This is a genomic window from Paenibacillus taichungensis, assembly GCF_013359905.1.
In the GTDB taxonomy this organism is placed as follows: domain Bacteria; phylum Bacillota; class Bacilli; order Paenibacillales; family Paenibacillaceae; genus Paenibacillus; species Paenibacillus taichungensis.
This window is the reverse complement of record NZ_JABMCC010000106.1, coordinates 115343-173013: the sequence shown is the minus strand read 5'-3', so window position 1 is coordinate 173013 and position 57671 is coordinate 115343. Positions and strand designations below refer to the sequence as shown.

Sequence of the window (57671 nt, the reverse complement as noted above, 5' to 3'; positions counted from 1 at the left end):
AATGCTTTTGCAGATAGACAAACCTAGGCCTGTTCCTTCGTGAGCGTTTCTGTTTGACCAGGAAGTCTGGCCTTTAAAATAACGTTCAAAAACAAAAGGCATGTCCTGCGCACGTATTCCCTGACCTGAATCAGCGATTGTAACATTGAGTTGGTCACCTTTTAGCTCTACGTTTATACGAATGGCGTCTCCCGGAGCAGTATGCTTAAGAGCGTTTGAGACGAGATTGGATATGACTTGTTCAATTCGAACAGGGTCCATTTGGATTAATACATTTGGAATGTTTTTGGGTGCTTCATAGATCATTCCACTGGTTAGAACAACATGTCCGATCGGTTTTAACATAAGCTCAAAGGCGGGGCTGCTATATACTTCATACGGCTCCACAGAAATCTGCCCCAGCTCCTGCAATGCATGAACAAGCAGGTCCTCGACAAGACGGGCTGTTTTGTCCGTATTGGTCTGCATGACTTTCATATACTCCATCAGAGTTTCTTTATCGGAGTATATTCCTTCCAGAATAGCTTCTATGTAGGCTTTAACTGTTGTAATCGGTGTTTTGATATCATGAGAAATATTGGTAATGAGTTCTTTTTGCGCAGTTTCCTGCCGGATACGAAGTTCGCTTAAATGCATAATTTCTGTACGCATCAGATCAAACATGGCGTATAGTTCGCTCATCTCATCCATGCGGTTATACTGTATCGGTTCACTATATTTCCCTTTGAGAATGGATTCAGCATGTTGCTTCAACTGATGAATGGGGGAGAGCAGCTGTGTCTTAAATTTTCTCTTCATCAACACCAGATAAATGCCAAGAACCATAGAGGTGATCAAAAGCGTACCCAAAATAAAGAAAGGGAATATCACCGTTTCTTTCACCGTAACCATGGACTTAGGAATCGTGAAGAGAGCATTGCCAATCTGGCTTCCTTCGGGACCATCCATAACAGGAAAAGCGATGTTAAGCGAATCGTTTCCGTTCGTGGCCTGTACGGCATGATTTAGATCATAATGCAGGGCTGATCGCAGATTGACTTGTTTTCCTTCGGAGGTGGGAGAAGAGGACAGCAATATAGTCCCATCTAATCCAACATAGGAAAGCTCAACCCCAATTTCCTTGACGATGGAAAGAAGATGTTCTCGTACTCTTGTTTCCTGCAGGAGATGAATGTTCTGCTCCAGGTTGAGCAGGATGGGGTTAACCCGGAGACGAACTTGCTGGATCGACAATGTAGACTCAGTCGAATTTCTGGTTTCAAGCAGATTAAGAAATAAAACCAGACTGCATCCGACCAGAATAATCAGGAGGATGAATGTTGTTTTGAGCCATCGTGCGGACCATGTGTTTAGTGACAAGTTGCCTCCTCCAATCTTTGCCTATTCATGATTGAATTTGTATCCGACGCCCCAGACGGTCTTTAGAACAGCAGGATGGGAAGGGTCTGCCTCAATTTTTTCTCTTAGTCTGCGAATATACACGGTCACCGTATTTTCATCTCCGTATGCAGCATATCCCCAGATCGCATCCAGCAATTGAGACTTGGAGAAGACCTGGTTTTTATTGCTCGCCAGATAATGCAGCAGCTCAAATTCCTTGGCGGAAAGAGAAACCTCGTTACCGTCTAGGCTAACTTTATAGGCTTTCTTGTCAATTTCCAGGTTAGCCAAACGTAGCAGATCTGTTCTGTCCCGCTCGCTCGCTAAAGTTAAACTGTCATATCGTCTAAAGTGCGCATTAATTCGTGCGAGTAATTCGCTCAGGGAGAAGGGTTTGGTCATATAGTCATCCGCCCCGAATCCCAGGCCGAGTACCTTGTCGGTATCACTGCCTCGTGCACTCAATATGAGAATGGGAATGTTGTTTCTCCGCCGAATTTCCCGGCATACATCGATCCCGTCCATATCCGGAAGCATGATGTCCAGAATAATATAATCCGGCTGCAACATGTCCATCATCTGCAACCCGTCTTGTCCATTGCTGGCCACTGCGGCTTCATACTGATTTTTGGTCAAATAGTCTCGCAAAATGCGCGAAATATCATGTTCGTCTTCAATAATTAAGATTTTACGTTTAGTTTCCATTGAAATCTCTCCAAATAGTAGAGTGGTAGAGTATAAGACTAACCTATGTATGAATCTGTAAGAATACTATATTTTAACTATACAGGTTTGTTTTCGTGAAGTCATGGGAACTAGTAGAGGTTTTTTTGAAAGAAAGCAGCCGATTGAAAATCAGCTGCTTTCATCATGAAGAAAGAAGAGGATCGAGCACAACTACACTTATAAATGCTCTAAATCGATGGATTGATGAGCCTGGGATTTGAGATATTCGGCCGGGGACATTCCAAAATGGGATCGGAACACTCTGTGGAAATAAGAATAGCTTGCAAAACCACATGTTTCGGCAATATGCTCCAAGGTCATATCACTGTACTTCATACGCTCCAAGGCAGCGTTCAGTCGAATTTCAATCGCATACTGGATCATCGTTTGGCCATAGTGCTCCTTGAACAATCGCACCGCACGAGACAGGCTTAGTCCTGCGTAGCGGGCGGCTTCTTCGAGTTTGAATGTGACAGTAGCATGCTCTTCAATGAATCGTTTCAGCTTCAGTGTTGAGGAAACAGAACGATCCGTCTGGATATTCTCCTTGATGGCCCGATCGATATACAGACACAAACCGCGCAGCAGTGCATCACTCAGTTCTATATTTTCCTCCAGCGGTCCACGGCGTTTCTCCAGGAGCATACTGCGCCAGAGACTGACCAATTTATCATCCAGCCCAATGTGGCTCACCGTGGATCGATGGTGACGCTTCCACCAACTATCAATCCATTCCCCTTCACAGAACAAATAATAGTCTCCGCTGGATAACCTGCCCTCCTTATGAGGTTCTTCTACCACGAGGTGATAATCGTCTCCGGGTTTAAGCAGTAGTAAATCGCCGCCAGTCATCTTAAATTCTTCATCCTGCACATATACCTTGCAAGAGCCTTCGGTTTGCAGACGGAACAGATAAGTCTGCAACTCGCCCTTCATATTATGGTTAAACGCCTTATAGTGATAGGAATAGTCACAGATCAGTACTGAGGTTTCCAAAAGATGTAATCCTCCAAATTTAAAAATTTGATCAGATAGTTCATGTTCTGACGATATTGTATATGTTCATTCTAGCCTGTTTTGCGTTAGGATGATACCAGATAGAGCAATGAAAGCAAATTTGAGAGCAGAGGTGCATCTATTATGAAAAAACTTAATATTGGTTTGCAATTGTTTACACTCCGTGATGAAACTGCAGCAGATTTCCGTGGAACTTTGCGCAAGGTAGCAGAGCTTGGTTATGAAGGTGTCGAATTCGCCGGATATGGTGACATTCCTGCCGAAGAAATGAAAGCGCTATTGGATGAACTTGGACTGAAAGGTTTCAGCAGCCACGTTTCATTACATGCTATGCGTGAAGATCTGCAACAACAAATCGACTACCTCAAAACTATTGGGGCTCAATATATGATCTGCCCTTACCTGATGCCTGAAGATCGTCCAGAGAATGCAGAAGGCTGGACCAAACTGTTCAACGAATTGCAACAATATGGTGCAGAAGCGACTAAACAAGGTCTGATCTTCGGTTATCATAACCATGATTTCGAATTCCACGGTCAGGTTGGCGACGAAAATGCCTTTGATGCAATGTTTGTACAAACGACACCTGAAGCAGTTCAAGTGGAAATGGACGTATGTTGGGTACAATTTGCTGGACAAAATCCGATTGAGTATATCAACAAATATGCAGGTCGTCTGCCGTTGCTTCACTTAAAAGACTTCAGTAAAGACGAACAGGGCCAAATGAAGACATTGGAACTGGGACAAGGTTCCGTTAATCTGCCAGCTGTTATTGAAGCAGCTACGAGTGCAGGTGTAGAATGGCTGATCGTGGAACAGGACGTTTGCCAGAATCCACCGCTTGAAAGCGTAGCCAACAGTCATAACTGGCTGAAGCAGAATTACTTGAACCAATTCTAATTTATTTGTCAAAGGAGACATTTGTACATGAGTAAAATTAAAGTTGCTGTATTCGGCTGTGGAGCCATTGCCGAGCGCAGACATATTCCAGAGTACGCTGCCAATGAGAACGTAGAACTTGTCGCTTTTGCCGATCCGATCGTGGAGCGTGCGGAGAAGATGGCCGAAACTTACGGCGGTAAAGCTTACTCTAGCTACGAAGAATTGCTTGCAAGCGAAGAAGTGGATGCAGTCAGCGTTTGTACGCCGAACTACCTGCATGCCTCTATGGCCATTGCTGCTGCGAATGCCGGTAAACATGTACTGGTGGAAAAACCGATGGCGGTTACTACCGAAGAAGGCGAGCAAATGATTGAAGCTGCCAAGAAAAACGGTGTGTATCTGATGGTTGGACACAACCAGCGCTTGATGCCTCCACACGTGAAAGCCAAAGAAATTCTGGACTCCGGCAAACTGGGTAAAGTCCTGAATTTCCGTACTTCCTTTGGTCATCCGGGTCCGGAAGGCTGGAGCGTAGACGGTGCAGAAAGCTGGTTCTTCCGTAAAGAAGAAGCGATTATGGGTGCCATGGGTGACCTGGGCGTGCACAAATCGGACTTTATCCGTTATTTGCTGGATGATGAAGTATCCGAAGTTGCTGGTTTCATCAGCACACTGCACAAGGAAAACACCAAAGTGGACGATAACGCAACATGCCTTCTTCGCATGAAGAGCGGTGCAATTGGTACGCTGGTAGCGAGCTGGACACAATACAGAGCAGGAGATAACAGTACGGTTCTGTGGTGTGAAAATGGTGTGATGAAGATCGGAACGGTAGATGGTGACGAGGTTATCGTTGAGCTGACTAACGGCACGGTTGAAACATACAAAGTTGGCGCAATGTCTACCAACGAGAAACAAGTACCAAGCGGCGTTATTGATGCTTTTGTAGAATCGATTGTAACGCAAACACCTCCAAGCATTTCCGGTGAAGAAGGTTTGCGTTCTCTGCAAGTGATTCTGGCAGCATTTGAATCTGAGAAGACTGGTCAGATCGTGAAGCTGTAATCGTAAGGATATCATTATCATTACTTTAATTAGTGTGACTATCTCATATTAAAAAGGGGCTTACCTCCAGAGAAATATTTCTGGCGGGTAGTCTCTTTTTATTACTTTTTTCATGACAATCAGCTATACGTATAGAGGACAGCGGAACCCGGTGTTTGGCGATATGCGGGGCATAACGAGCAACGATTCGTTGTTTTACAGATAGTTACTATGTTTGAACCGTTAACTGGCATTTCAAAAAGGACTGACCACTCCGCTACATCGCGGAAGAGTCAGTCCCTTAATCTTTACACTTAATTCAAAGCGTATATTTCTGTATTAGATACTAGGCTTCACATCACTGCCGAGATCCAGCCATGCTAATTCTTCAGGAGATAGGGTGATACGTGATCCTTCGTCACAGGAGAGCAATTCTGCCTGATTCTGGGCACCTATCAACGCACAGGTTGGAAACGGCTGATTCAATACATAAGCGAGAGCAATCTGGATGGGGGAAGTCTTTTTCGACTCGGCCAATTGTTCAGCACGGTGCAAACGTTCCCAGTTACCGTCACTGTAAAACACACGAACCAGATCTTCATTGTCCCGAACTTCAGGTGTGAATCGTCCGGTAAAGAAGCCACGAGCCTGGGATGACCAGGACAGCAAAGGAAGCTTAGTGCGTTCATGCCATGCCAGTGTTTCTTCGTCTGCCGATACACAGCCGGCCCAGAACGGTTCGTTCGCTTTGGCGAGACTGAGATTTGGACTGCTGAATGTAAAACCTTTCAGACCGTTAGCAGCAGCATATGCGTTAGCTTCCTCCAGCCGCTGCCAGGTCCAGTTGGAGGCGCCGATTGCGCCGATTTTGCCGGATTCAATATGTTCATTCAACGCTTCGAGAATCGCGCCAACAGGGATGTTTGGATCATCCCGATGCAGGGCATAGAGCTCCACATGTTCCGTTTGAAGCCGCTCCAGACTGGTAAGAAGGTCACTGCGGATAGCATCAGCATTAACACGTGGGCCGTTCTGGTCATGATGCGCACCTTTGGTCAAAATAACGATCTCGTTACGGTTACCCCGTTCCTGCATATAACGTCCGAGCACTTCTTCACTTTGCCCGCCACAATAAATATGCGCGGAGTCAACGGTATTACCGCCAATCGCCAGGAATGCATCCATGTTCGTAGCTGCTTTTTCATAGGAATCATGGTAAAAATAATCGGTTCCTTTAATCAATCGGGAGATCGGTTTTCCTGCACCAGCAATTTCAATGTATTCCATAATTCAGTTCATCCTCTCTTCTTATAGTGTAATGCGTGTACGTTCTTCCGCTGAACGAAGGCAAGCTTCGAGTACTTTCATATTGGCTATAGCATCGGATGGATCGAAGCGCAGAGCTTTACCTTGAAGCACAGCTCGTGCCATATCGTCGCCCTGGAGGGAGTAGTGATTGACCTGTGGGACTTCAATCTCCTTACGCTCACCGTCAACAGTTACGAAGAAGTTGGAGCTGCGATCCCGATTGCTGATAAAGGCAGAAGGAACCTCAATGATGCCATCTGTTCCAAGTACCTCCAGTGTGTTGCGGAAGGCTGCCCACATGCTGCTGTCAAAGGTGACGCCAATATGATTGTCGAACTCAAGCAAGCCGGAAGCCATCATATCCACATGATCATGTTCAGGGGAGAACATGCCGATGACGGTTGCCGCCGAAGGCTCTTGGCCAAGTATCAAGCGTGCTGCACTGATGGAATAACAGCCGATATCATACAGCGCGCCGCCGCCCCAATCACGCCGAAAGCGAACATTACCTGTTGAGCCTGAACTATTGAACGAAAATGTACTATGAATGCCGCGGATCTCACCAATTTCTCCGCTGGCGATAATATCTTTAATCTGATCATAACGTGGATGATGCCGGTACATGAGAGCTTCAGCGAGATGCACACCAGCGTCTTCGCAGGCTTGCACCATTTCCTGAGCTTCCTGCTCCGTCAGTGCCAGTGGTTTCTCACACAAAATATGTTTACCAGCTTCTGCGGCACGGAGTGTCCACTCCCGGTGCAGATGGTTCGGAAGCGGGATGTAGACCGCATCAATGGAATCGTCAGCAAGCAAAGCTTCATAGCTGCCATAAGCTTGAGGAATGCCGAGTTTCTCAGCAGTTTGTTTTGCTTTTTCTTCATCTCGACTAGCAATGGCAGTCACTTCATTCAACTCGGATTGCTGCAAACCTGGAATAACGGATCCTACGGCAATGCTAGCGCTACCAAGAATTCCCCAGCGCAGTTTTCGATCTGAATTCATTTGTTGTTTCCTCCTATGAATGAATGTATATTGTGATTATAAATAATAGATGGATGAATGAAAATGATAATATATTGAAATGAGTTAACACAATATTGTTTAGAAAAGAGAATGGGCCATGATGAGACAGACTGTACTGCTAACCTTGCAGGATATTCCATACTTTTGTTATCCAGAATCTGTTGGACTTTATGTTGACCACCCTGAGCACACCGTATTACGTGAGGCTGGCGCACTTAACAACTTCAATATTCACTACGTTGCTGCGGGCAAGGGGTACGTGGAAGTGGAGGGAGTAGTGCATGAGCTTCGTGCGGGTCAGGCTGTACTGTATTTCCCGCTGCAGCGGCAGCATTATTACAGCAGCGAAGATGATCCATGGGATGTACGATGGGTTCATTTTTACGGTGAACGGCTGCATGATTATATGATAGAGCGGGGGTTGCACCGCAATCTGTTGTGGACGCTGCGGCAGCAGGCTCCATGGGAAGAAGCACATATGGCCCTACTAAATGAAGCCGAGCAGAACCGGATGCTGCGTCCTGCCCAGCTATCTACCCTGACCTACGCTGTGCTGGCTGAGTTCGTACAGCATGCGGTTCCACTAAAAAGCACACGTACAAGCAAGGCTGAGAGTCGTATCCTTGGACTGCTTCCACAGATGCAGCAGGAGGCATGCCAACCGTTTTTGTTACAGGATTGGGCGGATATGGCGGGTGTGAGTTCGTATTACTTTTGCAAAATGTTCAAGAGTGCCGTGGAAATGACCCCGATGGAATTTATAACCCGTTCGCGGTTACAGATGGCGAAGCAGTGGCTGCTGGAACGGCCAACGGCCAACATTGGACAGATCGCAGAGGAGGCGGGGTACCCAAATGCCAGTTATTTTAACCGCCAGTTTTTAGCCCATGAAGGCATGACTCCGACCGATTATCGCGGGCTTTACCACAGTTAAAGGTATGTTGTCCGTTTGTTGATTCTGTGGAAATCTTCGACGTTTGACAGAGCGTTCAATCAAGTCTATTATAGATAAATTAAATCCGTATATAATGAGGTGCCCTCATGAAATATTCGAAAGCTACAAACTATGCCCTGCACACCATGCTTTTCCTGGTTGCAACCGAACCGGAACAACTGGTCAGTGTACATCAATTAGCTGAGATGCAAAAAGTATCTCCAACTTATTTGTCTAAAATATTGACCAAGCTGGTCAAAGCCGGCATGATCGAATCGACCTCGGGTGCCAATGGTGGTTATCGGCTTAGCCGGAAGAATCCGGACCCTTCATTTTTGGAGATTATCCATGCCATTGAGGGACAGGCTTCCTTGTTCGAATGCTCGCAGGATCATAACGAAGGCTGCCTGATTCAGCAGGTGATGGTCCGTGCGGAAGAAGAGATGGAGAGTTATTTGCACAATAAAAAAATGTCTGAGCTGGCTGCCCAGATGAAAGCTGCACATTCCGTATAACCTGAATCGGAGGTCCAGTTGATCCTATAACTGCGCCTGTTGAAGCGCGAATTTAAAAACCTTCCTCCCCGCTTAAGGGGGATGGAAGGTTTTTTTGCTGTACTCGGATGAGGATTGAAGTTGAAGTTATAAGTCTACAAAGGACTCTGGAAGAGAGCAATACAAGGTATACCCTCGACATCAGCGTGCTTCAACGATAGGAGAAGATAGTTAATATACAAACGTATAATATGCCATTGTACCTAATATGAGTGGAATGGTACAATAAGGAAGAAATTTATTAATACATATTTGCTTACATCTTAGATTTCTGGAGGGACAACACATGAGCCAATCAACCATTACAGAACTGGAACAACTGCTTGCACTGGAAAACATTCGGAACACCAAAGCGCGCTATTGCCGTTATATTGATACGAAGCAGTGGGATACATTAGGTGAAGTGTTCGCTCCGGATGCCGTAGCTGATTTCAGTACAGAAGGCAATCCAATCCCGGTATTAACAGGTCGGGACACCATCGTTCAAGTATTCCGGGATTTGGTGGATGTTGCCGTAACTGTGCATCATGTACATAGCGCCGAAGTTGAATTTGTATCCGAGAATGAAGCCAAAGTCATCTCTCCAATGGAAGATTGGGTGACGTTCCCTGAAGGCAATGACAATAAATCCTTTCACGGATTTGGACATTACCATGAAACGTTTGTCAAAATCGATGGTCAATGGCTCATCCAGCATACCAGCCTGAAGCGTCTACGTCTGGATCTGTTTGAATAGTGTTTGTATTCATATAAATGAATATTGAAACGATGATAAACAAAACCCCAAGAGCGCTATAGCTGCGTCCTCTTGGGGTTTTGTTACCTTCACTCAGGATTGCATGCGGATTGCTTAGAGTGAAAGTGTCTGACGTTTTTCTTTTGATAATTGTTGTGTGACAACAAGCATACCTAATGAAATCAGAACAAGGAGTAGACATACCCAATAGGAATTTCGATATCCCCACACTCCCGCTGTCCATCCCCCGACCAGACTACCAAATAATCTTCCCAACGTGGAAGCATTGGAATAGAGAGTTGATGCATAGCCGGGCATGGACGGAAGCAGATCCTGCATGTAACTGATCCCGATAGCAGAGATAACGGCGACAAAGAATGCGAGCAATAGTTGTCCGGCCAGCAAGTGCCACAGTTCCGTGGAGAACAAAACTATTACATAATAAGCGGCACCCATCAGGGAGCCCCATAACATGAGTGAGCGGTTGGGATATTTTGAGGCGAGCAGACCCAAACCTAGCATAATGGGAATTTCAAGCCCCGCGCATAAACTGGAGATCCAGCCAACTTCCCGGGTTCCCCCGCCCAGATGGTGAATAATGAACAGAGATGCATTCAGGTTATTCATCCAGTGTGCCATATACAGAAGTGTGGTAATGAGAAACGGCATGTAGATTCTTGCATCCTGATGCAATTTTATGTGTATGCCACCCGAAGATGCACCGATAGAAGGAGGCTCGGGAGCTTTTTTTAACAGAAAGAAAAATAATAACGCATTGATCAAAAAAATAAAACACGTTGAGCTGAAAATACCGATGTACCCAATATAGGCAATCAGTAAAGTTCCGAGTAAAGGTCCCGTAATAAACCCCAATGAAAACGCGGAGCGCAGGGTTGAATTGGCCACAGCATGATCGACGTCCGTTGCGGAATTAACCGCTTCTCTTGCAGCTGCGAACAATTGTGGCATGGCGGGAGATCCGAGTGCAGTCAGTACCGTCATATAGATGAATAATAAAGTGAAGTCGTGAATCCACAGATACCCGGCAAATGCAAGAGCATTGCAAATCATGGCAGACACCAGAATTTTTTTGCGAGCCCCGGGTTGATCCGATCGTCTGGCGATCCAGGAACTGAACAGCACACCGGCCATAAGTGTTACTGCAGTGAATAATCCGAATGTTGCGATGGATACTTCGAGGCGGGTTGTAAAGTAGACCGCAAGAAAGGGCGCGCTGATTGAAATAGCCATACCTTGCAACAACATACAAACGAGAAACAGCCGGTATGTAGGGATACGAAATAGTGAATTAAACTGTTGAAGCTTCATGTGCGAAAGACATCCCCTTGATTTTATCATTTTCAAAATATCTATACGATCTGTTTATAATATAAGAATAACAGAGATAAAGTAATACGTATTGATATCTTATAGTCTAATAACAAACAAAAAAGCCAGAGATCAGACTCTATCGGTCCAATCCTGGCTTTCTTATATGAAGAATCTATTATAAGTAAGAACCTATATAACCTGCTTAGTGTGAAGCGATGGTTTTCTTCCGTGACTGCATTCTCAGATACACCTGGGAGAAAACAATGGATGCCAGAGCAACCACAGTCATGCCCCAGAAAATATTAGTATAAGCCGATGATAGTGGCAATTGCTGCATGGCTGTCAATGCCACGCCAGTTACGGCAACACTAAATGCTCCACTGAAGAACTGGCTAAGCTGGAACAGTCCCATGCCTGCGCCTACCTGATCCATCGTCAGATTGCCCGACAACTCATTGGAGACACTCGTTGTCAGTGCAGAGAAGCCTACGCTAAGCAGAATGTATACGGCCATAATGGCATAGATGCTGTCGTCTGCAAAAAGAGCAAACAATCCGGCCGCAGCGAGCAGCAACCATGGTGCGAACTTGAGCAGTTGTGTATTGCCGTGTCGGTCAATCATGCGGCCAATCCGATTGGATAACAGCATGGACACGATTGCACCCGGGAAGATGACAAGCCCGGACTGGGCCGGAGTCAGGCCATACAGATGTGCCAAAATTTGCGGCAATAGGAACAGCGTCGAGAAGTTGTTAATATACGATACAATCCCCAGTGAGCTGAGCATCATATATTTTTTGTTTTTGAACAGAGCTGGTTGCACAAAGGGATCAGCCGCACGGCGAATTCGTAGCCAGAACAGAACCAGTGCAGCCGCACCAATAACGAGGGTTACCCATTCACGCGAAGTCAGGAATAGCAGGACGCCGGTTGTTCCGATCGCCAGTAACAGCGCGCCGAGCAAGTCGAATGAACCCTTTTGCGGCATCTCACTTGGAAGCAGTCTGAAAAATACAGGGATCAGAAACAAGGTTAGTCCGGTAACGATAAACAGATCATGCCATCCGAGGAACTGTGTAATACTGCCACCGATCACAGGCCCGAGTCCAAGACCCAGTGAACTGGCCGACATGACAACAGCCATGGATTTCCCCCGGCGGTCACTTGGAATGTAACGAGTAATAAGAACGATAGCTAGCCCTGGTACAGAAGCTGCACCCGCAGCCTGAATCAGGCGCGCAATGAGCAGAAGGATAAAATGGTTACTGAAGAAACCAAGAACGGATGCCGCACCAAGCAGTGTAAGACCGGTCGTAAACAGGGTGCGAATTGGCACAAAATCCGATAGACGTGAGAACGTGATCGAGGAAATAGCAAAAACGATGGAATAACCGGTGACAATCCAGGAAGAAGAGACGGATGAGAGCATAAATTCAGCTGCAATTTTGGGCAGGGCCAGATTGAACATCATCGTATTCATAACGACAAGCACAACCGTGAATCCCAGCAGACTTACGATTAACCCTTCCTGTATTCCTGCTGTCCGTTCCCCAGATGATGCAGTTGCGGTGTTGTTCATAAAAACCTCCTAGATTGATGTGTATTTCGCAACATTTCAGAAACGGTGTGGAACATTTGCAAAATGTGGTATAGAGTGAATCCCATGCTTGGCAGCAGGGGATACATAAACGAAATATGTTTGTAAGTTCGATTGGTATCGAACATTAGAAATATATCATGGAACTATGCTAAAATACAATGGATAGTCTGAAAAAAAGGAGACTACAACGATGAAAATTTTGCACCATCCTCAAGTGGAGGATATTGAACTTTCTTCCGTATTGTACGCTTTAAGTGATCCCATCCGTCTTGGGATCGTAACAGAAGCAGCCAGAAATGGTGAACAGCCATGCAGTCATTTTCGTGCACCTGTTGTGAAATCCACGATGTCACACCATATTCGGACCCTGCGGGAAGCCGGAGTCATTCGAGTGAGAGTACAAGGTACACAGCATTTCCTGACGCTAAGATCCGAAGATCTGGAAGTGCGTTTTCCTGGTCTGTTGCAGCCTTTGTTACAAGCGGCAGCTCAGTCCGAAATACATGATTCCTAGATAATGTCCTTTCTTCAAGTTGAAGAGGGGACATTTTTTTATGTTTGGTATATTCCATACTGCTGCGACATTCTATGTCGTACCACGTCCTCTATAATAACGGTGAACACACAAACCATATCGAAAAGAGGTTCACAAACGTTGGCAAAAACAAAAAGAGGACGCGTCCTGTGGAATCTACCATCCCGAGGAAGAGGAACTTGCCCGGTGTGCAGCAGCACCCGGATTAAATTGTTGTATTCGCAAACGAAAACAGATGGTACGAGTTTGAAAGTATGCAAAAAATGTTCCAAAGCTGTGCAGTCCAGAGTGGATAAGGCAACCGTATAACATAACAGGCCTGTTCTTCGGAACGGGCCATGTCTTTTGGTATAATATAATTACGAAATACGGAATGAGCCAGGGGGCGGGGAAATGAGTAATATGCATCGTATTCACTGGTTTGACGAGCAGATTCGGAGTGGACGTTTTCCAAACAGCAGCTGGCTTGCACGTGAATTTGAAATATCCCGGCGCCAGGCCCAGCGTGATATTGAATATATGGCGATTTCTCTGCGTGCCCCTCTGGTGTATATAGCAAAATATCGGGGGTATTGTTACGAGGATCAGACCTACCGGTTGCCCCATTTATATATGACGGAAGAAGAACAGCGGGTGCTTAAGTATCTGGCGCATCGTTATCGGCATTACAGTTATGATCAGTCGGATGCGGTAAAGCGTGTGGCGCATTTGCTGGAGCGTTTTACGCTCGAGGAACAGCAAACAGGAAGTAGTCAGCTTCCTGTGTTTAAAGCAGATCCACAGCAGCTTCAGTTCTTTGAGATTTTGTCCCATGCGATTGCCGAATCCCGCAAAGTACATATCCATTACAGAGATCATGCCGGAGCACGGCAATTTACCTGGTGTCCATTGAAGATGCTGTCCCAGTTCAACGCCGATTACGTGGTTGGTTATGAAATGGACCCTATACAGCAAACGGCCATCCGGTTGGAGGGCATGATTTATGTGCAGATGACGAACGAGACGTTTCAGTGTCAGACAGACGGGTTGCTGGGTGCATGGGAAGAGGCGCTGCCTGTCCGTAAACCGTTTGTCGCTGAGATAAGACTGAGAGAAGTGCAGCAAACAGAGCTGTGGCAAGGATATCGGATTCGGGAGAAGCAAGATCAGGTTCACTGGATTGAATTTTATGATACGGATGCTTTCCTTCAGCATTTGTTCATTAGCGAGTGGGAGGAACTGTTGTCTCCAACGTGGCTTAGACGAAAGTTTCGGCAAAGTGCTGAAAGCATAATCGATAGGCTTGCCATGATCTCAAAGCAAACCTGAGTTAGTACAACCAAAGAGAGGAGATTTTTTTTGATTGAAGTTGTGTTAGACAATCTGATCATGAAGCGGGAGTCCAAATCGTACGTGGATAGCCTACACGCTGTATTGACCCATGCGGGTCTGTTTCAGGGTTCCAAGTATGTGCTCGCTGGATATACGGGTATGGCATTCAAACTTTCAGTGCATCGCAGACTACTGCCCATGTCGGTTACAGCCTATGGTCAATGGGGAGAATCTCATCGCCCTGGGATCGATAACTTGGGGATATTCACGATCTGGGATGGAGGACGGACACGTCATCCCACATTTGGGTATTACCAGCGGGATGCGGTAAATTGGGTGAAGCGCAGTCTGGATGAAGGCATCGGGGTGATCTACTGGATTCCGGAATTTGGTGTCATTCATGGGTATGATGACAGTGATCGCATCTTTTACGTGCAAGATGGCTGGGGCAAGGAACCACAGATTATGCTGTATGACAATTTCGGATTAAACTTCACCGGGTTTTGGTATTGTCAGGTCTTTGGTGACCAGGTATATATCCCTGAACAAGAGATGCTGTTGGAATCATTGAGATTGGCAATTGAGGATTGGGATATCCCTTATCGTCTACTGCCTGATCGGAATATCGTTTCGGGCAGAATGGCTTATGATGTGTGGGTGCAAGCCCTTCGGGGTGGAGATTACGATGCATCGGGTGCTGACTATATTTTGGAATCCTATTGCCAGTCCCGAACTGAAATTCAGATGTATTTGCAGGATGTGGGGGGGATATGGCCCGAAATGGACCAAGCCTATGCATGTTATGAACAGCTTGGAGCATTGATTATACAGATGAAGGCATGCATGATTCAGGAACATAACAGAAGGATTATGCAGGCAGACGCCACAGAGAAGCTGGCACAGGTTTTATTGGAAGCGAAAGCATTGGAAGAGCAGGCTGTTGATTATTTTCGTTTGATCTCCTCGAAGTATCCTGATCGTAAACGCAACACTGTACCACGGTGGGGAGCACATTCAGCAAGGTAGGGGGAGGGAGGATAAGGTGATGAGGAGTAAAATACTGCCGGATTTGATTCGTTTTCCACAGACTCAGAATTTGGCAGATGAACAACGATCCTGGAGCGGTGCAGGCTCATACATGGATGCGATGTATCGCATTCTGATGCACAAGCAGTGGACGGATTTACCGCGTCACATGATTGCGGGTATGACCGCAAGTGTATTTCGATTAGTAGTGGATCGGCGTCTAACGACAGAATCGATCTCAGCATACAACTGGATGGCCGAGAACTTTGTAGCTTCTGATTTCATTGGCGTCACGACCGGACAACACGGGGGATTTTCGTTCGAGCCGACCTTTCCGCTCTATCAGAAGCAGGCCCTGCTGGATATCAAGGCTTCTATTGACCGGGGTGTGGGCGCTATTCTGTGGCATGATCAGTTTGTTATTTGTGCTGGATATGATGATGGTGAGCAGATGCTGTTCATTTGTGAGAGTCAAGAAAATGAAGTCATTTGTCTGCCCTATGATTCTTTTGGTCGGAACAGAACACCATACTGGTACTATCAGGTGCTTGAATCCCATACAACCGTAGACATATGGGAAGTGTGCAAGGAATCATTAATTCAGGCTGTGTACAAATGGGAGACCCATGATTACATGCTGCCACCCCAGGATTACGCCTGCGGAGCTGCTACATATGCAGCCATTGCTGATGTCCTACAATCTGGTGCATATGAAACGGATCAAGCTGCCATTGTTTTGCGCTATTATGCCCAATCGAGAAAGGATATGGCTTCCTATGTTGCAGAGCTTAAGCATTTGTCCAGTCAGATGAATCATGTGGTGCAGGCGTACGCGTTACTCGCAGACCTATATGCTCAGATGATGGAGAAGGTTGAGGATTCAACAGCTTGGGATGCGAAGGAACCAGGGCATGTGCTAAGGGTGATCCATCTGATTGAGCAAGCAGGGGAAACGGAACAGCGCGCGATCGATGCCATTAAACTGGCCTTCCCAGAGACGATTGGTAACCGTTTTGAGGATATTGGATTAAGATGAATGGGCAGCGCATGGGTACAAAAAATACCGGATAAGGCTGATAGGCCTATCCGGTATTTTTTGTGTTTTGCCACATCTTAGTCCATTGCTCGTCCTTATTTCAACCTGGACAAGAAAAAATAACCATAATTTCGATTTTGGGGTAATGTGCAGCTCCCTTTGTTCCGAATATTATAATAGATGGTCTTTTTTGGATGGAGGATATTGAAGGACAACAGGGGGCGGGAGTATGGTGCATAATCCGGAAACCATTCAGGAATGTATCGAAAAGGCACGACAGAGGCTCTACCAGATTGCAAACGCTCATAAAGAACTGTGGCATCCGGAGGTCATTCGTCAATCGATGGTTCTGGATGAACTCATTAATCAATATAACAATGCCATTCGCGGAAAATCATCCCGAAGTAAATAACAGCGCGTTATAAACCTCGGGATGAAATGATGCGAATGTATTGAGGTTCAGTATACGAACCCTATTCTTTAACAGCCCCAAGCACAATTCCTTTGACAAAGAAACGCTGCAAGAATGGATACACGAGCAGGATTGGCAGTGCCCCAATAAAGATCTGGGCTGCGTTAACGGTACGCTGCGACATGTTCTGAAGCTGCGTCGCATCAACATTCATATTGGAAAAATCCTGTTGCACGATAATGGTCTGCATTAACGTAGCGAGCGGATATTTGGCTGCGTCATTCATATAGATCAACCCGTCGAACCAGGAATTCCACTGCCCCACCATGGTGAATAGGGAGATCGTAGCAATGGCCGGCATGGATACAGGCAGATAGATGCGGAACAATGTGGTGATATGGTTGGCACCATCGATGAACGCCGCTTCTTCGAGCTCTTTGGGCACGTTACGGAAGAAGTTCATCATGAGAATCAGGTTCCAGACCGCCACAGCGCCCGGCAAAATCAGAGCCCATAGGGTGTTGATCAGTCCCAGCTTCTGAATCAGGATATAGGAAGGGATCAGACCGCCACTGAACAGCATCGTGAAGATGAAAAACCACGCATACAGCGAACGTCCCTTGAAATTCAGACTTTCTTTGGACAAAGGATATGCCGTCAGGATGACCAGCACCATACTGAGCAGCGTTCCGAACACGGTACGTTGCACTGAGATCCAGAGCGCGCTGAGAAAGTTACTGTTACCAAACGTTTTGGTATAGGCATCGACTGTAAAATCAATCGGCCAGAGCGTTACCAGATTGGCGGAAGCTGCCGCTTTACCGCTGAAGGAAACCGCCAGAATGTGGACAAGCGGCAGCACACACAGCAGCGAGACGGCCGCGATGAAGAACAGGTTGAAGCCGTTAAATATACGGTATCCGGTCGTTTTGTGATACACCTTAATTCCTCCTTAGAAAATGCGGTAATTAGCGATTTTGTAAGCCATCCGGTAGGCAGTAATAACGAGGAACATGGCAACAAAGGATTTAAACAAACCAACCGCAGTTGCAAAGCTCATTTTGCCATTCAAAATACCCATCCGGTAAACAAACGTGTCAATAATATCGCCTTTATCATATACAAGTGGATTGTACAGGTTGAAAATCTGGTCAAATCCAGCATTAAGAATATTCCCCAGTGATAGCGTTCCCACGACAATGATCATCGGCACGAGTGCAGGCAGCGTAATGTGTAGGGTCTGCTTAAGTCGTGTTGCCCCGTCAACTTCGGAAGCTTCGTATAGAGCAGGGTTAATGCCCGCAAGGGCTGCAAGAAAGACAATGGTACCAAATCCGAATTCCTTCCATACATCACTGATGACCACGGTTACACGGAACCAGTCGCCATCTCCCAAAAAGAAGATCGGTTCAATGCCAACGGCCGCCAGAACCTGGTTAATCAGTCCGCCTTCGGGGGAAAGCATGTCCAGCAGGATGCCGCCCAGTACAACCCAAGACAAGAAGTGGGGCAGGTATACCAACGTCTGTGAGAACCTTTTGAACGTGGAATTGCGTACTTCATTCAGCAAAATGGCAAACACAACCGGGGCCACGAGTCCGGCCACAATCTTCATCGCGGCAATCAGTACTGTGTTCCAGATGACTTGAACACTATCCGGATATTCGAACATGAATCGGAAGTTATCCCATCCTACCCATTTGGAGCCGGTGAATCCCAGCCATGGTTTAAAGTCCTGAAACGCAATAATAATGCCGCCCATAGGCACATAGGCGAACAGCAATGTGAGCAGTACCGAAGGCAGCAGCATCAGATGCAGCGGCCAATTGCGTTTGAAATTCCAGCGGGTACGTTTGCGTGGATTGTGTGTTGCCTGCCGCACCGGCGTATTGGTCGTTAGTGGTTGTTCCATAGCCATCAGGTCCCTCCTTTATATCGTCCAGCCTCTGCATAATGAGGCCAGTCAGCCTCTGCAAATAGTGGAGCAACTGAATTATAACAATGGAAACGGGCGGGCTATAGAACAACATTTCAAGGCGGATGTTGATTTATTAACTTGTTAAAAACGTGTACCGAATAGTGACTCATTTGAAATTCAGTATAGATATGTAAGGGGTTTCAATATAAAATAGGACTTCGATGTGTATCTTTACTTTAATTCGGGACAGGGTGAAGCAATGAAATTTACAGTATTCTCAAAAACAGTCATGCTACTGGTCTGCTTGCTGGTGCCTATCTTGCTGCTCTATACCTACGCGAATCAGGCGAACGTGGACATGATCGTCGAGGAGAAGCAGCAGTCCAGTTTGAACCAGTTCAATTATTTTAGCTCTCAGGTGGATAAAAATATTGAACAGCTCTCACTTTACGGGCTGACTTTACTGCGTGATCCAAGCATTCTACACTATCGTTACATGACAGAATCGACGAGCCAATATGAGAAAAACAGCATCTATCTCGATATTCTCGACAAATTGTCACTATACCAGTCCACGAGCCGCTGGAAGAACGATATTACCATTGTGCTGCCTCAGGCAGAGCTGGTATTGTCCACCATGTCGAACCGGACGGTCTTTAATGAGAAGATGTTGAAGTTTCCACAGCCAGGCCGATGGCAGTTGAACGAAGGTAGCTTCACTTATTTCTTTACGGATAACTATGAGTGGAATGAAAAACCTGTGACCACGGATGTACGAACGGTGATGGAGATTGATTTTGACCCGATGAATATTGTTGCCATGCTGGATGATTTCAAGGAGGCACAGGGGGGAGATCCATTTCTACTCGTCCCGGGCAACGAGCCTCTATTAAATCGTAGTGCGGACCCTGAGCTCGTGGAAGCCGTGATGCGGGACATGCCATTAACCGAATTGGATAGTGAAGGCAACCATCAGCTTGAGGTGGGGGGCAAGAAGTACTTGGTCAGTTATGTGCTCTCCAAACAGCTGAACGGAATCTATGTTAACCCGGTTGTGCTGGATGATTTGCTTACGCCGATGGACAAGAGCCGAAATATGTTTATAACCTCAATTTTGCTGCTGCTCGTGCTCAGTATTGGCGCTGCCCTATTGTTATACCGAAAGGTACAGGTGCCGATACAACGGCTGATGAGAGGTTTGCAGCAGATTCGCAAAGGACAGCTGTCCACACGAATTCCGGTCGATCACTCCCGTGATGAATTCGCTTATTTGACGCAGAGCTTCAATCACATGGCTGAGCAGATTCAGGAGCTGATCGAAAAAGTATACGAGGAACGTATCCGTTCGCGGGAAGCGACGCTGAAGCATCTGCAATCGCAGATCAATCCTCATTTCCTGTATAATTGTCTGTTTTATATTAAAAATATGACGCAGCTCGGCAACCGCGAAGCGGTTATTGCCATGTCGCTCAGCCTGGGAGATTACTATCGCTACATCACACGTGATGAGAACGATATGACGACCGTGGAAGAGGAAATCCGGTTGTTGGACAATTATTTGTCCATCCAACAGATGCGTACCAACCGTTTGTCGTATGAGATCGCCGTACCGCAAGAACTGATGCAGCAGCACATTCCAAGGCTGCTGATCCAGCCTATCGTGGAGAATGCAGTCATTCACGGCATTGAACCGATGGAGGGTAGCGGTCACATCGTAGTTACAGGCATGGCAGCACAAGAGCAAATCGATGGAAGGGAATACACACGATACAGTTTGTTTGTCGATAACGACGGTGTTACTTTGACGCCCGAAGAGATTGCTAGTCTTGAGCGGGAAATCAATGAACCGATGGGTGAAGAAATAGGCACGGGTACCTGGAACGTACACCAGCGGCTCGTTACACGATATGGTCATTCTTCAGGGCTTCATTTTGGAGCGATCCCTTATGGGGGTCTCAGTGTGGAAATACGATGGTTTGAGGAGGAATATCCTAATGATGAATCTAATGGTCGTGGATGATGAACATTCAGCGGTGGAATCGATTGCAGCCTCCATACCGTGGAGAGAACATGGGATTGGGCACGTATATAAGGCGTATTCGGTGAAAGAGGCATTGCAGCAAATGGCGGCACATCAGGTCCATATTATCATCACTGATATTCGTATGCCGGGCTTATCCGGTTTGGATTTGGTGAGTCATATTCGTCAAAAGTGGGAGCGGACTAAATGTATCATTTTATCTGGACATGCATCCTTTGATTATGCGAAGCAGGCACTCCGTCATGGGACAGTGAGTTATCTGCTGAAGCCAGTGCGGGATGAGGAACTGATTGAAGCCGTGCAGCAGGCCTCCGTCCAGATTCGGCTGGAGGGAGAGAAACAGTTGATGCACCAGCGCGCCATGTATTCGGTGAGGGAACATTTACCGGAGAAGCGGGCGGGATTAATGAAGGATGTACTGCTCGGACATAGATTTGCAGAGAGCGAACTTGTGGAAAAGTTGGAGCAATTGGAGATTGGGTTCCGTCCCCAGGATAAAATGCAGCTGCTGCTTATCCGTTATGATGACCCACAGCCAACGCACAAGGCATTCCGTTTGATGAAATACGCCATCTCCAACGTCGTGGAAGAAATCTTTGGCAGCAGCTATCATCTCTGCCATACAGACGATGCGTATGATGATCTCGTCTTCATGGCAAGTCCAAAACAAGCACAGTCTGAACCCGAACTGCTGATGGGGCGGCTCGGAGAACGGCTGCTTCACAGTGTGAAGCAGTATTTAAACGCAACGATTTCACTGTCAGTCAGCCGGATAGGCCGTTTTCCGGAACAGGTTCCCCAGCTTTACCATCAAGCTGTAAGTGCATTGCGCAAGCAGGCGGAAGCAGGCAAAGGTCTGCATCTCAATGCGGCTGCCGGCTCCCATGGAGCAACATTAAAATCACTTGCGGCGCTGTATGAGCCACCTGGACTGACCGCACTACTGGAAGCAGGACGGATGGAGGACGCTAATCGCAAGATTGATTCGATTTTCGCCGAGTTATCGGATAGTGTGTTCCCGGAGCATGTCTATGTTGCTTTTCACTATCTCGCAGCAGCTTTCTCGTACATGGCTCATCGGGAAGGCAGACAGTTGTCCGATGTTCTTGGTGAGCAGTATCAGCAACTGCTGAAGGACGGCTACGGCGTGTCACTTCGGAGTCTGGAAGCATGGACCCGGAGTGTGATGGAACAATGGGCTCTAAGCACAACCGATACAGGCCAGGAAAGTGGATCGAACATGATCAGACAGGTCCAGCAATGGATTGACAACCATCTGGGCGAAGATCTTTCCTTGCAGGTTATTGCAGGGGAGGTTCATTTGCATCCGGTGTATTTGTCCAAAATGTATAAACAATCAACGGGTGAAGGCATCAGTGACTACATTATCCGTTCCCGAATGGAACGTGCTGTTCACTTGTTGAAACACACGGCTATGAAGATTTATGAAGTCGGTCAGGAAGTGGGATATAACAATACTCCTTATTTCATTCAAGTATTCCGCAAACATTATGGCTTGACCCCGCAGGATTTTCGGAACGGTTAACAAATCAATATGAACATTGAAATTGTGATATATGTTTGCTTCCCCGGCTGCACTATCCTTTTCATGTAAGGGCATTCAAAGTGATTGAGGAGGGGTTTCATGTATAGAAAAATGATGACTGCATTGCTTGCACTGACGATGGTTGCCGTAACGGCATGCAGTTCGGGGGCAAAGGAAGAACCATCCAAGGAAGCGGCTACGCCACTTGCGCTGCAAGACGGTAAGTATGAACCTGCGGTTCAGATGAGCTATTTGCGAGCCTGGAATGATGATACAAAGTTCAAGAACGGAGAGACTGCACAGAACAACGTGCACACCAAATGGGCCAAAGAGCGTCTGGGCATCGACCTGACTACACCTTGGGCTGTGTCCGTGACGAATGATGCTTTTTACACGAAGCTTCGTCTTTCCCTGTCGGCTAACGAAGAGCTGCCAGATATCGTCTCCATCCGTGGTGACTACAATCTGGTGCGTGAGTTGATTGAGTCCGGTAAATTCGCCGATGCAGGTGAACTGTTCGATAAGTATGCATCCGACACATGGAAAGGGGCTGCTGAATCCGCACCGGAAGAGTGGTACCCGTACATGTATGAAGGTAAACGGTATGGCGTCCCGATCTTTGACTATGCTTACAACGGAGACCCGGTAATGTTTATCCGTGAAGACTGGCTGAAGAAGCTTGGACTGGAAGAACCAAAAACGATTGATGAGCTCGTTACGGTGATGGATGCATTTACGAATCAGGATCCGGATGGAAACGGTAAAAAAGATACGTACGGTCTGACGGTCGGTATGAAAAATGCCCTCAATACCTGGATGACCGAATCCGGCTGGATCTTCGGAATGTATAACACGATGCCGGGACAGTGGAATCTGAATGCAGAAGGAACACTGGAATACGGCTCGGTTCAACCGGGTGTGAAAGAAGGACTTGCAACGATGAAAGACTGGTTGTCCAAAGGCTATCTGCCGAAGGAAGCCGGCGTATATGATGAGATTAAGGCAGCTGAACTGTTTACAGCAGGCAAAGCGGGAATCATTGTGGGACCACACTGGATGCCAAACTGGCCGATCGATGATGTGAAGAAAAATGTGGACGGTGCTACCTACAAAGCTATTGCCCTGCCAACCGGACCGACTGGCGAGAGCCATCACCACGGTTCAGGTGCTAGCAACGGGGTCGTGTTGATCAACAAGGATATGGAAAACCCAGAAATTTTCTTCACATATCAAAATTATTTGTTTGATAAATTCGCTAATCCAGAAGTGGGTGGGGAGTTCGAACATGGCTTTGCCCAAGGATATGACTTTGATATCGTAGATGGTAAAGTGCTTGGTGAAGCTGAAGTGAAAGATGGGGTATCCCCGCTCAAGTACACAATTACGTATGACGGTGCACGGATTCCAAACCTGATGATGGATACGTTGGCAGAACTCGCTACAGGTAAGGAAGCGGAAACACCTTTCGAGAAAAATACGAAAATTGCCAACAAACCTGAAGTGTTTGCTGCGGCTCAAGTCGTGGTAGCTCATAAGGATGATGCAATCAAGAACAAGTTCACGGGTGCACCTACGGATACGATGAAGATGAAGAAAGATGCGCTCGACAAGCTGGAGAAAGATACGTTCAGCAAAATCATTTATGGTCAAGTTGGCATCGATGAATTTGACGCATTCGTGACTAAATGGAAATCTATGGGCGGCGATCAAATCACAACGGAAGTCAATGAATGGTTCAAAACAGTTAATTAATACCGTGAATAATTCACAAAATGAATCATACTAAAGTAATACAAGAAGGAAGAAGTATTTCGTGAATACACCGGATTTGGGCGGAAAGTCGCCTGAATCCGGTGTTTTTGTTTTGTGTACGGATGCTTAGACATGTAAATAAGAAATTTATCTATTAATTTCTCTGCGTACAACCGTGCGTAAGACTTATTGTTTCGCAGATGCGTGAGAGAGTAAGATAATAGGTAATATACGAACATCAATACGTATTTTTAGCATAGATGGTTTGAAGAATGATTTGATAAATGGAAAGGCGGTCGAAGCATGAGTACACTCTATGATCAGGCAATGGAAGAGATGATTGAGGTCATTGAAGAATGGTTTAGTGAACAGATGAAGCGGGATGACCTGGAAAAGGCTGTGAAGCGAACAACGCTGCAAATGGGGATCTTTAATGATATTTTGCTGGATTACAGACCTGGAAGGCCCACGGTAGACAGTGTGGATCTTGGATTGGATGAGGGATTGAAATCGAAGAATCCCGGTCCCTTTACGGAAGAACAAGTGCGGAATGAGATCCAGCCCAGGCTTGTAGAAGTGATTCAAGAGAAATTGGACAAGCTGGCGGATACACCGTTGATCGACTATCGGTTTACCTTTCGCGGGAAATTCCCAACGACAGAAGGAAAGCTGCAAGTGACCATACTCGAATATATCAACGAAGAGAAAAGGCAGCAGTTGATTGAGCGCATTCATACATATGTAGACCAGAAGCTGCTGAAAGGTTCATATCCAACAAAGCCGTTGGAATCCTTTTTTTTGACGCGTCACCTGCTTGATCCGAAATTGTTCCCTGAACTGGACGTAGCGTGGACTATAGCGCAATATGATCGCATACAGGAGTTAAATAAAGGGCGTCAGGAAGCTCTGGCGGAGCATCGCGGTGACATTATTCGTGCGATAACGTCTTGGGCGGAGAATCATTTTCTGCCACAGTACTTTGATGTACAGTCTTCTGCGTACAGCGCCAATATATATACCCTTAAGCCAGGTGCTTCTTTGGAGGAGGACGAGCCTCAGAGTGAGCATGGGCAGCAGCTGGCACAACCTATCGATCTGCTGCTATATGCAGCCGTGATGATTCTTCGTTATGAGCCTAGTTACAGTAAACCGAAGGGGCTTACTTTTTTGGAACTGGCCAAACAATTGGGTAGTAACCGTGCAGCGCGAATGATGACGGAAGGTAGCGGAGCCAATGCCAAGGAAGATATCCATTTGAAAAATGAGCAGGTGGAGTGCACCGCGAACGATGTGTTCTCGATCATTACTATCATCATTCGAAAGGAAGAAGTGTCTGCGTATGAACAGGCTATTGCTTTTATCACCCGTTTGCTGAAGCAGAGCTTCCCCAAAAGTTACAAGATCAAGCTCAAGTCCAGCGTGAAGCAGTATCTGCCGATTAAAGGGCTTGCGAAGTCGGATACCCATCGATTTTTCGCAAACGCGCTGGAGTACCCGGAGCTGCGTCCGCTGCTTGAAGACTATGCACGTGCAGCGATCGAAGAGTTCGAATTTTATGCGGATACAGAGGGTGAAAAGAACTGTATGCCAGGCAGTTATGCAACCTTCGGACTTGGATTGGCAGATGAGCGGTATTTCCCGTTGGTTGAATATTACATGGGTGAAGTGGATGATGAGCATCAGTTGGTACAGGATAAATTCACCGTTGCCTTTGCTGAGACACATGGTGTAACGGCCGGTTCCATAACTGCATTAGTTACCTGCCTGCGTCGTTCTACGGATTCCCTGAAGCTGAAGATCCAGGCTGAACTGGAGGATGAGGAGAAGCTTGAACTTCTGGTCCGATCGCTGCAAGGATTGGAAACTTATGAAGTGGAGCATGTGCTGTATCCGATCTGGGGCAAGGTGGAGAAACTTGCAACGCTGGCACGCAAGGCTGAGGGAAGACGGAAAGAATTGCTGTTAGAACTGTTAAAGGCCGCTGGGAAATAAGGAAAGGCCCATGACGGATTTTCAATGTTGATGTGATGTATAACGATACAATTAAGGTGGATGAGTATATGGGGCCATTGAATCGGGATGTATGGGAAGAACTGTCCGCTCAGGAAAAGGAGGAGCGGCTGCGTAATTTGCTCAGTCATTTTCCCACAGGTATGAAATATGAAGGATTGGAGACATTTGAACGATTCGGTCAGCGAATCGAGACAGGTGTATTTTCGTATGATGCGCAGAAATTTGTGTTTGTGCCTGGTGATCAGGTGACACTTGGCTGGGATCGCTGGCAGGATGGAATGAATGAAGAGACTTCTGCGGATTTGCTGGAGACGGTTAGTGAGTATGGTGTGGATGACGTGGATTCTTTTTTTAGTAGCCAGATGTCTCCGGTCAGGGAAGTGCACATTGCTCCCATGCTGGTGGAGTGCAGCAACCATTCCCTTGGTTGGATTGAAGTGACGGAAGCTGAAGCGATGGCGCAAGAGAGTGCCTATTTTGCAGAAGAGATGGAGAAGTTTAAGTTGTCCGATCTGAACCAATATGAACTGCATCAAGAGTTCCGTCTGGTTCGTCAAGGTGAGGCAGTACAGATATTTTGGTTCAATGAAGATTTGACGTTGGAATATTTAATTGATGAAGAAGCAAAAGCGGGTTTTGGTTTGCTTACTGAAGACGAGTGGGAGTATCTGTACGGAGGGGGCTGTCGCACGTTATTTCCATGGGGAGACAGCTTCGACTACACGATGAAATTGAAACATTTTGGAAGCCTCGAAGAGGTGGAGGGAATTGTGGATGAATCGGCAGAGCCGGACCCTTCTCTAGTAGTTGAGAATGACCGTCCGTATGATCTGGAGCTGCCCAACTTTTTTGGCGTCCAATTTGCTGGAGATCCCTATAACTATGAGCTCACGCTTGATGCGTCTGGAAACTTGATGCCCAAAGGTGGCGACGGTGGCGCGATGATCTGTGGTGGCATGGGTCCGTTGGTCGGTTTCCTACCCGCTGCGGCCGTATACTATCGTGACAGTAACGCAGGGGAATTGGATTGGGAGGATATGATAGATTATATGAACTATCGGAGAGTGATTCGTTTAGCGGATTGACGGCTGTGTTTACAGCAAGAAAATAAGTAGGGAAGGGGAACCAGAATGATAAAAGGACCGGAATTCAGCTGGATAAAGCATTTGGGTTTCAATTGGCCCGAATAGATGGTACGCAAAAATCATTCCCCACAATCCCTAAACACAGATACGTCTGCTAGATACAAAGGAACATCCTATCGGCAGGATGCGTTTAATAAGTATCTGGTTTGTTATGCTGCGGAGGGCATTCGTTTCAGTGTAGGTACGCTGGTGTTCTTCTTTCTTAACGTATTTCTCCTTATTCCAATATTCAGTGTTCCGTTCCAATTCTTATATGCTTCTATTCTACTGCCAATTCTAGCAGTTATGAATGTATGGGCCATAGCTCTAATTATCGCGCCCCGTAGGCTTCAACTGAATTATGTCCTGTTTCGCGGAGTATTTGGGGTCGTCTGTTCATTAGGCTTTATCATTATGGTTCAAAAGTTCGCCTATGGCATGTTGGGATTGACAACACCGTGGTATGCGATTGCTTCGTTTACTATATATGGTTTGGCCTTATTTCAGTATTCCAAGTTTCATTTGCGCAAACTGCAACAGTCTACCCATGGGGAAAAAGCACGTGTAAGCGTCCAAATGCCCCTCACTACGTTAGCCCTGCTGACCGGAGCAGGATATATACTGGCTAATATTTCTCTTGCTTTTGTCACGCAACAGACGGTTGTTGTTGTACTTATATGTGTGTATACTATGTTGGCGTTTGTTGTTTTTCATTTTATTATGGATTTGCATCGCTATTACTGGCTGCTGCACCATCGTCTTAAATAGGACAAAACACACATCGAATTTGTCCCCTTATCACAGGAGGATCAGAGTGATGTGTGTTTGTTTTGTTGTATTGTATGATTTTCCTTGTGAATTTTTGATTTTAGCTGCGAAATTATTTCACTTTTTGCACAGATACAGCCATTTGCTCCAGCTGTGTGTGCGTCAATGCATTATTTGCCGAGCTGAGAGTCACATAGCGATCATCCAGTTTGAATGTCAGCATGTCGGTTTGATCCGGTGTGTACCATTTGGCGGTAACACCGTTTGGCAGTTTAACATTTTTACCGTCATAGCTGAAGGAATAGTCTTTAGGCGACACAGTGACATTCATGTGATTGAAGACAAAGTTTACACCATCGCCGCCAGCAGCCACGTTTTTGAATGAATCTCCGGCAATCATGTGTTGTGGTGCGTACGCAGTCTCGAATCCTTGGAATTTCGCAAAGGCTTTGCGGATGGCAGTTGACTGTTCTTGGGTATATTTTACATCAGCGAAGCCCGTAACGCCCTGATCATTGCCTTGCACCTTTTGTACAGATACAGCCACTTGCTGCAACTGAGCCTGAGATAGCTTATGGTCAGGTGAGCTTATTGTGACATACCGATCATCCAGTTTGAACGTGAGCATACCCGTTTGATCTGGTGTATACCATTTGGCTGTGACGCCATTGGACAATTTTACGTCTTTGCCATTGTAACCCTCCGAATAGTCTCTTGGAGACACATCCACTTTCATATGATTAAAAGTAAAGCTTACTCCATCTCCGCCAGCGCCTACATTTTTAAACGTATCACCTGCAATCATCTGTTGAGGAGCGTATGCTGTCTCGAAGCCGTCGAACTGTGCAAACGCCTGTTGAATGGCTTCTTTTTGCGCTGCGCTATAGGTTACATTACTCAATGTAGAAGGATTGCTTGGAGCTTCGCCGATGATCACCTGTCCTTTTTTACCGTCATACGATACAGGTACATGCAGCGCATCAGCAATCGCACGTACAGGCAGATAAGTTGAATTGTTGTAAGTGATTGGAGCGAGTTTCTTGCCATTGCCATCCGTTGGTGAGTACGCCGCACCGTCAACATTGATGCTGATACCATGGTTAAGATATGCCGAGATTTTCTCCAGTTGTGTTCCTGCGAATACGCCCGTTGCTCCTGTTAATGTCATGCTCAGTACCATCATCGTTGCTGCGGATTTCTTCAAGTTTTTCTTCATGTGTATAACTCTCCTTTAAATTGTGTTATTTATAATGGTTTGCTGTCCTTATGGCTTTATATTACCCGCTGAACATATCCAGAATAATTCTGAATTATCTCCAACTTGTAAACATGTGTAAGGATCTTGGGATTTGGGATTTGTTATTTACAGAGGAGAGCATTCACATTATTGATGTTGGAGAAGCAAGGAGAGAGAAGTGGGAGAGATTGTAGCTGACTTTGAGCAGGGATACACACAGGAAGGTAAGTCTTTCCGCAGGAAAAGTCTTTACGAACAATTACATACGTGGGTGGTACGTGGACTCTTGGCCATCATATGAGTGAGGGGAATGGTTCGCCAAACCATCCCATATGTACAACGTAACCTTGAATTAATCAAAAAGTTCAAAAATGTACTTTGCTGAGAGTATGCACTATTCAGTTCACTAAATACAGGATGAAACCGCCTATGCCGAGAACGATGGCACCAACGTATACATAGGTAAGTTTGCTCAGATTTTGCTTGGTCCTGCGATCATACTCGGGATTGCTGGTCTGATTCGCTTTTGAATTCCCGATGATCATGGTAGCAATTCCACCGAACAGGGCAATTCCAACAATTAAAATATAGGGCAGCAATGTCATGCGATGACCTCCTTCATTGAAATCAATCGTTCTTTTCATTGTACTTCAAGTTTACCTTGGATGTAAGCTTTTATTGATAAATTAAGGAAAATAAAGTCCTTCACTTACAGTAATTATGCAGTGCTGAAAGGAGTGGTTCACTATAATTTTAAAATTTTAAATTTGAGATAAACCTTGTTGTGGCGCGTATTTGCGGCTTTCCTGGACGGAGGCTGCAATTTTTTTTGCCCAGAGAGGTGATCCAGATTGAAGAACCTTGCGTTACACCCTATGAAGACGACGACGAGGAAACAAAGGATAAACAAAACTAACCGAGGAGTGACCACGTAATGAAAATGAAAATGAAGAAATTTATCGCACCCATGCTGAGCTTGACGTTATTGATGCCGGGAATCGCAGGGGCTGCAGCAGCACCACAGACACCAATGACTACAATGAAGGCAAGTGTGAATACACCTGCTGCTGACCTGAGAGCGAGCCTGGATCACCTATTATCCGAACACTTTGCACTCGCAGTAACCGCAATGGCGAAGGCATATGACGGAGCAAAAGATGCAGACGCAGCTTATAAAGCACTCGACCAAAATGCATTGGATATGCAGCCGGCAATCGCTTCCCTTTACGGTGATGCAGGAGCCAAAGAATTTGAACGGATCTTCCGCGCTCATAACAAATATACAGATGATCTTGTGAAAGCAACTAAGATGAGTAACCAGGCTGGAATCAAACAGGCACAGAATAATATCAACGGTTTTGTAGAAGAATTCTCTACATTCCTGAGCACAGCAACGGAAGGCAAATTGCCAAAAGCGGCAGCTAAAAATGCTTTGAAAGTACATGAAGATCTCGTGCAAAAAGTATTTGATGAATATGTCGCTGGTGACTATACAGATGCATACAAAGCTTACCGTGAAGGTTTCAAAGAAATGTTCGACGTGAGTAAAGCACTTTCCACGGCAATCACAACACAAATGCCTGAGAAATTCGAGAATAGCAAAGCGGACACACCAGCAGCTGATCTGAGATCTGCACTGAACCACTTGGCTTCCGAGCACTTCGCTCTGTCGGCTCTGCAGATGCAAGAACAATATGATGGCCGCACAGCAGCATCCAATGCACTGGTTACAGCTGAAGTTGGAAACACAGCGGATTTCAAAGCAGCGATCGCTTCCATATACGGTAATGACGGTGCCAATGCGTTCGAGAAAATTTGGGTAACCAACCACGTGAATGCACAAAGCGACTATGTAACAGCCGTTAAAAACAATGATGCAACGGCTCGTGCAGCTGTCGAGAAACGTATTGACGGATTCACAACAGAGTTCGCGACATTCCTGGATTCGGCAACAGCGGGCAACCTGCCAAAAGCTGCCGGACAACAAGCATTGACTACACATGAGAAGCAAGTACAACAAGTATTGGATCAGTACGCTGCGGCTAACTACGAGGGTTCGTACACGACTAACCGTGAAGGGTTCAAAGTAATGTTTGGTGTAGGTCAAGCCCTTGGTAATGCAATTGTGACGCAATTCAATGATAAATTCCAAGAGCAACCCACTACACCAACAATGCCTGAAACAGATACAACTACCGTATGGATGCAGCTGAACAGCAAAACGCTGAAAATCAATAACAAGACAACCAACATGGACACCACGCCAATGCTCTGGAAAAACACAACCTACATTCCACTGCGCTTCTTGAGCGAAGGAATTGGTGCAACCGTGAAATGGGATAAAAAAGCACAACAAGTAACCGTTATGGCTGGTAATGATACATTGAAGTTCTGGGTGAACAACAACGTTATGGAAGTGAACGGTATGAAGAAAAATGTGGGTGCAACGGTCTTTGTTAACAAAGACGGACGTACACAAGTGCCACTGCGTTTCATCGCTGAGCTTCTTGGCTGGGATGTAAAATGGGCGCAAAAAGATGGCTCGATCACACTGACTAAATCCATGTAATTACTATTTATAAAAGAAGAACGAAAAAAGCTGCCCCATACGGCAGCTTTTTTCTATTGTCGGTTCAGTGCCTTTACCTTCATCATACTTGGTGAACCTGCAATCCAATCTGTATCACATGGACGCAAAAAGGCCACATCAAAATATTCAAATATTTGGTATAATCAAGACAGTCAGAAACCTCGCCGCAACGTGTTATTGATCATGGTTCGGTGGTGTACTGTACATAATCGTAATCACTAGCCCGTTGGAGTCATGTATGTTGTATTATTATTCGGTATGATCAAACAAGAAAAGGGGGTTCAAGCGGATGGACACAGCTTCAAAGCCTGAGCGACGGGCAAAACATATTGATACCCGTCTGTTTATTGCCTGGGCCGTATCAGTCATTGCGACTGGAGGCAGCCTTTATTTTAGTGAGATTAAGGGATACATACCCTGCGATCTATGCTGGTTCCAACGGATCTTCATGTATCCGTTAACGATTTTACTTGGCATAGCCTACTTTAAGGATGATGTGGGAATCACCAAGTATGTTCTTCCGCTGAGTTTTATTGGAGGCGGAATCTCGTTATACCATGTAACGATTCAGCGTATTTACTCGGCTACGGGCAGTTCAGTGGCATGCGGCCAAATTCCGTGTTATACCGATTACTTGAACTGGTTTGGTTTTATCACAATTCCGTTACTTGCACTGATCGCATTTATCATCATTATTGTTATGCTGTGGGGAATTGGCAAAACAGCAAAATCTTCTTCATAAGAAAGGACAGATGATTGATGAGCGGACAAGTCCGTTGGTTCATGCCCTTCATCATTCTGATCCTCCTGACTGTGGGTTGTTCGGAACAGAAGCAGTCCCAGTCAGGTGAGATGCCGGAGATGATCAAGGTGAAGCTCATGGTACCGGACAAGGTGTCCATTAAGGAAAAGGTCTCCTTGCAGATCCAGCTTACACAAGGGGGGCAGCCTATGAATGATGCGGACCATGTGCAGTTTCAGATCTGGAATGAACAGGATGAACCCGAGGCACCATCTCTGGAACAAGGCATGATGAGTGCAGAAGAGCTTGAAGCCAAGGGAGCCATCACCGCGAAATCAGCAGGTGAAGGTTTGTACGAAGCAAGCTACGCGTTTGAGCAATCCGGAGTCTATATCGTTCAGGTCCATGTCACTGCTGGTGCAATGCACACCATGCCCCGAACGAAGGTAACTGTGGAAGAATAAATCGATAAATACAGCCCGATAATGTTTACGTACAAGCCACTTCCGGCTGCGTCGTTTATCGGGTTTTTGTATGTGTAATTCGTAATTATAAATTTCTCATTTTTATACCTTGACCTTGAAGTATACTTCAAGGTTTATCCTTGATGTATTACAACATGTTGGAGGTAAGTCGATGAGAATTTTGGAATGGATTTTGGTCATTGTGACGGTTATTAGCGCAGTTGTCATGTTGATGGCTCCCAAACGTCACGCAGTGAAAGTAGGTATGTTGTCAGCACTGGCACTGGTTATTCTATTGCATGGGGTAGTCGATCATTTTCGTGTGCAGCTGCTGCCCACCTATATCGTAGCCCTTGTTTTACTGATTGTATTGGCGATTCAACTACGGAAGTCGGGACGCCGTATGCAGAACACACAAAAATCGAAACGTCGTTTGTGGTTCAAAACCATCTTGGCATCGATTCTAGTGCTGGCTCTCAGTGCAGGTTCAATTGTGCTGACGTCGCTTTTCCCTGCATTCACGATGCCTGAACCGACAGGTTCATTCGCCATAGGTACCTATTCGCAGCAGTTAACGGATGAATCTCGGGAAGAGACCAAGACGGCTGAAGCGGGTGATAAGCGAGAACTTATGATTAATGTCTGGTATCCTGTAGATCAGGAAACAGCCAAAGGATTACCGCTAGAACATTATCCTGCCGAGTTGGGAGAGGCGATCAGTCTCGTATTTGGAATTCCACCGATGGTGTTCAGTTATCTCGATACAATTCCCACGCATGTGGTTAAAGGCGCTGAGGTGTCTGCCGCACAGAGCAAGTATCCAGTATTGCTGTTTTCACCTGGAATACGCTCTGCACGCTTTCAAAGTATGACCGCGATTGAAGAGCTGGTCAGCCACGGCTACATTGTTGTTGGGATTGACCATCCGTATACCTCTGCTCAAGTGACATTCCCGGATGGACATGTTGCTTCTTATGAGCCGGATCCTGACGATCTAACGTCAGAGGAAGTGTATCAACATAATATAGAAGGTGTTGGCATTCGTGCAGCTGACGCAAGCTTTGTACTGGATACGCTCACCCAGTGGAATAAACATGATCCGAATCAACTGCTCGAAGGCAAGCTTGATCTGGATCATGTGGGTATCTTTGGACACTCCTATGGTGGTGCGACAACAGCGGAAGCACTGGCCCAGGATAGCCGTTTCAAAGCAGGACTCAGTTTGGAAGGCGGATTCTGGGGAACTGTATCCACGACAGCCTTGCAACAGCCGTTTATGTATATCATGTCAGGTGGAACAGCCAAAAGTTTTGACCCGAACGCCACTGCCAAGGATAAAGTGTTTTATCCCGAGTTTGAAACGGATTTGGATCAGGTGATGACAAGCAGTCTCAATGACACGTATTACTTGACCGTGGATCATTTCTTCCATCAGAGTTTCACGGATATTCCGTTAATTTCACCTATCATGTTTGCCAAAGGCATAACACCAGAGCATAATGTGGACATTACAAGATCATATACATTGGCCTTCTTTGACCGTTATTTGAAGGGAGAAGAGCAGCAGCCTTTGCTGGAAGGGCCGTCAGAACGTTTTCCCGAGGCGATTTATGATACCAAGTATACCAAGCTGCGGAACTATCAGGCCAAATAACGTGGAGATGGATGGAGGAGTAGCATGAAAACCATGACAAGAGGAGAGTTAGCCAAACGTACGGGTGTGAGCATGGCAACGCTCCGGTATTACGAGGACAGTGGAATTCTGCCTGCTCCCCGTCGTTCGTCTAACGGATACCGTGTGTATACCGAGGATTATCTGGTTAAGGTCAAATTCATTAAGGATGCTCAATCACTGGGATATTCCTTAAAGGAAATACAGGATACGTTGCAACTGCTCAGCCAGGAGGACATGGAGAGTGAAGCACTAAAAACACTTGTACGTGATCGAATTGAAGAGATTCAGCTGCATATCGATAACCTGCAGCGGATGCAGACACTTCTTGCGGGGTTGCTCCTGACGCCAGAGCATGATATTCACAATTACATTGAATCTTTCCGAATTAACAAGGAAGATGGCCATTTATAAGATAACCCTTAAGCCAATAAACACCTTCGAAGATCATCTCTGACGCGTCTTGCGTGAGAAATATCTTTGAAGGTGTCTATATGCTTCCGGCTATTTATAAAGATTCAAGCAATTCAAAACAGGCCTGCTTCGCGCAGGAAATGGTGCACAATTTCCGTCTGATACTTGATCCGGTCTGAACGGTTCAGACTCCAGCAGGTCTCCACGGTAACCGAGCGGGCTTGAAGTAGGCGAGCTGCGGCTGTTCGTGCTGAACCGGGCAACTCGTGCTGCTTCAGATTGAAGTGCCTGTCACGAATGGGAATCGACCGATTCATTCGTCCTATAATTCGTTTGCATACCGGAACAGCCTTGCTGCCTGGATTGGTAATCAAGGTTTGTCCGAGTACCCGTGAGCTGCGTTGGGATAATCCATTGGCTTCATGTAGGTCCAGCCACCAGGCAGGTCCATATTGACTGGCAAGTTGAAAGATAGCCGAAGCAAGCGGATGTTTGGCTTTGCTAGAAATATGCCGCGGGAAGGTGCGATTTAAATCTGGTTTTCCTCGGCTTTTGTTTCGGTAAGCCTTTTGATTCACTCGTGGAATAATAATAAGGAGTCCGCGAACCACGTGTCGACGCCCTGCCATGCAGTCATTAGCCAGCTTCTGCGCAGCGGCCATGCTCGCGGTTTCATTTCCATGAACTCCCGATGTAATCATGATGACGGGTCCGGGATTCGTGCCTCGAACGAGGTAATAGGGAGTGGCGTGTGCACTGGATGCAGCAAGTGTGTGTTTGGTAACAAGCATGACACTTCACCTCCGCTATTACAGTACGTCATGTCCTTCCCGCATGTAACGGCATTTGAACAGGCCCTCATCCAGTTCTGAATAAAATAGGCCAGTCAGTCAGTACACTCGATGAATAATATCCTCGAAATCGGGTTCCTTCATCTCGACATCCTCAATCTCGCCCCATTGTTCGAGCTGCTTCAGAATGTCCATCGTGCTCCACTCTTTTCGATTTACCTCCACAGTGACGATCTGGTTCTCTGCCCCTGTGATCTGAATGGCGGATGATATAGCGTCCGGGATGTGATACGAACCTCGATACGTAACTCGAATAAGTGTTGGCAGACCGATGGTGTCGCGCAGAGAGGGGATGGAGCCGTCATACGTAAGTTGACCGTGATTGATCACCATCACCCGATTGCATAGTTGCTCAATGTCGTCCATGTCATGGGTGGTCAGCAGAATCGTTTTGCCAAACTCTTCATTTAACGTACGAAGAAATTGACGAATGTTCCGCTTTGCGTTCACATCCAGTCCAATCGTCGGTTCGTCGAGAAAAAGCAATTCCGGGTCATGCAGCATGGAAGCTGCCAAATCAGCACGCATCCGCTGTCCAAGCGAGAGCTTACGGACAGGCGTAGCCCAGAACGATTCCAGATCCAGCAGCTCGGCGAACTGGGCTAATCGTTTCGTTTTGTCCTCGGCACGGACTCCGTACATCTCGGCCAAAATATCATACGAATCCTTCACGGGCAGATCCCACCAGAGTTGGCTGCGCTGTCCGAACACGACACCGAGGCGTCCAACCGTGCGACGTCTTTCCTGGTGTGGATTCATACCACCGAGCAGCACCTCACCCGAGGTCGGATGAAGGATACCCGTCAGCATTTTGATCGTGGTGGATTTGCCAGCCCCATTGGGGCCGATATATCCAACAAATTCTCCTTTGCCAATATCAAAGCTAATGTCTCGAACCGCTTCCTTGGACAGATACTCACGTGAAAACAAGGTGCGAAGCCCGGAAAACCGGCCCTCGCGTACCACAGGGGTTTTGAACTCCTTTTGCAGATGCCGCGCTGTAATCATAGTCATGATGATATTCTCCTCCTTAGCTACCTGTACTTTGATATTTGGTTAAACCAAATTTCCAGAAACGCAGACTTGCGGCCAGACTCAGGATGGCCACAATGACAATGGCACCAAGAACCCACGCACCTAGTTCGCCGCGAAGCAAATAAAGTGACGGAACATAGTTGACGAAACCCACCGGGATTACGGTCAGCAGAATGCCAGACATCCATTTCGGATACAACGTCAGCGGATATTGGGCAGCCGTACGCGCCGCATCCTCGGTGATGGTCTGCAATTCCTCAATGCGTGTGGTCCAAAATCCAAGCGTTGCCGTGGCAAGCCCAATCGAAAAAAGAATGATGGCACCGGTCAAGATGACGAGCAGTGAGAAGGGGATGACAGTCCAGCTGATTTGTCCGCTATGCATCATGCCTGCCAGAGACCAACAGAGAATAAACCCGCCTTGTAACACTTCACCAGCCATGATGCGGAAGTTTTGTGGCAGTAAAGCCAGCAATACGGGCATAGGACGGGTTAACAGTTGATCGAGTTCGCCGCCGACCAGATATTTTTCCAAATGATGCACTTCGTTGCCAAACGTTCGATATAACGTCTTGGACAGGGTCATGATCGCGAAGAGGTAACCAATCTCATGAAGGGACCAGCCTTTAATGGCTCCGAATTTGTGCAGCACCAGAGCAACCATCAGAAACTCGGAGATTTGAATCAATGCGGCCAGAACGGAGGCCATGACGAAATTGAACTTGTATTGCATCCGACTGCGGATGCTTGTTCGAATGAGCATTTTATATAAAGTGAACCAGGAAGTTGTTTTCATCCGCCCTGCACCTCCACTTTACGGCGCAGTACCTGGGTGATCGCCAGACAGACGAATGTCATGAGGACGCACCAAATCAAGGTTCCCCATAATAAGGAGCCATTTTCATAACCCAGATAGATTCGGGTCGGGACATAGAGCAGGAAAGGATAGGGAGATAACCAAGCAATTCGTTCCAACCAGTCTGGCAGCCATTCCAGAGGAATGAAGAAACCAGCGAGCAGATTCATCATGGCGTGATTGCCCCAATGCAGCCAGGAGGACTCCGTCGTCCACATCGCGGTGGCGCCAATAATGTAATTCATACAGATGGATAAATAGGATGCGCCGGCAAGACCAATTGCGGCAAATAACAGGGTTGAAGCTTCTGAGGGCCATTGCAGAGAAAATACGATGGAGAAGAGTAGGTAAATTGGAATGCTTTTGTACACGAACTGGTAGGCAATCTGCCCCCATTCACGTGCCATCAGGTGGGTGAACAGATGAACCGGCCTCATGAGATCAAGCGCGATCTGCCCTGTCCTGACCGTGAGTGGAATACCAAGTCCATTGGTGAGAAAACCCGAGATCCAGAGAGAGGATTGCGTAAACGCAATGTAACTGATCATCCCCTGTGTCCCGTATTCTCCGAGAGAATGATCGGCCCCGATGCCAATCCAGAGACAGGCATACATGTAACCGAACATGGCGCTTGCCAGGTTATGTACCATGTGGGCCCCGCGGTATTGCAGGTTCCGGGAGTAGGCTTTGGAAGCCAGAGTGAAATAAAGCATGTGACACCTCCGATAAGTTGGTTGAACGGCGGTTCCGTTCACTTCAGTCAAGGCGAAAAAGAGAGAAGGACAACAGCATACCAATATATTCCTTCACAGGCAAGACATTTTTTTGGCATATACCGGAAGAAAAGAGGCTGTTCAACAATGCGCCACAAGACAGTGGTTTGTCCGTTCCTTTATAATTGGGGAGCAAAGACGCAAACGTTTACAATATGAACTATTCAAATTTTAAATAATCCGCCGGGCATGTGCCTGACGATTGAGGATACAGCTTCAACAATCCGGCAAGAGAGAAGGTTGGAATGAGGAAAATTGCATGGGTCACGGACAGTACGAGCACACTCGATCCGCTATTTGCTGAGCAGAATCATGTGTACATCGTACCGCTGCGCATCGTTTTTGGAGAGGAATGTTATCGGGAGACAGAAGACATCTCGTCGGAATTGTTCTATGAGAAACTGGATGGGGCTTCACGCGCAAGCAGTTCACAGCCGCCGATTGGTGAATTTATTGAACTGTATGAGTCGTTGAAGGACCAGTACGATGAGATCATTACCATTCATTGCTCCACTGCGCTTAGCGGTACGCTGCACACATCAATGCAGGCTGCCGAGATCGCAGGTGTGACGGTTACCGCCATCGATTCCAGAGCAGGCGCTTATCCGCTGCGGGAGATGATTTTGCAAGGACTGGAATGGCAGAAGCAAGGCCATACAGCTGCCGAGATCAAACTTCACATCGAACAGATGATAGATAACATGTCCTTTTACCTCATTCCGGCCAGTCTTCAGCATCTTCACCGCAGTGGACGTGTGTCGGGAACCCAGCTTATTCTTAGCCAATTGTTGAAAATTCATCTGCTGCTTCGATTCGAAGAGGGCAAAGTGGTTGTGAATGAGAAAATTCGTACGTTCAAACGGGCCAAACAGCGTATGCTGGATGTGCTCAAGGTGGATATGGGGAAAGTGAAGCATGTATGCATCATGCATGCAAACAATCAGGAAGAAGCCGTTACAATCAAACAGCAGATTGCTGATCTGCTTCCCCGCCTGAAGACGGAAATTATGCCTTTTATACCTGTGGTAGGAATTCATGCAGGTGCGGGAACGATTGGGCTGTGCTGGATACGAAGCGAGACGGTATAAGGTTGTAAATGAGACCTGGCAGGAGGTTCACTTTGAAACATGAAGTGGCGATCCTGTCGGGTTTTTCGTATTTCATTGCCAATTGATGCAAACTGTGAGGTAATAAAGGAAAACGTTCATGTTGGAGGGAATAGCGTGTCAAGTTATCGCTTGCTGCTTGTTGAAGATGATCGCTCAATTAGTGAAATGGTCGGTCCTTATTTGGAAAAAGAGGGCTATGACGTCTCTTATGCATATGACGGACTGGAGGCGGAACATCAATTCAGCCAATCACCGTCAGAATATGACTTGGTCATTCTCGACCTGATGCTGCCACACAAAAATGGGATGGAAGTGCTCCAGACCATCCGTGCTACCAGTCTGGTGCCAGTGCTCATCCTGTCTGCTAAGGACGGAGAAGTGGACAAGGCCCTCGGCCTGGGATTTGGCGCTGATGATTACTTGAGCAAACCCTTCTCGCTGATCGAGCTGACCGCTCGGATCAAGGCGGCTATTCGTCGTGCCAACTATACCGCACAGCCTGCAACGGAGACAACTCCAAAGGCACAGCGCATTCACATTGGCGGACTTGTGGTTGATACGGAAACGTATGAGGTCGAGCGTGATGGCATACCTGTAAAGCTTACTTCCAAGGAATTTGGTATTCTCAAAATGTTTGTCACCCACCCTGGCAAAGTATTTACCAAAGCTCAAATCTACGCTTCGGTCTGGAATGATCATTATTATGGCGACGAAAATATCATTAATGTTCATATGCGTCGTCTGCGCGAGAAGCTGGAAGTTGATCCCTCCAACCCCCGGTATATTAAAACATTGTGGGGTATCGGTTATAAGCTGGAGGTGGACCCGGCGTGACGTTGATCTTTGCCTTTTCTACCGGGATATTGGCCCTTATCGTCATTCTATTAAGCATAAGGCTGCATAAACGTAGTACACATCTAACTTACATACATGAGAAATTGACCTCTATTATAGATAAGAACACATTTGAACGCCTGCTCGTCTTCAACAGTGACCCCCAGATAAGCCAGCTCCTTAAGGACATGAATCAGTTACTGGATCATGCTCATCGGGCTGAGGCGGGTTATGCCAATCAGGAGAAGGAGATGCGCAACATGCTCTCCAATATCTCACATGATCTGAAGACGCCACTTACGGTTGTGCTTGGTTATAGTGAAACGCTGCTGCATAGCAATTCACTAACCGATCAGGAACGTGTGATCATGACCGGCAAAATCCAGGATAAGGCGCAGGAAGTGCTGCGTCTGATTCATTCCTTTTTTGATCTGGCGAAGCTGGAGTCGGGGGATAGCGAGCTTGCTCTGACCAGAGTTAATGTAAGCGAATTGTGTCGATTGAAGATGATCTCTTTTTATGACATGTTAACGAATCTGGGGCTGCAAGTGGAGCTATCCATTCCGGAAAGTGATGTCTTCGTGAAAGGCAATGAGGAAGCGCTGGACCGTGTGCTGGATAATCTAATCACAAATGCTATGAAATATGGAGCAGATGGCAAGGTACTTGGCCTTTCACTGGAGTATTCAATAGGGGAACAGGTGACACTTAACATCTGGGATCGGGGCAAGGGCATTCCTGAACAGGAGCACAGCCGTGTATTTGAACGTATGTATACGCTGGAGGATTCTCGTAATCGTCTCTATCAAGGCAGTGGTCTGGGTCTGACCATTACGAAGCGGCTGGTGGAGCGGATGGGCGGAAGTATTGAGTTGCATAGCGTACCTTTTGTACGAACTGTATTTTCGGTTTCTCTGAAACCTTGTTAGGTGCATTTTGTAGTTTTCACGATAAGCTTAAGGTTTTTGTAAGATTTGATTAATAAAAAAGAAGACTTTTCTCTTTACAATACAGATATAAGAACCCGTCAGGGACGAACGTAAAGGAGAATATGAACATGACCTATATTGCGCGGACGATAGGTGTGACCAAGACGTATGCAGGGGCAGAGGTTGTATCAAACGTCAATATGAGTATCAAGCAAGGGGAGATCTACGGGTTTCTTGGTCCGAATGGAGCGGGGAAAACAACAATGATGAAGATGCTCACCAATCTCGTGAAGCCGACTATAGGTGAGATTGAATTGTTCGGAGAAAAGCTCACGCCTACTTCCTATGAATTGCTGAAACGAATGGGCAGCATCATTGAATATCCTTTTTTTTACGATAATTTGTCCGCCAAGGAAAATCTGGATCTCCATTGTGAATACATGGGGTTTCATAACAAGAAGGTCATTAACGACATGATGGAAAGTGTAGGTCTCAAGGACACAGGCAAGAAGCCTGTTCGTGACTTCTCTCTGGGAATGAAACAGCGTCTGGGCATCGCTCGTGCGCTGATCACAACACCGGAACTGCTCATTCTGGATGAACCGATCAACGGGCTCGATCCCGTAGGCATCAAGGAGATGCGCGATTTGTTCAAACGTCTCAGCTCCCAGTATCGCATTACCTTGTTGATCTCCAGCCATATCCTCGGGGAAATCGAACAGGTTGCAGACACCGTCGGGGTCATACGAAATGGGCGTCTGGTTGAAGAAGTATCGATGGACAGCATTCGTGGGAGCCACAGCGAGTATATTGAGCTGCAAACGTTGGACCCGCGTAAAGCGACCTATGTAATGGAACATCAGCTGGGGTTGAAAAATTATAAAATGATCGATGACCATACCGTACGTATCTATGATCCGGGCATTGCTCCATCGGAATTGACAAGCAAGCTGATCGGGCATGGCGTTGAGATTGAATCCATTTTCAAACGAGCTCATTCATTGGAAGAACACTTCATGAGCTTAATGAAAGGGGATGGGGACGTTGCTTAAACTGATCCAGCTGGAACTGCGCAAACATCGGTTTGCCCGAAATTTCAGAACGGCAGGTATCGCCAATCTCGCCCTAATCCTGTTTCTCATCATGATTGGATTCACCGATCAGGGGGCTGAAGATTACGCTTTTGCCGATTACCACGTCTCCTTCATGTTAATAGATACGTTTGCCAGAGCCGTGTTTATTATCTTTGGCGGTGCGCTGATAGCGAAACTGATTATTAGTGAGTATCGAAATAAAACGATGAACGTCATGTTTACCTATCCAATCAAGCGCCAGAAAATTATTGCTGCCAAACTCATCATTGTCTTTGTGTTTACCTTTGTAATGATTTTGTTTACCGATCTACTGATGGGAGCCTTGCTGGTTATCACAAACCAATTCTACTCCTTCATTCCCGACACCTTGACGATGAGTGATGCACTGGTACTGCTGCTGAAGTACACGATTAGTTCCTTGTCCGCTGCGGCCATGGCTCTGATCCCTCTATTCTTCGGAATGCGCAAACATTCGGTCACGACCACACTGGTATCATCCATTCTGCTTGTACTTGTGGTGTGTTCAGGATTCAACGGGCCTACGTTCTCCATCAACACACTTATCGTGATTCCATTAACACTGGGGGCAATCGGACTGTGGATTGCTTCGCTGTCCATGATTCGTCTGGAGACAAAAGATGTGAACTGATTCCTTTGGAAACCATACTCCGTATGGCTTCACATGCCATTGACATCTGCTCGTACAAGGGATAGGATAATGTCAACTGAAGGACGAAGGAGAATGCAACTACCATGACGATTCCAAAAACATTAACAATCGCTGGTTCGGATACGAGCGGCGGTGCTGGGATTCAAGCAGATTTGAAAACTTTTCAGGAGCTTGGTGTGTATGGCATGACTGTGCTGACTACTGTTGTGGCTATGGAGCCTGATACGTGGGATCACCAGGTCTTCCCTGTGGAATTAAATGTAGTCGAGGCTCAACTGCGCACCGTTCTGGATGGTATCGGCTTTGATGCAATGAAGACGGGTATGCTGGGTTCTGTAGACATCATTGAATTGGTTGCGAAGCACATCCGCCGGAGCGGACTGCCACAGATCGTTATCGATCCGGTAATGGTCTGCAAAGGTACGGACGAAGTGCTGCAACCTGAGAATACAGAAGCAATGATCGAATTCCTTTTGCCGGGTGCTGATCTGGTTACCCCGAATCTGTTTGAAGCATCGCAGCTCGCGAAAAGTGGACTGATCCGCTCCAAGGAGCAGATGGAAGCTGCAGCAGCTGTCATTCATGATCATGGGGCGAAACATGTCCTGATCAAGGACAGAGGCGTTATTAACCCGGGCAAAGCAATGGATCTTCTCTATGACGGAACGAACTACGAATGGTTTGAAGCCGATGTTGTTGGCTCCGGATATACACATGGTGCAGGCTGCACCACATCTGCGGCAATTACCGCAGGTTTGGCGCGCGGTCTTACTGTGAAAGAGGCTGTTCGTGAAGGTAAAGCCTTCGTGACCAAAGCGATTGCTGGCGGATTCCCGCTGAACCGCTTTGTTGGCCCAACGTTACATGTAGCACACCGACTGGAGAATCAACGCTAAGCGGTGCGCACATGTAGTGTGTAATCGCGGAGAAAAACGTGGTCTCAGCCGGAAGTAGCTGTCAATGAGCAGATGATTGCTCGTTGACGGCTTCTTTTTTGTGCGAAAACGTATGGAATTTAGTAACTTTTGGTATATATTAATCGTATATAAGATGGAGTTCATTCCAGAACATGGCTGGACACACGGACGACACACGGAATCGTTATGTTAACAACAGAATGCTAAAAGGAGAGTCGGCCATGGTCAGAACAGTGCTTCTGGTGGAAGATGAAAGCCGCATTCGTGAGATTGTGGCCGATTATTTCATAAAAGAACAATGGAACGTTATTGAAGCAGAACATGGGGTAGAGGCGCTGGAATTGCTGGCACTGCATGAAGTGGATCTGGTCATCCTGGATGTGCTGATGCCGGAAATGGATGGATGGACCCTCTGTGGGCATATTCGTTCCCAGTCGACCGTACCTATTATAATGCTGACTGCCCGATCGGAAGATGATGACAAGATTCATGGCTTCCAGCTCGGCGTGGATGATTATGTTACGAAGCCATTCAGTCCTCGTGTACTGGTGGCACGTGCAGAGACATTAATGAAGCGAGTAGAGGGTGCCGTTAGCAAGGAGCAGAGTGTAATTCGGTTTGGGTGTGCCACACTTGATCCCTGGGCGCGTCGGCTTGAGAAGGATGGAATCGAAGTGGAGCTTGCTCCCAAAGAATATGACCTGCTGCTGTATTTAACTCGCAATCAGGGAATTGTACTGTCCCGTGATGCCATCCTTAATCGGGTATGGGGGTATGATTTTGAGGGTGATTCGCGTGTGGTGGATACCCATATCAAAAAGCTTCGCAGCAAACTTGGGGATGAAGCCAAGTGTATCCGAACGGTTATCGGTACCGGATATCGATTCGAGGCCGAGGCATGAGACGTAACGGTGTAACGATGAAACTGTTTCTGGTCATGGCTGGATTTCTGCTTCTTCTATATGGAACAACCGTGATTGCCCAACTGGTCTGGTTCCCGGACTTTTACCAACATCAGAAGATCAGCAGCATTAAGAAAAAATTGACGAAATTCGAACAACAATATTCCACTGGACATTGGAACGATGTGCAGCTGGCCAAGGAAACCGGGAAGTTCATGCGGCAGAATCAGTCGCATCTGGTCATCCTGACGAATACAGGTAAGCTGGTCAATGACCCATTCCACATCGTGCTTTTGCAAGAGGATGGCAAGCAGGTAAATATATCGCTGTCGTTGTTTATCAACAGTGAGAACGCAGGATGGCTTGCTTCACACTTGAAGTATGGTCAGCAATTGACCGTTACAGGTTCGGCAAGTGGAATGAATGATCCTATGGTTTATCCGCTGAAGATAAAGGATCAGAGCTCCGTAGTCAGCGGAACGGAAGATTTTCAGGAGTTAACGGAGCCGGTAGAAGAATGGTCAGGAACATTGAAGGACGTTGTTCTTCCCAACCTGGGGACATGGAGTCAGAGACAGGGTCTGCTCGTGCAGGCGCTGGATAGCCGCTTCCCACTATCTACGGAAGACCAGCTTAGTCTCGCCAATGGGAAAATGATTAATGAGGAATGGACCGATAGCTGGAGTGGTGTACGAAATGTGCTTACCATTGCTCCGGTGCACAGCTCGGGACCTCAGCAGCAACTCATTTTTTCCCTGACGTCCCTGCAGGAGATGAGGGAGGCGAGTGAAGCTACACAACTATTTTATGCGTATTTTGGTATTGCTGCATTTGTGCTGATTGTGTTCCTTTCACTGCTTCTGTCCCGAATTGTCACCAAGCCGTTGCTTGCCCTGAACCATGTTGCCAAAAAGATGTCGACCCTTGATTTCACTGTGAAATCGCCCATCCGCCGCAATGACGAGATTGGCAGTCTGTCCAATAGTCTCAACGCGCTGTCCACGACATTGGGTCAGACTTTGGAAGAACTAAGGCAGGCGAACAGTCAGATGCGCACTGATATGGAGATGAAGCAGCGAATTGAACAGCGTCAGCGAGAGTTTTTTGCCGATGCATCCCATGAACTCAAAACACCTATCAGCATCATCAAAGGGTATTCCGAAGGGTTGAAAGATGGAGTCAGTGAGAGCAAACGTGAGCGTTACATCGAGATCATTGCCGATGAAGCGGTCAAGATGGAAACGATGGTTGAAGAGATGCTGGATCTGGTACGGTTGGAATCCCAAGCGATTAAGCTGAACACCGATGCAGTGGCTCTTGGAGATATGATTGAAGATATTGCCGGACGTCTGGGTCCACAACTGAAGGAAAAGGAACTGGAAGTCGTTTTGGTCTCCACCACCGAACAGACCGTTGAGGGAGACCGCAGCAAGTTGGAGCAAGTCATCTATAATATGATGATGAATGCTATACGACATGCTGTCCCTAAGACCGATATTATGATTGAGATCAGCAGGCCGGAAGGGCAGGTTCGAATCTCCATCGAGAATCAGGGTGAGCAGATCTCGGAAGCGGAGCGGCAGTACATCTGGGAAAGATTCTACCGCGTGGAACGCTCGCGTAATCGCAAAATGGGGGGGACCGGGCTTGGCCTGGCCATCGCGAAGCAGATTCTCGATTTGCATGGATGCAGTTATGGTGTGGAGAACACGCCGGACGGAGTCCGTTTTTATATTATTTTTCCTAATGCTTAGTACGAAGGGGAGTCAAGTCTATGAAATCTTTACCGTCCATTCTAACGTTGGGCAACTTAACTTCAGGCATGTTGGCTGTCATTATGGCTATTCATGGCGAGTTTGCGCTAGCCGTGACGATGATCTGGGTAGCCATGTTCTTTGATCTGTTTGACGGGTTTGCAGCACGCAAGCTGCATTGTGAGGGGGAATTCGGCAAAGCGCTGGATTCACTGGCTGATGTTGTTTCGTTCGGCACCGCACCCGTGTTGATCTTATATTTGAACTCCATGAATGAGGTAAGTGCACTGGGTATGGCGCTGACAGCATTATTCCCGGTTTGTGGTGCATTGCGTCTCGCCCGTTACAATTGCCAGAAGACAGCAAGCCATGGTTTTGTGGGTATGCCGATTACGTTTGCAGGCGGTCTTATGTCCTTTTTCGCGCTCTGGAGTCCTTATTTTACTCATGGTGTAGCCTATCTTGTCATTATCGTATTATCCGGTCTAATGGTTAGCCAAATCCGATTCCCGTCTCTAAAACAAGTGCTAGCCCCCCATGAGAAGGATATTGTGGAACCGAAATAAGGAGCGAGTCAGTATGGAATTTGCAAGAGAATTTATTGGTCAATATGGTTATTTCGCAATTTACGGACTGCTGGCTCTTGGCGTGATTGGCATGCCTATTCCGGATGAGGTGATGATGACCTTTGTCGGTTATCTCGCCTCCATCTCGGTGCTGAATTATTCGGTGTCCATCGTTGTCAGTTTTGGTGGAGCGTTTACTGGAGGTCTTCTGAGTTACACCATTGGCAAGAAGGCCGGCCGACCACTGGTTGAGAAGTACGGTAAATGGGTGGGGGTCAACGCCAAACGGCTGGGCAGGGTGGAGTCATGGTTTTTGAAATACGGGTACTGGTCCATTATACTGGGCTACTTCATTCCAGGTATTCGTCATCTGATGTGCTGTTTCTCCGGAATCAGCCGTATGGCAATAGGACGATACGTCCTTGTCTCCAGCATTGGCGCGTTTATATGGTGTGTTGTCTTTATATCGATCGGTTTTTACGTAGGTGTGTTAACTTAAAATGGGACAGCCTGTTATGAACAGGCGAGGATAAAGACCTCTTGTTAATGGAGCGGTCTTTTTTTGTTGTGTTTATTTAACTCCCTTGAAAAATGAAAAGCCCACCGCAACATCACGGTGAGCTGATACTAATTTTATTTACCCGCTTAGATGGGATTCCTCAATGCCTTTTTCAACACGAGTTTCCCCTTTTTTGCGTGCAAAGGTGATTTTGAGTAACGGTGGCGTTACCAGCGTTGTAACGATAACCATGATAACCACACTGGTGAAATACTCAGCGTCGAGTAATCCGGAAGCAAGTCCGGTGGAAGCAATAATAAGAGCAACTTCACCCCGGGAAATCATGCCTGCTCCAATGGCGAGGGAAGATGAGCGATCAAATCCGGTCAGACGCGCACCTGCTCCTCCGCCCAGAAGCTTGGTTACAATAGCAATCAGACTGATAACGATAATGAACCAGATTTGTGAACCCACGCCGTCAAAAGTCACGTTCAAACCGATGCTTACAAAGAATACTGGAACAAAAATCCCGTACGCGATCGGTTCAAGTTTCGTTTCGACCTCATGTTTGAAGTTCGTTTGTGAGATGGCGATACCTGCCGCAAAAGCCCCGATAATGCCTGCAACACCCATCCATTCCGCAAAGTACGAAAAGCCAAAACAGATGATTAATCCGGCTGTAATAACGGTCTCCGTGACCTTCAGCGGTGCCATCCACTTCATAATGCGAGGAACAAGGAACCAGCTGGCAGCGATAATGACAACAAAGAATAGCAACTTCTTGCCAATGAGCAGAGGGATTGAAGTATCAGTTGCCCCTGTTCCGAGCAAACTCATCATGACTGCGAGGATGACCACAACCAGTACATCATCGACGACAGCGGCTCCAAGAATCGTTGTACCCTCACGAGAGCTGAGCTGATTCATATCTTTGAGCGTTTGAACCGAGATGCTGACCGAAGTGGCACAGAACAATAGTCCAAAGAACAAAGCGTGTGTCTGCGACATGCCGAACGCAGCGGCAGCGCCATAACCTCCGATGAATGGTAGAATGATACCACCCACGGCAACCGCAAAGGCTGCCTTCCAATTTTTCTTCAATTGCTCCAGGTCCGTTTCGAGCCCAGCAATGAACATGAGTAGTAATACCCCAATTTCGGCCATATAGTGGATGAAATCATCCGGTTGAACCCAGCCGAGCAGGGCAGGTCCAAGAATAACACCGACGATCAATTTACCCAATACGGATGGCTGACCGAGTCTTACCGATAAATCCCCAGCCAACTTGGTAAAAATCAAAATAAGTGCAAGAACCAAAATAAATTCCATAGGTGTACTCCTCTCCAGCAGTAGCGTTTATAGGATTACCAGTCCAAGGGGGGATCATTCCAGGCCTAGAAACAGAAAAAGGCATAAAACGGCGTATGTCAGCGTGCCGCTTTATGCCTTAAAAAAAGACAAGGAGGGCCCTTGGTGACAGGCTCCTCCAGTTCAACGCGTATGTGATTAATTGCATTAATTATACCATGAATACAGGATGGGGTAAACCAGTGATGGTGGGCTTTTAATGAAAATGGCCTGAAAGGGGCACTTTAAAGGTACCTGACGAGGCTTTTTGTTCAGAGTGTTGTCACTTAACAGTCGAGAAATGGCAAGATATAATGAGATAGAACATAGAAGTTAGGATATGAGGAGGATTTTTCATTGGGCAAACAGGACAAAGGGGACCCGAACATTCAATCCAATCAGATTGCCCCGACCAGTAATAAAAATTTTGCAGGTCTCATTATTACCATTTCCATTATCGCCAATGTCATTATTTTATTGTTGTTCTTTGCACCGTCCATCGGATACAAAGGCGATGTAGCCTTTGACATTACAGTGTTGCCGCGGTTTAACGCCGTGTTCAACAGCTTCACCTTTATCTTCCTGCTTGCGGCCTTGATTGCCATTATCAAGCGGAATGTGAAATTGCACAAACGTTTCATCCTTGCTGCATTTTCAACGACCCTTTTATTTCTCGTTACGTATTTGTCGTTCCACTATTTGTCTCCGGAAACGTCCAAATACGGTGGAGAAGGCATTATTCGTTCCATCTATTTCTTCATTCTGATCACACACAGCATTCTGGCAGCGATTATTGTGCCGCTTGCTTTGTTCACTCTGGTATGGGGCTGGACGAATCAATTGAAGAAACACCGTAAAATTGCTCGCTGGACGATGCCAATCTGGCTCTACGTGAGTTCCACGGGTGTAGTTGTATATCTGATGATGGCACCGTACTATTAATAATTTCACATATCATGGGCATATCCGGCTCACCTTGCGGGTAATGGTTTCATGGAAGGAGGATTCACGCTTATGTACAGAGTCGTATTGATTCGCCATGGACAGAGTATGTGGAACGTGGAGAACCGTTTTACCGGTTGGACGGATGTGGATCTGACGACCGATGGTTACGGAGAAGCGCGTAAAGCGGGAAAGATCCTGAAGGAACAGGGTTTTGATTTTGACTACGCTTATGCCTCAGTACTCAAACGCTCCATTCGAACACTGGATATTGCACTTGATGAAATGGACCGGATGTGGATTCCGATCACGAAGACGTGGAAGCTGAATGAACGTCACTATGGGGCGCTGCAAGGACTGAATAAACAGCAGACTGCGCTGAAGTATGGTGAGGATCAGGTGAAGGAGTGGAGACGCTCCGTTAGCGTATCTCCCCCAGCACTGGACGAAACTGACGACCGTTATGTTCAGGATCAGGACAAGTATCAACGGCTGGGCTGCACCATCCCGCGTACCGAGAATTTGATGGATACATCGAAGCGGGTGCTGGAGTATTGGAATGCAGAGATCAAACCGATTGTGTCAGCGGGCAAAAGGGTACTTATCTCCGCGCACGGCAATACGCTCCGTTCACTCGTCATGCATCTGGACCAAATGTCCGAAGCAGACGTAATGGCGCTTAATATCCCGACAGGCATTCCGCTGGTCTATGAACTGGATGAAGATCTGCATCCGATCGGGCATTTCTACCTGACTGCGGATGGATCCACGTACAAACATGAGGAAATGACTCATGTCGCACCGCCGTCCGATTGACCGGACGATTGTTATGACCAAGTAGGTTATACAGTAGTAACGATGATTTCGACTTATACTGCACGTTAGAAGATGGCTCCTGAATTCTCAGGTGGCCATCTTTTTAATTTATAATAGCCATACTCTAATTTTAGCGATTGCATCTGACGTTTCGTTTTTCTCCTAGAGGGTAATCTCAAGCAAGACACGATGTACATTAATCCTGAAGGAGGAACAACATATGTCTAAAAAAAGTGGAATTATTGTAACAGCCATTGGAGCAGGCGTGACTTACTTGATGAGGAACAAACAAGCAAGGGATAAGCTGTTCAGTACGGTGTCAGGGCTGATGAAAAATTCAGGTTCATCTTCAAAACCGTCTTATGGAAGCAAAAAAGGTTCACGTGTGATTTAAAATAGATTTTGATATAGGAGTCAATTAGCATGAGAAGCCCGGAGCTGGTATGGTCCCGGGTTTTTGTATGCGCTCATATGTTACATGCGATTTTTGCCAGCAAGAATGATACAATGGAAACTTGCAGAACGTATGGAAGGGGATGTACAACATATGAAGAAAAATCGTCTGGGTTCATCCGAACTCATGGTAGGTGAAATTGGTCTAGGCTGCATGTCGCTTGGAACCGAAGTGAAACCTGCCGTAGCCTTGATTCATGAAGCATTAGATCGTGGCGTTAATCTTCTGGATACCGCTGACCTGTATGATGCAGGATTAAACGAAGAAATCGTGGGCCAAGCTATCCAGGGACGCCGGGATCAGGTCATTGTGGCGACCAAGGTTGGTAATCGTCGCATACCAGGAAAAGAAGGCTGGTCATGGGACCCGTCCAAAGCCTATATCAAACAAGCTGTACGAGACAGCCTGAAACGGCTGCAGACGGAATATATTGATCTGTATCAGCTGCATGGTGGCACTCTGGATGATCCAATCGAAGAGACGATCGAAGCCTTTGAGGAACTGAAGCAGGAAGGTCTTATTCGGTATTACGGCATATCCTCCATCCGCCCTAACGTGATTCGTGAATATGTGCAGAGAGCTTCCATTGTCAGCGTGATGAATCAATACAGCGTTGCGGATCGCCGAGCCGAAGAGGAAGTATTACCTTTATTAGAGCAAAAGGGGATTAGCGTTATCGCTCGTGGACCCGTGGCAAGTGGTGTTCTCGCCGATTCTGGTGCTGCCAAGGCAGATAAGGGTTATTTGGATTATACTCCTGAGGAGTTGCACATCATACGAGAAGGCCTGAGCCGGTTGGTTACAGACAATCGCAGCATGGCTCAAACGGCCATTCGTTATGCTTTGGCACATCCCGCTGTTGCGGCTGTCGTGCCAGGTGCCAGTTCGAGAGAGCAGTTGTTGCATAATATTGCTGCTTCGGAATCTGTACCACTTACGGCTGCGGAGATTAACGAAATACGGGAGCTAAGTCCCGCCAATCTCTACAAGCAGCACCGTTAAACGTTGGTAGCCTATTTTCAATTGTAACTATACGAGGTACAATGAAGATCAACCATAAAGAATCAAATAAGGGAGAGAAGACATATGGAAAGAATTCAAAGTGAACAACAATATCGCGATACAATCAATTCTGACGGGCTGACCGTCATTAAATTTGATACAACCTGGTGTCCGGATTGCAAAAACCTGGATCGCTTTATCGGGGACGTTATCGACCAGCATGCGGATAAAACCTTCTATGCTCTCGATGCAGAAGAGTTCCTGCCGTTTGCCGAAGAGAACGGTGTACGCGGTATTCCAAGCCTGCTCGTATTCCAGAACGGCAAGAAAATTGCACATCTGCACAGCAAATGGGCAAAAACGCCTGCTCAAATCTCGGAGTACCTGCAGACTTTGGAGTCCAAGGTATAACCATAATCAGTTCGTTTAGATCGCAGTAGTTATATGGAACGCCTCCTATCGCTGATAGGGGGTGTTTATGTTATCTGGACGAGGGGGTAGGTGTGGTTCACAAATGAAATCATTTGTTGATGAGGTTGTGCAAATTAAAAATGGCAGCCTAGTTCCGAAGGGAACAGGTTGCCATTGGCTTTATTGTTACAGGACTTGAAGATAGGGTTACATCATTAAAATGATAAAGAATACGGCTGCCAGCACGAAGCGATAGACTGCAAAAACGGTCAGACTCAGTTTTTTCAAAATGGATAGGAACGTCTTAATGGCAAGCATGGCTACGATAAATGCGGCAATGAATCCAATCGCGAAGATCGGGAAATCGCTGGTATTTAGATGATCGATACTTTTGTATAGATCATATCCTGTGGCTCCAATCATAATCGGCACAGAGACCAGGAATGTAAATTCTGCTGCAGCAACCCGGCTTACCCCTGCGAACAGACCGCCCGAGATCGTCGAACCGGAACGGGAGAAGCCTGGCCATAATGCGAGAATCTGAAAAAGACCCACTACAAATGCCTGTTTATACGTAATATCGTCTACATCATGGGTTGTAATGCGTTCGCTGCGGTGGCTCCAACGTTCAGCGACAATCATCAGAATACCACCAATAACAAGACTGTACAGCACCGTTTGTGCTCCAAACAGATGCGCCTTGATCCAATCCCGGAATACAAGTCCAATGACTACGGCTGGAACCATCGCCAAAAAGATATGTATGAGGTTCAGGCGGGAGGTGTAACTCCTTTTGCCTCCGGTGAAGCGGAACATATCAATGAATTTGTTCCAGTACAGCACAACGACAGCTAGTACAGCTCCGAGTTGCACAACCACCTCAAACGTTTTGACTGACTCGTTGTCCTCCGATAATCCCAGCAAGTGGGCAGTCAGAATCATGTGTCCGGTTGAGGACACGGGCAAAAACTCAGTCAAACCTTCGATGATGCCCATAATAATCGATGATATAAAGTCCAATTCTCTTCCTCCTTGAAATGCAGATGACAGCATATAGGCTGTCCTGCGTGACAATGCCCGCTCATTAGAACAAGGCTATCATCTATTATGATCACAAATGCGCTCAACTTCAACTTATGCTCGTAATGAATTGTTTAAAACCATATTGACAAAAACCTAGTTATCCAATAGGATATACATTAACTGACTGACTGATCAATCGGGAGGATAGGCAAATGTCTAAAAACAATCATTTGGAACCCGGAGAAGAACGCCGGGACCAAATTATACGCATAGCGATGGAACGTTTTGCGACCCAGGGCTACCATCAGACGAAAATTTCCGATATCGTCCGGGAAGCGGGCGTCGCGCAAGGCACTTTTTACTGGCACTTTAAAAGTAAGGAGGCCATTGCCTCGGAGATTGTGTTAACCGGCAGGGAGAAGTTGCTTGAAGCGATTGGACAAGGCTACCGCAAGGATGCCGGATCGGTTGAGGATATGGTAAGAGCTTCGGAACGACTGTTTACCGACTTATTTTCCTTTGCAGAGGACAATCGTTATTTTATGGAGTTGTTGCTTAAAGGTATCGTGTCGGAGGATTCGGTACGCCGTCTGGTCGAGGAGACACGGGGGGCAGTAGAACAGGCGTTTCGCCACAACATGCAACGGGCCATTGAGCTGGGCATGCTGCCGGATTCCATGAATGTACCGCTCCGTGCTGCGCTCCTGGTTAGCATGATTGAAGGCATGATTACGCGCTGGCTGTTTGGTTCGGAGCAGCTTCACAGCGAGTTCTCATCAATGTCAGCAACGACATTAGCTGCGGAGGCGGCAAGCTTTGAATTTTACGGACTGCTCGGCACATAAAGGTGTGCTGGCCCTGGAGCTTTATTTTCAACAACTGGATTAATTATTCACATGATTAAGCCAGCAGCAGGGAATAATGGGTACAACTGCGGTTTAGGAAGACAGGAAAAAGAAGTTTCAACAGGACATGACTACATGGATGAGAGGAAGTTAATGACATGAATAAAACATATGGATTGAAATCTCGCAAAGGCTGGACTTTAACAGCCCTGCTGCTAATGACCGTGCTGGTGCTCAGCGCTTGTGGCAGTAAAGCTACGGACAATGGAAGCAGCAATGGAGCACAGGCGAACAATGAACTGGAGCAGATCAAGTCTGCTGGCGTCATCAAAGTGGGCATGATGGGCACGTACGCTCCATACAACTTCCTGAACGATAAGAAAGAAATGGACGGCTACGATGCAGATATCGCACGTGAGGTTGCGAAGCGTCTTGGAGTTAAGGTGGAATTTGTATCCCAGGAGTTCTCCGGCCTGACACCAAGTCTGCAAGCCAAAAAGCTGGATGCTATCATCAGCCAGATGACGATTACCGATGATCGCAAGAAAGTACTTGATTTCAGCGATCCGTATATTACGAACCAAGTTAAAATTATTGTGAAAAGTGATAACAATGACATTACCAAGCTGGAAGATTTCAAAGGAAAAACGATTGGTGTAGGCCTCGGTACCAATGATGAAACGTATCTGCGTAACGAAGTGCTGCCGAAAGTGGGCGACTTCACGATTAAAACCTATGACGATGTTATCACATCATTGAAAGATCTGGACGCTGGACGGATCGATGCAACGATCAACAACCTGTACGCGCTGAAACCGATTGTAGATGCTAACGGCTTCAACATCAAAGCCGTAGGTGAACCTATCAAGAGTGATCAGGCAGGTATTGCTGTGCGCAAAGACAATCCAGAACTCGTAGCAGCACTGAATGACGCTCTCAAAAGCATGAAAGATGATGGTACGTATAATACCATCTTCAAAAAATGGTTTGGTGAAGAGCCTGCGCAATAATGAACCTGCAAGGCGAAGGGAAGTTTGATCTATGGAACTGGTATTTGAGAATATCCCCTTCTTTCTGAAGGGGGCTTACTATACGCTGTATGTAACTGTGATCTCCATGTTTTTTGCCTTTATTATCGGAGTACTAGTCGCTATCGCTCGTCTGAAGGGGCCTATGTGGCTTAGGTTGATCGCAAGGTTTTATGTATCCATCATGCGGGGAACCCCGCTGCTGGTGCAATTATTCGTTATTTATTTTGGGTTGGTTGATTATGGCGTAACTTTAGGCTCCCTAACGGCAGCTTGTCTAGGGCTTAGTCTTAATGCGGGTGCATTTCTGTCCGAAACGTTCCGCGGAGCAATTCAAGCTGTACCAAAAGGGCAGACGGAGGCCGCATATGCTACAGGCATGACACCGGCTCAAACGATGAGAAGGATTATATTCCCCCAAGCGGTGCGTATCGCGATCCCTCCAATGGGCAATACGTTTATCGGCATGCTGAAAGAAACATCACTTGTGGCAGCCCTTGGGGTTACGGAGTTGCTTCGCTCGGCACAGCTACTGGTCGCGCAATATTACGTTAATATGCCGTTTTATCTGGCGATTGGCGTGATCTATTGGATCATGAGTATCGGATTCTCGGCCATTCTGGAACAAGTGGAGCGCCGGCTGGCCCGGGCTTACTGATAGGAGGGGAGAACCGGTGATTACAACTACAGGATTGACCAAACGTTTTGGGGAAAATGAAGTTCTCACAAATATAGATCTGCATGTCGATGCGAAAGATATTGTTGTTCTGCTGGGACCCAGTGGATCAGGCAAAAGTACGCTGCTGCGCTGTCTGAACGGCTTGGAGGAACTCTCTGGCGGCAAGATTGAAGTAAATGGTGTTGTAGTAGACAGTACCGACTCGCAGCGAATCCAGCGGGCACGGGTACTTGAAATCCGTCGGCAGACTGGCATGGTATTCCAGCAGTTCAATCTGTATCCGCACAAGACGGTGCTTGGCAATGTGATGGAAGGGCTCGTGACTGTGAAAAAAATCAAGCGGGACGAAGCGGCCGAACGTGGCCGGATTCTGCTGGATCGAGTAGGCCTATCGGACAAGCAGGATGCATATCCATCCCGTTTGTCTGGTGGACAGCAACAGCGCGTAGCAATTGCCCGCGCACTGGCCATGGAGCCTGAAGTGATGCTGTTTGACGAGCCTACCTCAGCCCTTGATCCTGAACTGGTGGGCGAAGTGCTCTCCGTTATGAAGGAGTTGGCACAGGAAGGCATGACGATGCTGGTCGTTACACATGAGTTGAAGTTTGCCCGGAATGTGGCTAACAAAATTGTCTTTATGGCGGATGGATCGATTGTGGAAGAAGCAAGTCCACAGGCCTTTTTTGAACACCCGACCCAAGAGCGGACACGTCGTTTCTTGCAGCAAATTACTGAATTCTAAGAAAGAAGGATAACATCATGAATGTAACAACGGTATGGAAAGGCAAACGCGCGTTTACTTCCGAAGGACCCTCTGGCTACGCAGTTGGCATGGATGCCACAGCAGCTTATGGTGGTGACAGCAAGGGTGCTACACCCATGGAATTGTTACTGGCAGGTCTCGGAGGTTGTATGGGGATCGATATCACGATGATTCTGGATGCTTTCCTGGACAAAATTACAGGCATTGAGATTGAAGCACAGGGTACACGCAGTGAAGGTATGCCGAAAGGTTTTACGGCCATTGACCTGATCTTCAAGGTAGACGGTGATATCCCGGATTACCGGATCTGGAAAGCCATCCAAATGGCTGAAGAAAAGTATTGTGCAGTTTCCGCTTCACTTAGCGCAGATATTCATCCCAAGCTAATTCTGAATGGGGTAGACACACCACGTCCATAACAGCATATGGATA

At 46.8% G+C, this 57671-nt stretch carries 59 protein-coding genes (1 of these 59 cut by a window edge); 42 read left to right on the top strand and 17 right to left on the bottom strand.

The genetic code is table 11. The annotated features are described in order from the left end of the window. The 3 genes from HP548_RS11710 to HP548_RS11700 form a co-directional block, all read right to left on the bottom strand. Positions 1–1359, bottom strand: partial view of a sensor histidine kinase gene (locus HP548_RS11710; protein WP_175381710.1) — the 5' portion only. It extends 84 nt beyond the left edge of the window; only the first 1359 of its 1443 coding nucleotides appear in the window; it begins with the start codon at positions 1357–1359; the stop codon falls past the left edge of the window. Positions 1360–1380: 21 nt separating this feature from the next. Beyond that, a complete protein-coding gene (locus HP548_RS11705) occupies positions 1381–2085 on the bottom strand; it encodes a response regulator transcription factor (RefSeq protein WP_175381709.1) in 705 nt (234 codons plus the stop codon). 198 nt (positions 2086–2283) lie between these two features. Continuing rightward, positions 2284–3102, bottom strand: a complete 819-nt coding sequence (locus HP548_RS11700; protein WP_076291176.1) for a helix-turn-helix domain-containing protein — start codon at positions 3100–3102, stop codon at positions 2284–2286. A gap of 144 nt (positions 3103–3246) precedes the next feature. On the opposite strand from HP548_RS11700, the gene HP548_RS11695 reads away from it, so the two are divergent. Together HP548_RS11695 and HP548_RS11690 are read left to right on the top strand one after the other, a co-directional pair. Further along, the gene (locus HP548_RS11695; protein ID WP_063567070.1) at positions 3247–4023 is read left to right on the top strand and encodes a sugar phosphate isomerase/epimerase family protein; all 777 of its coding nucleotides are present in this window, start codon (positions 3247–3249) and stop codon (positions 4021–4023) included. A gap of 27 nt (positions 4024–4050) precedes the next feature. Continuing rightward, positions 4051–5070 (top strand): Gfo/Idh/MocA family protein, encoded by a 1020-nt coding sequence (locus HP548_RS11690; RefSeq protein ID WP_063567071.1) that lies wholly within the window; start codon positions 4051–4053, stop codon positions 5068–5070. A 318-nt stretch (positions 5071–5388) separates the two neighbouring features. Here HP548_RS11690 and HP548_RS11685 read toward each other — a convergent pair whose 3' ends face one another. Together HP548_RS11685 and HP548_RS11680 are read right to left on the bottom strand one after the other, a co-directional pair. After that, the gene (locus HP548_RS11685; protein WP_076291177.1) at positions 5389–6336 is read right to left on the bottom strand and encodes an aldo/keto reductase; all 948 of its coding nucleotides are present in this window, start codon (positions 6334–6336) and stop codon (positions 5389–5391) included. A 21-nt stretch (positions 6337–6357) separates the two neighbouring features. After that, entirely contained in the window at positions 6358–7362 is a 1005-nt protein-coding gene (locus HP548_RS11680; protein WP_175381708.1) for a Gfo/Idh/MocA family protein, read from the bottom strand. A gap of 118 nt (positions 7363–7480) precedes the next feature. Between HP548_RS11680 and HP548_RS11675 the strand changes: the two genes are divergently transcribed. The 3 genes from HP548_RS11675 (at position 7481) to HP548_RS11665 (ending at position 9607) form a co-directional block, all read left to right on the top strand. Beyond that, entirely contained in the window at positions 7481–8317 is an 837-nt protein-coding gene (locus HP548_RS11675; RefSeq protein WP_072735596.1) for an AraC family transcriptional regulator, read from the top strand. Positions 8318–8424: 107 nt separating this feature from the next. Beyond that, complete coding sequence (locus tag HP548_RS11670; RefSeq protein ID WP_076291179.1) at positions 8425–8832, top strand: Rrf2 family transcriptional regulator; 408 nt, start codon at positions 8425–8427, stop codon at positions 8830–8832. A gap of 325 nt (positions 8833–9157) precedes the next feature. After that, positions 9158–9607, top strand: a complete 450-nt coding sequence (locus tag HP548_RS11665; RefSeq protein ID WP_079697142.1) for a nuclear transport factor 2 family protein — start codon at positions 9158–9160, stop codon at positions 9605–9607. A 114-nt stretch (positions 9608–9721) separates the two neighbouring features. Here HP548_RS11665 and HP548_RS11660 read toward each other — a convergent pair whose 3' ends face one another. Together HP548_RS11660 and HP548_RS11655 are read right to left on the bottom strand one after the other, a co-directional pair. Beyond that, on the bottom strand, positions 9722–10936 hold the full coding sequence (locus HP548_RS11660; protein ID WP_175381707.1) for a sugar efflux transporter: 1215 nt from the start codon (positions 10934–10936) through the stop codon (positions 9722–9724). 205 nt (positions 10937–11141) lie between these two features. Continuing rightward, positions 11142–12518, bottom strand: a complete 1377-nt coding sequence (locus HP548_RS11655; protein WP_175381706.1) for an MFS transporter — start codon at positions 12516–12518, stop codon at positions 11142–11144. 211 nt (positions 12519–12729) lie between these two features. Between HP548_RS11655 and HP548_RS11650 the strand changes: the two genes are divergently transcribed. The 6 genes from HP548_RS11650 (at position 12730) to HP548_RS11625 (ending at position 16859) form a co-directional block, all read left to right on the top strand. After that, on the top strand, positions 12730–13053 hold the full coding sequence (locus HP548_RS11650) for an ArsR/SmtB family transcription factor (RefSeq protein WP_053780179.1): 324 nt from the start codon (positions 12730–12732) through the stop codon (positions 13051–13053). A 141-nt stretch (positions 13054–13194) separates the two neighbouring features. Then, positions 13195–13383, top strand: a complete 189-nt coding sequence (locus HP548_RS11645; RefSeq protein WP_076291183.1) for a hypothetical protein — start codon at positions 13195–13197, stop codon at positions 13381–13383. Positions 13384–13467: 84 nt separating this feature from the next. Further along, positions 13468–14382, top strand: coding sequence for a helix-turn-helix transcriptional regulator (locus HP548_RS11640; RefSeq protein WP_175381705.1), 915 nt, complete (start codon positions 13468–13470; stop codon positions 14380–14382). A gap of 30 nt (positions 14383–14412) precedes the next feature. Then, positions 14413–15411 (top strand): C39 family peptidase, encoded by a 999-nt coding sequence (locus HP548_RS11635; RefSeq protein ID WP_246318029.1) that lies wholly within the window; start codon positions 14413–14415, stop codon positions 15409–15411. A gap of 19 nt (positions 15412–15430) precedes the next feature. Beyond that, entirely contained in the window at positions 15431–16447 is a 1017-nt protein-coding gene (locus HP548_RS11630) for a hypothetical protein (protein ID WP_099858533.1), read from the top strand. A 229-nt stretch (positions 16448–16676) separates the two neighbouring features. Next, positions 16677–16859 (top strand): aspartyl-phosphate phosphatase Spo0E family protein, encoded by a 183-nt coding sequence (locus HP548_RS11625; RefSeq protein ID WP_076291186.1) that lies wholly within the window; start codon positions 16677–16679, stop codon positions 16857–16859. A 61-nt stretch (positions 16860–16920) separates the two neighbouring features. On the opposite strand, the gene HP548_RS11620 is transcribed toward HP548_RS11625, so the two are convergent. Continuing rightward, on the bottom strand, positions 16921–17799 hold the full coding sequence (locus tag HP548_RS11620; protein WP_076291187.1) for a carbohydrate ABC transporter permease: 879 nt from the start codon (positions 17797–17799) through the stop codon (positions 16921–16923). Between the two features lie 12 nt (positions 17800–17811). After that, positions 17812–18771 (bottom strand): ABC transporter permease, encoded by a 960-nt coding sequence (locus HP548_RS11615; RefSeq protein ID WP_024631474.1) that lies wholly within the window; start codon positions 18769–18771, stop codon positions 17812–17814. A 265-nt stretch (positions 18772–19036) separates the two neighbouring features. Here HP548_RS11615 and HP548_RS11610 point away from each other — a divergent pair, with 265 nt between their 5' ends. The 6 genes from HP548_RS11610 (at position 19037) to HP548_RS11585 (ending at position 28021) form a co-directional block, all read left to right on the top strand. After that, the gene (locus HP548_RS11610; RefSeq protein WP_076291188.1) at positions 19037–20797 is read left to right on the top strand and encodes a sensor histidine kinase; all 1761 of its coding nucleotides are present in this window, start codon (positions 19037–19039) and stop codon (positions 20795–20797) included. Beyond that, complete coding sequence (locus tag HP548_RS11605) at positions 20772–22364, top strand: response regulator transcription factor (protein ID WP_175381704.1); 1593 nt, start codon at positions 20772–20774, stop codon at positions 22362–22364. Before HP548_RS11610 ends, HP548_RS11605 begins: the two co-directional genes overlap by 26 nt. A gap of 99 nt (positions 22365–22463) precedes the next feature. Further along, a complete protein-coding gene (locus HP548_RS11600; protein ID WP_175381703.1) occupies positions 22464–24116 on the top strand; it encodes an extracellular solute-binding protein in 1653 nt (550 codons plus the stop codon). Between the two features lie 303 nt (positions 24117–24419). Next, the gene (locus tag HP548_RS11595) at positions 24420–26108 is read left to right on the top strand and encodes a DUF6138 family protein (protein WP_175381702.1); all 1689 of its coding nucleotides are present in this window, start codon (positions 24420–24422) and stop codon (positions 26106–26108) included. Positions 26109–26140: 32 nt separating this feature from the next. Then, positions 26141–27214, top strand: a complete 1074-nt coding sequence (locus tag HP548_RS11590) for a hypothetical protein (protein ID WP_175381701.1) — start codon at positions 26141–26143, stop codon at positions 27212–27214. Positions 27215–27319: 105 nt separating this feature from the next. After that, complete coding sequence (locus HP548_RS11585; RefSeq protein ID WP_175381700.1) at positions 27320–28021, top strand: hypothetical protein; 702 nt, start codon at positions 27320–27322, stop codon at positions 28019–28021. A 112-nt stretch (positions 28022–28133) separates the two neighbouring features. Here HP548_RS11585 and HP548_RS11580 read toward each other — a convergent pair whose 3' ends face one another. Beyond that, entirely contained in the window at positions 28134–29237 is a 1104-nt protein-coding gene (locus HP548_RS11580; RefSeq protein ID WP_175381699.1) for a stalk domain-containing protein, read from the bottom strand. A gap of 419 nt (positions 29238–29656) precedes the next feature. Then, positions 29657–29863, bottom strand: coding sequence for a hypothetical protein (locus HP548_RS11575; RefSeq protein WP_076291194.1), 207 nt, complete (start codon positions 29861–29863; stop codon positions 29657–29659). Between the two features lie 335 nt (positions 29864–30198). On the opposite strand from HP548_RS11575, the gene HP548_RS11570 reads away from it, so the two are divergent. The 5 genes from HP548_RS11570 to HP548_RS11550 all read left to right on the top strand — a co-directional run bounded on the left by HP548_RS11570 (position 30199) and on the right by HP548_RS11550 (position 35140). Continuing rightward, a complete protein-coding gene (locus tag HP548_RS11570) occupies positions 30199–31827 on the top strand; it encodes a copper amine oxidase N-terminal domain-containing protein (RefSeq protein ID WP_175381731.1) in 1629 nt (542 codons plus the stop codon). A 310-nt stretch (positions 31828–32137) separates the two neighbouring features. After that, a complete protein-coding gene (locus HP548_RS11565; RefSeq protein ID WP_099858539.1) occupies positions 32138–32590 on the top strand; it encodes a disulfide oxidoreductase in 453 nt (150 codons plus the stop codon). Positions 32591–32607: 17 nt separating this feature from the next. Continuing rightward, positions 32608–33054 carry a FixH family protein gene (locus HP548_RS11560; RefSeq protein WP_175381698.1) on the top strand — a complete coding sequence of 149 codons (447 nt, stop codon included), beginning with the start codon at positions 32608–32610 and terminating at the stop codon, positions 33052–33054. A gap of 172 nt (positions 33055–33226) precedes the next feature. Next, entirely contained in the window at positions 33227–34708 is a 1482-nt protein-coding gene (locus HP548_RS11555; RefSeq protein WP_175381697.1) for an alpha/beta hydrolase family protein, read from the top strand. 24 nt (positions 34709–34732) lie between these two features. Then, positions 34733–35140 (top strand): MerR family transcriptional regulator, encoded by a 408-nt coding sequence (locus HP548_RS11550; protein ID WP_175381696.1) that lies wholly within the window; start codon positions 34733–34735, stop codon positions 35138–35140. A 113-nt stretch (positions 35141–35253) separates the two neighbouring features. Here HP548_RS11550 and HP548_RS11545 read toward each other — a convergent pair whose 3' ends face one another. From HP548_RS11545 to HP548_RS11530, 4 genes are all read right to left on the bottom strand, one after another. Next, positions 35254–35931, bottom strand: a complete 678-nt coding sequence (locus HP548_RS11545; RefSeq protein ID WP_175381695.1) for a M14 family metallopeptidase — start codon at positions 35929–35931, stop codon at positions 35254–35256. 99 nt (positions 35932–36030) lie between these two features. Then, positions 36031–36999: an ABC transporter ATP-binding protein gene (locus HP548_RS11540; RefSeq protein ID WP_076291288.1), complete on the bottom strand. Its 969-nt coding sequence runs from the start codon at positions 36997–36999 to the stop codon at positions 36031–36033. 22 nt (positions 37000–37021) lie between these two features. Next, on the bottom strand, positions 37022–37822 hold the full coding sequence (locus HP548_RS11535; RefSeq protein WP_175381694.1) for an ABC transporter permease: 801 nt from the start codon (positions 37820–37822) through the stop codon (positions 37022–37024). After that, positions 37819–38595, bottom strand: a complete 777-nt coding sequence (locus HP548_RS11530) for an ABC transporter permease (protein ID WP_024631448.1) — start codon at positions 38593–38595, stop codon at positions 37819–37821. The genes HP548_RS11535 and HP548_RS11530 overlap by 4 nt, the downstream gene beginning before the upstream one ends. Before the next feature lie 305 nt (positions 38596–38900). On the opposite strand from HP548_RS11530, the gene HP548_RS11525 reads away from it, so the two are divergent. From HP548_RS11525 to HP548_RS11480, 10 genes are all read left to right on the top strand, one after another. Beyond that, the gene (locus tag HP548_RS11525; protein WP_076291201.1) at positions 38901–39743 is read left to right on the top strand and encodes a DegV family protein; all 843 of its coding nucleotides are present in this window, start codon (positions 38901–38903) and stop codon (positions 39741–39743) included. 135 nt (positions 39744–39878) lie between these two features. Further along, complete coding sequence (locus HP548_RS11520) at positions 39879–40598, top strand: response regulator transcription factor (RefSeq protein WP_343054822.1); 720 nt, start codon at positions 39879–39881, stop codon at positions 40596–40598. Continuing rightward, entirely contained in the window at positions 40595–41527 is a 933-nt protein-coding gene (locus HP548_RS11515; protein WP_373561761.1) for a sensor histidine kinase, read from the top strand. Before HP548_RS11520 ends, HP548_RS11515 begins: the two co-directional genes overlap by 4 nt. A 128-nt stretch (positions 41528–41655) precedes the next feature. Then, positions 41656–42579, top strand: coding sequence for an ABC transporter ATP-binding protein (locus HP548_RS11510; RefSeq protein ID WP_076291202.1), 924 nt, complete (start codon positions 41656–41658; stop codon positions 42577–42579). Further along, positions 42572–43270 (top strand): ABC transporter permease, encoded by a 699-nt coding sequence (locus HP548_RS11505; RefSeq protein ID WP_076291203.1) that lies wholly within the window; start codon positions 42572–42574, stop codon positions 43268–43270. The genes HP548_RS11510 and HP548_RS11505 overlap by 8 nt, the downstream gene beginning before the upstream one ends. Positions 43271–43374: 104 nt before the next feature. Further along, entirely contained in the window at positions 43375–44187 is an 813-nt protein-coding gene (gene thiD / locus HP548_RS11500) for a bifunctional hydroxymethylpyrimidine kinase/phosphomethylpyrimidine kinase (RefSeq protein ID WP_063567104.1), read from the top strand. A 242-nt stretch (positions 44188–44429) separates the two neighbouring features. After that, entirely contained in the window at positions 44430–45110 is a 681-nt protein-coding gene (locus HP548_RS11495) for a response regulator transcription factor (RefSeq protein ID WP_076291204.1), read from the top strand. Further along, positions 45059–46864, top strand: a complete 1806-nt coding sequence (locus tag HP548_RS33920; RefSeq protein ID WP_125477328.1) for a sensor histidine kinase — start codon at positions 45059–45061, stop codon at positions 46862–46864. Before HP548_RS11495 ends, HP548_RS33920 begins: the two co-directional genes overlap by 52 nt. 20 nt (positions 46865–46884) lie before the next feature. Continuing rightward, positions 46885–47430, top strand: a complete 546-nt coding sequence (gene pssA, locus HP548_RS11485; RefSeq protein WP_063566539.1) for a CDP-diacylglycerol--serine O-phosphatidyltransferase — start codon at positions 46885–46887, stop codon at positions 47428–47430. Between the two features lie 13 nt (positions 47431–47443). Further along, positions 47444–47929: a DedA family protein gene (locus HP548_RS11480; RefSeq protein WP_053780148.1), complete on the top strand. Its 486-nt coding sequence runs from the start codon at positions 47444–47446 to the stop codon at positions 47927–47929. A gap of 138 nt (positions 47930–48067) precedes the next feature. Here the strand turns inward: HP548_RS11480 and HP548_RS11475 are convergent, their stop codons facing one another. After that, the gene (locus HP548_RS11475) at positions 48068–49258 is read right to left on the bottom strand and encodes a cation:proton antiporter (protein ID WP_076291207.1); all 1191 of its coding nucleotides are present in this window, start codon (positions 49256–49258) and stop codon (positions 48068–48070) included. 375 nt (positions 49259–49633) lie between these two features. On the opposite strand from HP548_RS11475, the gene HP548_RS11470 reads away from it, so the two are divergent. From HP548_RS11470 to HP548_RS11450, 5 genes are all read left to right on the top strand, one after another. Then, positions 49634–50218: a DUF420 domain-containing protein gene (locus tag HP548_RS11470; protein WP_170867957.1), complete on the top strand. Its 585-nt coding sequence runs from the start codon at positions 49634–49636 to the stop codon at positions 50216–50218. Between the two features lie 72 nt (positions 50219–50290). Continuing rightward, entirely contained in the window at positions 50291–51034 is a 744-nt protein-coding gene (gpmA, locus tag HP548_RS11465) for a 2,3-diphosphoglycerate-dependent phosphoglycerate mutase (RefSeq protein WP_175381693.1), read from the top strand. Positions 51035–51254: 220 nt separating this feature from the next. Beyond that, the gene (locus HP548_RS11460) at positions 51255–51428 is read left to right on the top strand and encodes a hypothetical protein (RefSeq protein WP_175381661.1); all 174 of its coding nucleotides are present in this window, start codon (positions 51255–51257) and stop codon (positions 51426–51428) included. A 153-nt stretch (positions 51429–51581) separates the two neighbouring features. After that, positions 51582–52490 carry an aldo/keto reductase gene (locus HP548_RS11455; RefSeq protein WP_175381692.1) on the top strand — a complete coding sequence of 303 codons (909 nt, stop codon included), beginning with the start codon at positions 51582–51584 and terminating at the stop codon, positions 52488–52490. 84 nt (positions 52491–52574) lie between these two features. After that, positions 52575–52901 carry a thioredoxin family protein gene (locus HP548_RS11450; RefSeq protein ID WP_024631432.1) on the top strand — a complete coding sequence of 109 codons (327 nt, stop codon included), beginning with the start codon at positions 52575–52577 and terminating at the stop codon, positions 52899–52901. Positions 52902–53108: 207 nt separating this feature from the next. Here the strand turns inward: HP548_RS11450 and HP548_RS11445 are convergent, their stop codons facing one another. Next, on the bottom strand, positions 53109–53897 hold the full coding sequence (locus HP548_RS11445) for an undecaprenyl-diphosphate phosphatase (RefSeq protein WP_064641143.1): 789 nt from the start codon (positions 53895–53897) through the stop codon (positions 53109–53111). A 239-nt stretch (positions 53898–54136) separates the two neighbouring features. On the opposite strand from HP548_RS11445, the gene HP548_RS11440 reads away from it, so the two are divergent. The 5 genes from HP548_RS11440 (at position 54137) to HP548_RS11420 (ending at position 57658) form a co-directional block, all read left to right on the top strand. Further along, on the top strand, positions 54137–54769 hold the full coding sequence (locus HP548_RS11440) for a TetR/AcrR family transcriptional regulator (protein ID WP_083679068.1): 633 nt from the start codon (positions 54137–54139) through the stop codon (positions 54767–54769). A gap of 176 nt (positions 54770–54945) precedes the next feature. Next, positions 54946–55779 carry a substrate-binding periplasmic protein gene (locus HP548_RS11435; RefSeq protein ID WP_175381729.1) on the top strand — a complete coding sequence of 278 codons (834 nt, stop codon included), beginning with the start codon at positions 54946–54948 and terminating at the stop codon, positions 55777–55779. Between the two features lie 31 nt (positions 55780–55810). After that, the gene (locus tag HP548_RS11430) at positions 55811–56455 is read left to right on the top strand and encodes an amino acid ABC transporter permease (RefSeq protein WP_076291212.1); all 645 of its coding nucleotides are present in this window, start codon (positions 55811–55813) and stop codon (positions 56453–56455) included. 16 nt (positions 56456–56471) lie between these two features. After that, a complete protein-coding gene (locus HP548_RS11425) occupies positions 56472–57218 on the top strand; it encodes an amino acid ABC transporter ATP-binding protein (RefSeq protein ID WP_076291213.1) in 747 nt (248 codons plus the stop codon). 17 nt (positions 57219–57235) lie between these two features. Next, positions 57236–57658 (top strand): OsmC family protein, encoded by a 423-nt coding sequence (locus HP548_RS11420; RefSeq protein ID WP_053780142.1) that lies wholly within the window; start codon positions 57236–57238, stop codon positions 57656–57658. Positions 57659–57671: the final 13 nt, after the last annotated feature.

Excerpts from the sequence above, each read along its gene's own strand:
- HP548_RS11705 (WP_175381709.1), bottom strand. The coding sequence starts at position 2,085 with ATGGAAACTAAACGTAAAATCTTAATTATTGAAGACGAACATGATATT.
- HP548_RS11695 (WP_063567070.1), top strand. The coding sequence starts at position 3,247 with ATGAAAAAACTTAATATTGGTTTGCAATTGTTTACACTCCGTGATGAA.
- HP548_RS11690 (WP_063567071.1), top strand. The coding sequence starts at position 4,051 with ATGAGTAAAATTAAAGTTGCTGTATTCGGCTGTGGAGCCATTGCCGAG.
- HP548_RS11685 (WP_076291177.1), bottom strand. The coding sequence starts at position 6,336 with ATGGAATACATTGAAATTGCTGGTGCAGGAAAACCGATCTCCCGATTG.
- HP548_RS11680 (WP_175381708.1), bottom strand. The coding sequence starts at position 7,362 with ATGAATTCAGATCGAAAACTGCGCTGGGGAATTCTTGGTAGCGCTAGC.
- HP548_RS11675 (WP_072735596.1), top strand. The coding sequence starts at position 7,481 with ATGATGAGACAGACTGTACTGCTAACCTTGCAGGATATTCCATACTTT.
- HP548_RS11670 (WP_076291179.1), top strand. The coding sequence starts at position 8,425 with ATGAAATATTCGAAAGCTACAAACTATGCCCTGCACACCATGCTTTTC.
- HP548_RS11665 (WP_079697142.1), top strand. The coding sequence starts at position 9,158 with ATGAGCCAATCAACCATTACAGAACTGGAACAACTGCTTGCACTGGAA.
- HP548_RS11660 (WP_175381707.1), bottom strand. The coding sequence starts at position 10,936 with ATGAAGCTTCAACAGTTTAATTCACTATTTCGTATCCCTACATACCGG.
- HP548_RS11655 (WP_175381706.1), bottom strand. The coding sequence starts at position 12,518 with ATGAACAACACCGCAACTGCATCATCTGGGGAACGGACAGCAGGAATA.
- HP548_RS11650 (WP_053780179.1), top strand. The coding sequence starts at position 12,730 with ATGAAAATTTTGCACCATCCTCAAGTGGAGGATATTGAACTTTCTTCC.
- HP548_RS11640 (WP_175381705.1), top strand. The coding sequence starts at position 13,468 with ATGAGTAATATGCATCGTATTCACTGGTTTGACGAGCAGATTCGGAGT.
- HP548_RS11630 (WP_099858533.1), top strand. The coding sequence starts at position 15,431 with ATGAGGAGTAAAATACTGCCGGATTTGATTCGTTTTCCACAGACTCAG.
- HP548_RS11625 (WP_076291186.1), top strand. The coding sequence starts at position 16,677 with ATGGTGCATAATCCGGAAACCATTCAGGAATGTATCGAAAAGGCACGA.
- HP548_RS11615 (WP_024631474.1), bottom strand. The coding sequence starts at position 18,771 with ATGGAACAACCACTAACGACCAATACGCCGGTGCGGCAGGCAACACAC.
- HP548_RS11610 (WP_076291188.1), top strand. The coding sequence starts at position 19,037 with ATGAAATTTACAGTATTCTCAAAAACAGTCATGCTACTGGTCTGCTTG.
- HP548_RS11605 (WP_175381704.1), top strand. The coding sequence starts at position 20,772 with ATGATGAATCTAATGGTCGTGGATGATGAACATTCAGCGGTGGAATCG.
- HP548_RS11600 (WP_175381703.1), top strand. The coding sequence starts at position 22,464 with ATGTATAGAAAAATGATGACTGCATTGCTTGCACTGACGATGGTTGCC.
- HP548_RS11595 (WP_175381702.1), top strand. The coding sequence starts at position 24,420 with ATGAGTACACTCTATGATCAGGCAATGGAAGAGATGATTGAGGTCATT.
- HP548_RS11585 (WP_175381700.1), top strand. The coding sequence starts at position 27,320 with ATGGTACGCAAAAATCATTCCCCACAATCCCTAAACACAGATACGTCT.
- HP548_RS11580 (WP_175381699.1), bottom strand. The coding sequence starts at position 29,237 with ATGAAGAAAAACTTGAAGAAATCCGCAGCAACGATGATGGTACTGAGC.
- HP548_RS11575 (WP_076291194.1), bottom strand. The coding sequence starts at position 29,863 with ATGACATTGCTGCCCTATATTTTAATTGTTGGAATTGCCCTGTTCGGT.
- HP548_RS11570 (WP_175381731.1), top strand. The coding sequence starts at position 30,199 with ATGAAAATGAAGAAATTTATCGCACCCATGCTGAGCTTGACGTTATTG.
- HP548_RS11565 (WP_099858539.1), top strand. The coding sequence starts at position 32,138 with ATGGACACAGCTTCAAAGCCTGAGCGACGGGCAAAACATATTGATACC.
- HP548_RS11560 (WP_175381698.1), top strand. The coding sequence starts at position 32,608 with ATGAGCGGACAAGTCCGTTGGTTCATGCCCTTCATCATTCTGATCCTC.
- HP548_RS11555 (WP_175381697.1), top strand. The coding sequence starts at position 33,227 with ATGAGAATTTTGGAATGGATTTTGGTCATTGTGACGGTTATTAGCGCA.
- HP548_RS11550 (WP_175381696.1), top strand. The coding sequence starts at position 34,733 with ATGAAAACCATGACAAGAGGAGAGTTAGCCAAACGTACGGGTGTGAGC.
- HP548_RS11545 (WP_175381695.1), bottom strand. The coding sequence starts at position 35,931 with ATGCTTGTTACCAAACACACACTTGCTGCATCCAGTGCACACGCCACT.
- HP548_RS11540 (WP_076291288.1), bottom strand. The coding sequence starts at position 36,999 with ATGATTACAGCGCGGCATCTGCAAAAGGAGTTCAAAACCCCTGTGGTA.
- HP548_RS11535 (WP_175381694.1), bottom strand. The coding sequence starts at position 37,822 with ATGAAAACAACTTCCTGGTTCACTTTATATAAAATGCTCATTCGAACA.
- HP548_RS11530 (WP_024631448.1), bottom strand. The coding sequence starts at position 38,595 with ATGCTTTATTTCACTCTGGCTTCCAAAGCCTACTCCCGGAACCTGCAA.
- HP548_RS11525 (WP_076291201.1), top strand. The coding sequence starts at position 38,901 with ATGAGGAAAATTGCATGGGTCACGGACAGTACGAGCACACTCGATCCG.
- HP548_RS11510 (WP_076291202.1), top strand. The coding sequence starts at position 41,656 with ATGACCTATATTGCGCGGACGATAGGTGTGACCAAGACGTATGCAGGG.
- thiD (WP_063567104.1), top strand. The coding sequence starts at position 43,375 with ATGACGATTCCAAAAACATTAACAATCGCTGGTTCGGATACGAGCGGC.
- HP548_RS11495 (WP_076291204.1), top strand. The coding sequence starts at position 44,430 with ATGGTCAGAACAGTGCTTCTGGTGGAAGATGAAAGCCGCATTCGTGAG.
- pssA (WP_063566539.1), top strand. The coding sequence starts at position 46,885 with ATGAAATCTTTACCGTCCATTCTAACGTTGGGCAACTTAACTTCAGGC.
- HP548_RS11480 (WP_053780148.1), top strand. The coding sequence starts at position 47,444 with ATGGAATTTGCAAGAGAATTTATTGGTCAATATGGTTATTTCGCAATT.
- HP548_RS11475 (WP_076291207.1), bottom strand. The coding sequence starts at position 49,258 with ATGGAATTTATTTTGGTTCTTGCACTTATTTTGATTTTTACCAAGTTG.
- gpmA (WP_175381693.1), top strand. The coding sequence starts at position 50,291 with ATGTACAGAGTCGTATTGATTCGCCATGGACAGAGTATGTGGAACGTG.
- HP548_RS11460 (WP_175381661.1), top strand. The coding sequence starts at position 51,255 with ATGTCTAAAAAAAGTGGAATTATTGTAACAGCCATTGGAGCAGGCGTG.
- HP548_RS11455 (WP_175381692.1), top strand. The coding sequence starts at position 51,582 with ATGAAGAAAAATCGTCTGGGTTCATCCGAACTCATGGTAGGTGAAATT.
- HP548_RS11450 (WP_024631432.1), top strand. The coding sequence starts at position 52,575 with ATGGAAAGAATTCAAAGTGAACAACAATATCGCGATACAATCAATTCT.
- HP548_RS11445 (WP_064641143.1), bottom strand. The coding sequence starts at position 53,897 with ATGGGCATCATCGAAGGTTTGACTGAGTTTTTGCCCGTGTCCTCAACC.
- HP548_RS11440 (WP_083679068.1), top strand. The coding sequence starts at position 54,137 with ATGTCTAAAAACAATCATTTGGAACCCGGAGAAGAACGCCGGGACCAA.
- HP548_RS11430 (WP_076291212.1), top strand. The coding sequence starts at position 55,811 with ATGGAACTGGTATTTGAGAATATCCCCTTCTTTCTGAAGGGGGCTTAC.
- HP548_RS11420 (WP_053780142.1), top strand. The coding sequence starts at position 57,236 with ATGAATGTAACAACGGTATGGAAAGGCAAACGCGCGTTTACTTCCGAA.